This window comes from Paraburkholderia sp. GAS38 (genome assembly GCF_050434965.1).
Taxonomy (GTDB): domain Bacteria; phylum Pseudomonadota; class Gammaproteobacteria; order Burkholderiales; family Burkholderiaceae; genus Paraburkholderia; species Paraburkholderia phenazinium_A.
The window spans coordinates 172,830-229,396 of sequence record NZ_JBNDJO010000015.1; the positions used below are offsets into that span (position 1 = coordinate 172,830).

The window sequence follows — 56,567 nt, forward strand, 5'->3', positions numbered from 1 at the left end:
GTATCGTCACCCAAGCGAATAAGATCGATCATCTATGTGTTTTCTCAGTTATCCCGCTAGATCATGTGTGATACATAGCTGAGACGCGCGGTCTTCGCCCGCGACCCGAGCTCCCGATGCAGCGGCTCAAGTCAATTGACTGTCAGGGAGTTCTTCGTTGGGACGCCGATCCACACTCCGTGAACCCCGCCTTCTAATCGGTCAAAGCCGAAGAGTCCCTTCGACGCTTTGACCGTTACGTGCATATGCCCTATCAATCAACCCCATCGACAGGAGGCGTCGTTTTAATCCCACGCATCGCCCTGGGACTCAGAGTTTGATAAATACCGGCATCACAGGTCAAATTGGCAACTGTCTTCCCATTCTTTTTCACATAAACCCCGCTCACATCTCCTTGGTAGACAACGTAATCGTAGCCCCCCGACCTGAATTTCAAATGGACTATATTTAAATTTCCACCTGTTATATCGCTAATAGAAAAATGCCTCCCAGGGGGATAGGGCTTATCCGGATATTGGAAATCAATGTGCTCAGAATTCCCAATGCGGTACTCGACATACCCGTTATCCGGAGAGACATTCCCAGACGCGCACACCGAAACAATTTTTTTCTTCACGGGACAGCTAAAATAGACTTCCTCGTGGGGCTCGCACAAAGTTTCCTCAGTAGGCTGCGCATAAACCGCCCTCGCGCACAACAAGGAGAGAATAAGTATCGCGCCAAGCGCTTTCAGACTGAGTCGTTTCATTCCAATATTTTCCGACTATAAATGAAGTTAAAATTGTTAACTCTTGCCGCATAGCTATCTGTGTTCAAATTAACAATTGCCGTAATGGCATTTACATTCGATTCGCCTGGACCTTTATCAGCTTTTAGCGCCAACCCATGTCTGACCCAGAAGAAAGCTGCCGATCTCGCAGCGTATTTCATCTGTGTCAGCAAGTCGGGAGTTTCCTCGAAATTCACGCTGTCATCCGGCCATTGAGCCTGGTTTTCTTGATGCCAACTTGTGAAATCATGGTAGTTAGCCCTTCCGGTCAACTGCTTCAGACCTCGTCCACGAAATTTCCAACCATCGCCGCTATTATGATCGCCGTTACCTAGATCCGCTCGGCCTCCATACGCACCATTCGCAATCGCCTCAAAATCGGATTGATTCATGGCTGTGCCATCCGCCTTAATTGGCCTGCTTGTAGCGTATCCATGCAGATTTGCGTCACCCGGATTGTGGGCGAAATACGAGAACTTCGCGATCAGTGAAGACGCCTTCCACACAAAGCCTTCTTCGACTGTAAGCTGGCGCCCTGCCTCCTGCATGACCTGGGCGAAGAAGTGCGTCCTCCTAAGTGGTGTATCGAGCTGATAAAAGTCGATATGTGCATTTAACTCATCTGCTATCGCCTGCAGAGACGCGGTGTTCGCATCTGGAAATATAAGCGTCAGCATTGCCAATGTAAAACGGAAACCTAGGTCCGCGAAATTCCCAACAAGTCCGATCGGATGAAAGTGATAGACCGTCGGACTTGACGGGAAGTCCTTGATTGCCTTGACCTGATCCCACCATTGAAGCGACTGGATACGCTGGTACTCATCCTTCCAGATTGGCGCACGCTCCTTCATGATTGGCGTGAGCGCGGGCCACTTCTTCGGGTCGCCGCCCCACTCCGTCTCGTAACGCACAATCAGGTGCGACAGCGCCTCGGCGAGCCACGACGTGCTGTGCGCCGTCGCCAGTTCCTGTGCGGTGACCGTGCCGTTCCCATCGAGATCGATCGCCTTCTCCAGTTTCGTAAAGAGGTCGCTCCCGTTGACAGTGACGGCACTCGCCTGGAACGACGTTTCTTCGTCAGGCAATGCCTGACCGTTCACGAGGATGAACCGCTTGAACATGTCCGCCATCGGCACCTCGGTGCCGTCCACGACCTCGAATCCGGGCCAAGCCCACGGGCTTTGCCACTCCGTATTGGGATGGTCCTTGCCGCGTACCCACCCGGAGCCGCTCTTGCCCGTCCCCGTCCCTACCTCAATCTTCCACCAGTGGACATCCTGGTCGTCGACGGCTTGCGCGTCGGCGCCCAGTCGTGAGAGTTCCAGCGGCGCAAAGACGTCCATGAAGCTGGCGGTCGCAAGCTTCGGGTTGGACAATTGCAGCGGAAACTCCTTCCAGCCATTCACCACACCCGCAACAACCTGCCCGCTCTGAGCCCGTTCCACCCAGAACGGGTCCCCCTCTTTAGTCTTGCTGGTTGTCGGATGGTGATTGCCATGTGGCGCGGGTGTGGTGACAATCTTCGTCGGCTGTACCTTTGTCCAAAGTCCATTACCCGATTTGCCGGCAACGGGCTCCAGCGTGAGTCCGATCGCAACCTTCTGGTCAACAGGTTGCGAAACATCCACCAGCGCCGCACCCGGCGATACCACCAAGAGGGGTTTCTGATTGTCCGGCAGTTTCTTCGCACGGTCCCTGCTCTTGGCCACGAACGCGGCGAATGCGTCGCCTGCGAACACTTCCAGATGCAGTAGTGGTCGCGAGGTCGATGCAGCAGGTAACACGCTCGCGTCGCCATGGCGGACATATTGGCCGACATGTCCGAGCAGGGTACCGGCCTTCACCCGGAAGGGCTTCGGAAGTATGACGACTGCGTCGAGCGGACTGGGGTCAATCAGCGAATCCAGATCGTCGAGGAACACCCAGCCGTTGGATGCGCCGGGCTTCGGATCGGCGCCCTGCACGTCGCTTACTGGCGCCCCCTTGCTGATGGAGGCAATCGTCACCCACCCCGGAGCCGAGGTCGTGGCCACGGTCAGTTCCGTACCTTGCGGTAGCAGCCCCAGGAGCCTCCCGTTCGGCTTGTCGTGGATGTGCAGACCCACAAGGAGCGGTGCGTTGGCCGCTGGAGGTGCATCCGGAGCGACCGGGTTGGGTGAACTCGTGGCCGGCGTCTGTTTATCGTTCGCCTTGGCGCCTACCCGGCAATAGGCGTTGCCCTGCCAGAATGGCATGCGCTGTATCGCGGGCGTCGGCGGCGTGGTTGGATCGGCCGGAGGCGGGGCGGATTTCTCGGCCTCCTGATAGCTCGCCCAGTCCGACTGGTGCATGTACAGGCTGTAGAAGTCCAGCACCTCATCAGGAGGAGGTGGCTTGGCGGCATCATTAGTGTTCGTGTTCGATGGATCTGGCAGTGGCGGCAATCCGAGCTTGTGATGGACCAGCACAAAGCCCGTCGAATAACGCGCCTTCCTGTCGTCGCTGTAATTCAGCTCGACATATTTCGAATCCAGCTTGTAGGCCAGCACCTCGCCATCGGCGATGGCGCGCACGCCGTCGCCCTGTTTGAGCATGCCATCCGTCTGCTGGTCGAAGTGAATACCCCCGTGCCAGATGCCGCTTGCGCCGAGCGGATAAAATCCGTCCCCGGCCGTTCCCAGCGCCTGTAGGTAGTCCTGCGCATCAGGCGGGTTTTTGCCGCTGTTCGTGGCGAACGGATACGCCCAGCTTTTAACCGGCGGGAGATCCTTCGGTTCCGGCGGCGGAGCAGGTTGCGCAGCAGGCGCCGGATGGTGATGCGGGTGCGGATGATGCGGAGGCGAAGCCGAGCTGGTAGCTCGTCAGCCCGCTGTTTGAACCGAGGCGCCGGGCGGTGTGCACGTAGCCGTTGTGCGGCAGGTAGGACTTGTCGGATTGCTGGATCCACAGCGTTACCGGCTGGGCGATCAGCGTCTTGAGCTCGACGCTGCCGTTGGTGGATACCACATCGACGGTGAACTCGAAGTGGCGGCCCAGGCGCGAGCGGCCCACGACCCGCTGCGGGACCAGCGTGTTCGAGCCTAACGGCGTGTCCAGTTTGAGCAGGCGGTCACTCTGCGACAGGCCACCCGTGATCGTGCTGATTAAGTCCTGCGCTCCCATGACGCCTCTTTATTCAATATACGTCGCTGCGCGATGTGCGATGTAGCCCGAACGGGGTGATCGCACTACCGCCCCGACTCATACCAGGCTCGAAATAAGCCGGCAGCCGCATGTAGCTTTGTAGCCATGACGCGCGATCGGGATACCGCCATCTGTCATCGACTCGTCGCCGTCCACAATCACATTGGGTCGAACGTCTTCGTGCTTCGGGCACGAAACCTCATCCCCTTTACGCGCTACGAACTTGCCACCGAAACTCATGGTCGCCGACGCGGTGATCACCTTGCCGCCGTGGTCCGTATCGTCACTCAATCGAACGAGGTCGATCATTTTCCCTCCCGAAATTATCGATTGGCGGATTGCTGCACGGTGTCCTCGATCACAGCCTTGACTCGCCGTTTACTGCGGAGACGCAGGAAACGGATTCCCAAGGTCGCCCGTTTTCACCCAACCTTTAGTCGTCTTCCCGGTGGAAGGATTGGTGAATCGAACGTAGGAGAAGTCGCGATCTGTTTCGGTTACTGCAACAACATTGCCACCGACAAGAAAGCCGCTTCGGGGTACGAACGACCTTTGGTCCCGATTATTAAAGAACGTTTTTTTCTCTACTACGCGGATCCCTAATGCGGGTGAGCTTTGCGCCACCGTGTAGTGCACGGCATCTTGCTCGTCTGGTCCAAACTTGAATACACCCGTAGCGTTGTCGCATCCGGCTTGGTTCTCGGCGGTCTGTATAACCCATTTTCCGTTCTTAACAAAAATCTTCCCGGAAATGTCGAAATCTTTGTCGCGGTGATCGTAATCGTAATCTTTTCCCGGTAGAACAAATGTGGAAATATCGATCACGGCATCGGCACCTTTTTGAGGGAAAGCATCAACTCCGCTCTTTTGAGAGAAGAAAAAGGCGCATGAAGTGCGATCATCCTCTGCTCCGTAGTAGCCAAAGATTTTTCCACTCGAGTGCATCGCAATTAAATTTGGGTCATTGAAAACAATCAAATCTCCCGCGAAGCCAACGGTCGAAAAAGACGAAACAAAAATTGCGACCGCCCATCCAAAATATTTACTTGTATTCTTCATAATGCGATTTCATATCGTTTGCGTATTCCGGGTTCTGATTTCTCCAGTTCCCGCCATTGTATGCAGTAGCAAAACCTTCCCAGTTTTTTTCCTTTAATGCCTTTATCGCTACCGGTTTCGCGTTCTTCATGAACTGTTCGAACATCTGTACGTGGCCATCTATGCTTTTAAGATAGCTGTTAACCATCTCGACTACAGAGGTACAGCCACAATCTTTAAAGGATTCACCCATAACCTGAAAAGCGCCCCACGAACACGACATCAGGGCAGCGTCCCGGTCAAGGCGGGCAGCCTTTACGAGTCGTTCATATTGATGGAGCTCTGCAAGTCCATAGCCACCATATATAGGATTGCACACATCAGAAAATTTGGAGTATGGATTTTTCTCGTGCTTCCAATTCGCCTGCTTCGCCTTCGGCAAAGACAGGCGGTAAAAATAGTGCCGTTCTAGCAAAATTCGCGGCAAACCATTCTTGTCATATCCCCGCCCGCCAGTCTCCGTCATCGTCACCGCCTTGACCGCGGCCGCTTCACATCCGAATGATTTGGCGAGGTAAGAAAAGTGATCGTCTGTAAGCACCGAGGCCGTGGGATAGTTTAGCCGTGAAGGCAGAAGATTCACCGCAACGGTTCGTGGCTTACCGGTATTGATAGCTTTGTAGTGGTGTTCAATGACGATATCTGTTACGGACTTTCCTGTGGCGGCGTCCGTATGTGTGGTCGTCTTTTTGACCGGGAAGTCCTTTTTAATCTTGCCCTGTTCAGTGATCTTCTCCGCGTCGCCGATGTATGGTCCGAATTCGTCGAGCAGGCGATCTATCGTCATGACTTCGCCTTCCTTAACCACAGGCATGTGGATATCCAGTTCCATCTCGTCTTTCGGAGACAACTGAGTAACCGCATCGAAGTGATATTCGGGGCTAGTAATAGCGTAGGCGTTCATGTCCTTTGACGGCGTCACAGAGCCCTTAAGGCCAAACTCGCCGCTCTTCTTCTTGACGAATATGTCAATCGGCTGATTACGGGCGACATTCGAGATGGTCACCGCATAACCGTCTTTGTCGGTCGTGACATCTAGGCTATTTGACGCGGTCAGGGTCTGACCATTGCCGCCAGACTCGGGCGTACTGGTTGGCGTGGACGGCGCGGAAGAGCCCGCCGGCGCAGAGGAATCCTGGCCGCCGGTCTGCCAGAGCGGAGCAGGCGGTGTGCCAGTGCCCGTTTTTAGGCGAACGACCAATCCTTGAATCGGATGCTTCAAGCTGTCTTGAAACACAAAACTTGCCTCAACTAATGGGCTGGGAGGAGTGTGGGGGCGCTTGTGCCGCCTAGGGTTGTTGGAGTTCGTCAAACGCTTGCTCCGGTAGATTGCGTATTCGGCATGTGGTCCTGTTGGTCGGACTCTGCCTCCTGGACTTCCAGGTCCTCCTGGTCGTAAGCATCTTCGTGGATGCCCCAGTCACCTGCGCCGATCTCGCATTTCACTTTCTCGGAGCTCGGGGTTTTGACAGTCGCGGTCGCACCATTGCTCAACATGCCCTGCTGCAGCGTCCCATCCGCGGAGAAGATGCGATATGGTTGACCATTCAACGCGGGAGAGAACCGCTCGTAATCGAGGAGCGGGGTGACGTCAAAAGTCTGCGTATATTCATGCGTGGGATTCTGCGTAATGTTGCTAAGCGGAAGCGACGGCATAGGCATGTGCATGGAGGCTGCACCGGGCTTGTCCCACGAAGCGCATTTTTCAAGAATTTGTCCAGGCGTACCGTTTTCGATCTGGTCTGCATTGATCTTGATATACGAACCGCCTGCGCCGATCCAGACTTCCTTTGCAGCTGACAAGACTAACCTTCCGTCTGTACTGGTTATGGTTACGTCCTTCAGCGCGGCCAATGCGATTTCGTCGCTGTGAGCCTGGATCTCCACCTTCCCCTTCGCCGCAAAAAGCTTCATGCCTGCGTTCTGTACGAACAGGCTGAGCTTCTCGGTGACGCTTGCGATCAGCGACTTGCCAGTGGCCACATGCGTGCTCTGCCCACTGACGATGCTGATCTGCTGGTCCGCCGTGATCTGCGTCGACTGCTGGGTGGACAACGCAATGCCGGACGGACTCGCCGCCAGCAGGACCGGTTGGGCGAAGCCGTTGGCGTTGCCCGTGCCGCCACCCGCTGTACGTCCGCCTGTGGTTCCGCCACCTGGGACGCTGTGTTGCGTCGCGTCGGTGAACTTCTTAAGGGCGTCCTGACCCGGTTGCAAGGTTTCCGCATTGGCCGCGACGCTCGCCTGCGACAGCGTCTCGATCACGCTCTCCGCACTCACCAGCTGTTCGCTCGCCGCGGTGGCATTCAGCGGCTGGCTCACGGACGTAGGATGCGTCGATACATACAGCCCCTGCCCCGCCCGGATCGCACCATACGACTCCGACTTCAGATCAAAGCCCGTGCCGAGATAGGCGCCGCGCGTGTTATCCGTGTGCTGCACCAGGTACCCCAGATGCAACTGAGAATTCGCCGTGCTGCTAAAGAGCTGTACCCGGTTCTGCCCGCTCGAATCATCCATCACCATCTGGTTGTAACCGCTGCCGCCGTACTCCTTCGACTTGTACCCCGACAGCAGCCCGTTCGAATGCCACTGCGGTTTGGCCGCCCCGTTATACAGACGCGACATCACCACCGGCCGGTCACAATCCCCGCCGATGTGATCGATCAGTACCTCTTCCCCGATCCGCGGCATATGCACGCCGCCATAGCCGCTGCCCGTATCCGACTGCGCCACCCGCACCCAGCACGACGCCTTCTCGTTACCGCCGTTGATGCGGTCCCAGACGAACTGCACCTTGATGCGATTTAGCTCGTCCGTGTAGACCTCTTCGCCTTGCGGGCCCACGACGATCGCCGACTCCAGATGGGTCTCAGGCTTCTGATGGTCGAACGGGCTGCGGTACGGCACGCTCGTGCGCTGCGCCTCGATCTCCACCCGGTAGAAGCCTTCCGAGCCGTCCGCGTGCGTCACCTTCAACGCGGTATCGCTGGCGTGGCTCGCGCGCACCTCATCGAGCGCGCCCTGCAGGCTGTGCGGGTAGTCCGGCCCCGGGTTGCCCGCCGGCACGTTGTTCGCGATCACCCACGACGCCTCGATCACCGCGAACTCCTTCTGGCTCGCCTGATCCCGGTCGTGGTCCGGGTGGCCGCTCAGGGTGAAGCGCCGTCCCGCGTCGATTCTTCGAACTCCGCCTGCGCCCTCAAACCGCTTCGCCCGCGACTCCCACTCCTCCATCCGGATCCCGGAGAGCTGGTCGCCCCGGTCCTGTTTCGGATACGTGTACGCCCCGGTGTACTCGTACACCTCCGCCTGATCCGGCAACGCGCCCTGATTGGGCATCGTCGGCACGTTGGTGCCTTTGGGGTTGAACTGCGTCGACGGGCTCTTGTAGTCGAACGTGCGCGTGGTCAGTGACGTGCTTTGCAGCGTGCGCGTGCCCGACCACTGCGTGAGCGCGTCCGTCTCGCTGCCCGTGCCCGCCCGGTAGAACGGCACCGCTTCCGGCGACAGCGCATCGAGCGTCGCGAGCCGGTCGGTGATCACCAGCGTGTGCGACTTGCCGTCCCGCGCCTGCTGCCAGAATCCATATAAGCCTTCGGACTCCAGCAGCCGGTGTACGAAGTTCCAGTCATCCTCGTCCTGCCGGCAGTAGGAGCGCGAGGGCAGCGGTTTCGAGAGCGCGAACTGGAATAGCCCCTAGGCCTGGGGATGCGTGTTGAAGACGTCTGTGATGATGTCGTCGGCGGTTTTGTCCTGCCAGATGCGCTGGTCGCGGCGGAACTTCAGGAAGTGCATCCAGGAGGCGAAGCCGAGCTGGTAGCTCGTCAGCCCGCTGTTTGAACCGAGGCGCCGGGCGGTGTGCACGTAGCCGTTGTGCGGCAGGTAGGACTTGTCGGATTGCTGGACCCAAAGCGTTACCGGCTGGGCGATCAGGGTCTTGAGCTCGACGCTGCCGTTGGTGGATACCACGTCGACGGTGAACTCGAAGTGGCGGCCCAAACGTGAGCGGCCCACTACGCGTTGTGGGACCAGCGTGTTCGAGCCTAACGGCGTGTCCAGTTTGAGCAGGCGGTCACTCTGCGACAGGCCACCCGTGATCGTGCTGATTAAGTCCTGCGCTCCCATGACGCCCCGCCTTTCTTATTCAATACGCGCCCCCGCGTTATCGCGGCGATTTTACAAAACATTTCGCAGTGGAAGCAATTAACGTTGCAATTGAAAGGTTAAATCGATGCAGATATTAGCTATGGAGAATTAATGCGTTTTGCATTTCGGGAAATGTTTCTTGTTTTATTGTTGTCCCAATTATTCAGGAAATATTTTCTTGGTTGGGAGGGCGAAACACGCAGGGTGACGCGATAGTCAGTTCTCCAATTCATAGGACGTGCTTCGTCCGCCCACAGAGGATTTGCGCAGTATTCCGAGTGTGACCAGTTCGTTGATGTCCCGCAAGGCGGTGTCAGGTGAACACTTCGCAATTGACGCCCATTTGCTGCTGGTCAGTTTGCCTTCGAATCCATCAAGGAGACGATTGAGCAGTTTGGCCTGGCGCTCATTCAACGGCGTGGTCGCCCAACGCTGCCAGAAACGCGTCTTGGCGAGCACGGCGTCGAGGGTGTGTTGGGCACTGTCCACCGCGCGATGGAGCGCGTCGAGGAACCCGGTGAGCCAGGGCGTCACGTCGAGCGTCCCTTTTTGCGTCCTTTCGAGGATGTCGTAGTAGCCCTTGCGCTCTCGTTGAATCTGCGCCGACAGGCTGTAGAAGCGGTGCGGACTGCCCCAGCTTGATCGCAGGCATAAGCCGAAACGCAGCGAGCGCGCACTTGCCCGAGCCATTGTTTATATAGCCTGGCGTGCTCGCGGCGGCAGGCGTCATGCCCGACGAGTCTTGCGCGAGGCGCGCGACCGGAACGTCCCCTGTCGCGTCGATCTGGACAATCCATCTGGGCGGCTTGCTGCTCACGCCGCTCGGCTCCGCCCAATAGCCTGTGTTTTCAAGGACTTCTTCTTTAAGGTAAAGGTCCTTCGTTCCCGACGAGCGGCGCGTGTACGCGAATGGCCGGAGCGGGGCGGAGCTGGCGGCCTTTGCGGCCGTTTCGGCTCCCAAGATGTTGCGCGGCAAGGATGGCAAAGCTGGCCGTTTCAGAGTTTTTTGCGATGTTACGCGGTCTCGTCTTCGGTTACGAGGCCCGGCGCCAATCTCCGCAGTTCCGCCGGCGAACGACGGGCCGATATTGTTTATAAAATGTTTATCGGCACCTGCACTCTGAAATTTCGCCCGGGCCGTGACGCTGGGTTGATTTTGCGCTCAGTCTCTTTGGCGCCGCAGACACCCGCTTATAGGACGGTAGCACTAATTTTGTCGCGCAGTAGCAAAACTGTGGCGCCAGTAGCAATTACTCTGGCGCCCTAGGGAGTGTCTGAATTTTTGTGTGCAAGGCAGATAAAAACCTGCCGTTTGGCAGGTCATCAATTGCATTCTACAAATGATTCCTGGTGAAGCGATCCTCGTAGAGGATCGCGAACTGGTTCATCGCAGCTTTCCAGTCATGCGCCGCACGGCTCCAGTCAGCGGTGATATTGCGTAAGGCCAGCCACAGCAGTTTGGTCGCGGCCTCGTCATTTGGGAAGTGTCCACGCGTCTTGACGATCTTGCGTAGCTGGGCATTCACGCTTTCGATTGCGTTGCGTGTAGATTACCTTGCGCACCGCCGGAGGGAACGCAAAGAATGGGATCACACGGTCCCAGGCACGACGCCAGGCGGCCACAACGGTCGGGAATTTCTGGCCCCACTCGCCCTGTTCGAACGCCTCCAGTTCGGCTTGCGCAGCCTCGGCGCCCGCCGCCGTATAGATCGGTTTAATGGCAGCGGCCAGAAACCCCTGGATCTCGCGCACTGTCATACCACGGGCGTACATCGCGATGATCTTGTCGTCAAAGCCCGTGAAGCGTCGCTCGTGCTTCGGAATCAGGATCGGGGCAAAGCTGCCGTCGCGGTCGCGCGGAATCTCCAGCCGCAGCGGACCATCGTCGGTCAGCACCGTCTTGCCGCTCTTGCCGTTGCGCTGGTTTGTCGCGTCTTCGGGCCGCACGGCGCCGGCTGGATAGCCCAGATGGTGTCCGAGCTCGGCGCCCAGTGCCCGCTCGATCAGTGCCTTCCTGAACGCCGCTGAAGCAGCGTGCACCGCCTCAGCCGTCATCGGCCCCTTCACGAACTGGTCAATCAATTCCTTCGGAATCGACGGCAACGCCGTCTGGGCCTCGATGGCCGTCTTGGGTTTGCGTGGCATACACTGCTCCTTGAGCTACATGTTATGCCTTACATACAAAATTTATGACAGGCCCGTCGGCGCCGCCGAACTCACGGCATCCGATTGCGCAAACAACGAATGCGTCGTCTTCGTCAATGACAAGTCACCTGTAGCTGAGGCGGTGTGTGGTGACGCCGCAGTGACGCTAAGATGGAACGTTGGCGGGAATGCTTTTTTGACGACGTGCGAGGATGCCGGGACGGAAGAACAAGACACCAATTTCCTCTCAGACGCTGAAGGTAGTCAAGCACGCAAACTCGTATACGGGCGCCCGGTACTGAAGCAATTTTTGCTGCAACACCACTCCGGCCCAGTGCCAGACAAGTTCGCTTCACGCCCATATTGCACGCCGCCATCGTCGCGGCAAGTTTCGGAAAGTACCTTTGTTTTGCTGGAAAAGCGGCCTGCAAACACAGAAAGCGGTTACTGTTTTGAGCCGACTTATGTGCACTACGATAAGGAGCAATTCACCGTCGACACCGGCAAAGGACAAATTGCCTGCGTCGGATCAGGATTATTTCGGGGCGCTGCCAACTGAGCAGCAACAATCGAATCTTGCTGCGCTGATCCATCAATATGCGCCGACGTCGCGCCAGCCGAATAGCGCAGACGCAGCCCACTCACCTCCTGAGAGTAACCACCATGTCACCGCCGAACGAGCCTATTTGTACGGCACGCCAAAAGAAGACGGGAAGAAGATGGAGTATCTGATTAGCGGCGATGCAGTGGTGGTGCTTGACGAGGTTGGTGACTGGTCGCAGATTCGTTATCGGCAGGCCAACGGCAACGAGATTGTTCGTTGGGTACGATCTGCGGATCTTGCCGGTGGTTCGTGAGGATTCAGTGCGGACGCCAGTGTGGGTGCGGCAAATCATCGTCGACAGCAATCGCTGCGCCGAAAGTCAAACAACGGGAATACCGTCATGAAAAACACGACTTCAAAATTTATACGGGCAAACGATCCGCCGTTTCGAATCGGCTTGCCTCGCGTCCGTGCTGTTCGTATCGGTGCAGTGATCGCCACGGTCTTGCTGCTGACCGGCGGCGCTGCCGAGCCAGCACTTGCCGCTGCGTCGTCGTCCACGTTCCAGTTCGCTTTGCCGGGTGGGGCGGCAATTTTCTATGGGAAGGCCTTGAACCCTCAAGCACCGCTGACCCAGCGCGCATGGCGACAAGCTGTATTCCATTTCCCGAACGGCGCAACGTTCAGCCTGCTGCCAAGAGCTGGCGAGACGGACGCGGCCGGTACAGAAATGGAGCAGCCGAGCGACAGCAATATCTCGCCGTCCGGTGAATACGTGGTCATCGGGCGAGTCGAATCGGGGATGGTATCGACGGGGCCAGGGCAGGCGGAGATCGAATCCAGCCGGGAATACTGTTCCGCCATCGAGATTCGCACGGGGTGTATCACCTCCGATCAGACTGGTGAGATATGCGGAGAGAGCTGGCAGGCTGGCCAGGATGCGCTTTGGGGAACAGACGATCAGACGAACGTGATGCTAAAGCGCGACCGTCCATCGGCAAGCCGGCTCCTGCGCTTTATCAGCGCCGGTCAGCCGCCAGGGCCGGTAATCGGCGACGATGCCGGTGCCGACAATCTCCTGCGTTGCGATCCGCCGTCGTCCGCCAATCGTGACGCCTATGGGAAGATTGCGGCCGCCTTGCATGCGGCAGGTGCGCACAAAGATGCGCGGCTGATCGACGCCGCGTTTTCGAATGCGAACGGTGGCGGTGTGGGTACACCGGCGCCGGCAGCAGTGGAAAGCGAGCATCGTGCGGCGACCATATCGGCGCAAAGAGCGACGCTTTATACGGCACCTGATGATGCCCACGCGAGCCGGGCCTATCTGGTCCAGAACGATGCGGTGACGGTGTTGAAGCAGTCGCCCGCCGGCTGGGCTTATGTGGACTATGTCAATGCTTCTGGCAAACATCTGCTTCGATGGATCAAAGCCGATCAACTGGCGATCAAGTCGTGATGTCGTCGGCTATTTGCGTGGAGGTGATGCGATTTCGCTCCTCGGGGCACGCCATGGGTAAGTTAGCCGGGATACGGCCCAAAGCACTCTGCCTTTTGTGAAACGCTATCTAATCCTTAACGGCGACAAGACCACCGATAACGGAACGGTAAGGCGCACTGCCGCTCCTCTGGCTAGCGGCGTCAGTAAAATTCCTTCGGGTTCGTTGTTAAGATCCTCCGCAAGTAACGCAAGAGGCGGCCGGCAAAGTCGCGGCTCAAATTGCACGTCAACCGTTCACGGGTATTTTTGATGAAAAAGCACGAAGACCTGGACGAGATTTACGCAGATACATGGGGGCGGCGTACCGAACGGCTAGATGGGCGCACCTACCAGGAGTTTCTGGATTCCGAGCATTGGGCACATTTCAAAAAAGTTGCGAGCGAGCGCCCGAACTACCAGAAGTGCGAGTTTTGTGACTGCACCGAGGTGGAGTTGCATCACACGAGTTATAAGTGGATCTGGACAAGCAATGAACTCCGTTGTGTCATCAGCCTGTGCAGGCAGCATCATCAGGAAGTACATGACCTGGCCAGGACACGAGGTATGTCGGTAAGACGGGCTACTAATGAGCTACGTAAGCGATATAAGCCCGACTATTCGCAGAAGAATCGCGTCTCCGGTTGATCGGCTTTTGTTGACGATGCGAACGCGGATGTAATTTGTATTTTTCGTTCCACATGTTTCCAAGGCGCGAGTTCTGGTCGAAGCGCCTGGCCAGTTTCGAAGGTCGGTCAGTAGGTCCGAGCGAGTCTCGATCGATTAACGCGTCCGTGTCAGTTCTCTAATTCATAGGACGTGCTTCGTCCGCCCGCAGAGGATTTGCGCAGTATGCCGAGTGCGACCAGTTCGCTGATGTCCCGCAAGGCGGTGTCCGGTGAACACTTCGCAATTGATGCCCATTTGCTGCTGGTCAGTTTGCCTTCGAATCCATCAAGGAGACGATTAAGCAGTTTGGCCTGGCGCTCATTCAACGGCGTGGTCGCCCAACGCTGCCAGAAACGCGTCTTGGCGAGCACGGCGTCGAGGGTGTGTTGGGCGCTGTCAACCGCGCGGTGGAGCGCGGCGAGGAACCAGGCGAGCCAGGACGTCACGTCGAGTGTCCCTTTCTGCGTCTTTTCGAGGATGTCGTAGTAGTCCTTGCGCTCTCGTTGAATCTGCGCCGACAGGCTATAGAAGCGGTGCGGACTTCCATCTGCGCGCGCGAGCAGCAAGTCGCCCAAGGCTCGGGCGATTCGGCCGTTGCCGTCGTCAAAGGGATGCAAGGTCACGAACCACAGATGGGCGAGCCCCGCTTTAAGGACTGGGGGTTCTCCGGAATCGCTATTGAGCCAGTCTAGAAACCATCCGGTCTCAGCGTCGAGTCGCTCTGCAGGCGGCGCCTCGAAGTGGACACGCTGGCGGCCGATAGGGCCGGAAACGACCTGCATGGGGCCATTCGCATCGTCGCGCCAGGTACCGACCTGAACCCGCGACATGCCACTGAATCCGGTGGGAAACAGTGCCGCGTGCCAAGCGAACAGTCGATCGCTCGTCACCGCTGCGTCGCAACGGGTGGTGGCGTCGAGCACCATCTCGACCACACCCTCGACATGCCGGTCGACCGGTGCAAGTGCGCCTATGTCCACGCCGAGTCTGCGGGCGATGGAAGATCGCACCGATGCGGCGTTGAGACGTTTGCCTTCGATCTCGCTGGTTTTGACGACGTCCTCGGTGAGGGCTGCTAGGATGATCTGGTCGCGCAGGGCAGGGCTTACGTTGGCTAGACGGCCAAAGAGCAGGATTTGGGCGCGGGAGGCTTCGGCCAGCGGCGCAGCTAGGCGCGACAAGTCATAGCTCAAAATGAATCTGTCGGGGGATTGCCAGATATACGTTCTATCTCTGCCGTTCATATCGTGATCGTCAGGAGCATTTGTGGCAAGGATGGCTTATTCACCGCAGAAAGTGCGGTGAATAAGCTGGCTATTCGCCGTAAGTAACTCGCTCCTGTGCGAAGTCCGTCAGAGTGTATCCGTCTAAATGTAGGAGCGAGACGCGTGCACTTTTTGTTGTTGGTCGAACGTTGGATGCTGTTGCACAACACATGACAATGCGAGATAATATATCGGATTCCTAATGACATGATTGAAGTTCACAACGCAATCCGTTGATAACGTATAGCTGAGAAATTAGCTCGTTGGAAGATAGAAGACGACGCGAGAGCACCGAGCAAAACATTGAGGAGAACGAGGTAGGAGATGAAGCGCGGGACGCATGGGCTGCCACCCACACGACCCGCTGACCACAACCAGCTCACGTAAGGAGTTGATCATGGCTGACGCCAATCATAAAGCAGTTGCGCCTGTTCCCCAACGCGTCTTGACCATTTCGTCACAAAGACGCCCACGGCCGATGAAAATATTCGCACCTTCTCATATCGAATGTTATGACGACTTGCCTCCGGCACCTTGGATCCGACTTTCGGGGAGGTGGTTAGAGGAGGCGGGGTTTGAGATTAGTGGGCGGATTAGGGTGGAGGTGGAGCGCGGGAAGTTGACTATTACACCCGTTTGAGACGAGAACCGGTGCTGGCCCACCTTCCCAGCGCTCTAACGACTGCCCAGCTAAATGTGCCCACTTGATCTCCATCAATGGGGCCGTCTCTTTCATACAGAGCCGTCCACACAACTCTGCAGGTTAAGCAGGACCACTTTCCTGATGGTGGAAAAATGGTCCCGCTTAACCAAATTCACCTGCACCTGATAGAGTACGCCCGCCTACGTTCTCACACACTTCGGCGCGGTGCTCGAGATTCGCATTGGCGACGTCTATGTGCAGAATCGGCGTCTACCTGAAGAGCTATGGTACGACGCTCGGGCAATGGTGAACCATGCGTCGACGCACACCACGCAGCTGTACGACCGGCGACGCGATGACTAGACCTGGACGAGGTCGAGCGGATTCGCCTGTAGGTCGCAGTGAGCCTACTGCGCGGTGACCTCACAGGCGGGGAAATAGACTTCATGCTCCGTGGTTGAGATAAGGCCGCGCATGAAATCGAGCGCATATTTGCCGTTGCCAAGCGGGATGAAACTGATGTTCCTGGCAACTTGAAACTCGTCGATGCCGCTTCGTTTGAAGACGCCTTCGGTCAGCTTTCCGTCCATGATTGGCCTGCCGGCAGGCACACGTATATGGCTGGCCGCAGGCGTGACGACATGCGTGCCGGATTCAACAGTCTCGCAGCGAAGGTGCAAACTGTACTCGAACGCGATCCGTTCTGCGGCCACGTATTCGTGTTTCGCGGCAAGCGCGGCGACCTGCTCAAGGTGCTCTGGTGGAGTGGCGACGGGATGTGCCTGTTGATGAAGCGGCTTGAGAAGGGACGCTTCGTATGACCCCAGGCCGACGGCGGTACGGTTTGCCTGAGTCTGGTGCAACTGTCGATGCTGCTGGAGGGTATCGACTGGCGGTAGCCCACCCGAACAGCACGCCCGAGTTCGGCGTTGTAAACGCAGCCGGCGACGCGTAAACTGCCGTCATGACCGCGCGAATACACTTCCCGACGACATCGAGACTCTGAAGGCCATGCTGCGCGAGCGCGAGGCAAGGCTGTATGAACGCGACGCGCAGGTCGCGCACCTGCGGGAGACGGTCGACTCGCAGAAGACAGCGCTTGCCTCTCGCGCTGCGGAAGTCGAACACCTCAACCTCCTGATTGCAAAGTTGCGGCGCATGCAGTTCGGCCGCAAGTCGAAGAACCTCGATCGCCAGATCGAGCAGCTTGAACTGCGTCTGGAGGATCTGCAGGCCGACGAAGGCGCAGCGCCTGTTGATATCCCGAAGAAGACACCTACTGCGCCTGAACGGCCGCGGCGCAAACCGCTCCGTGACCATCTGCCGCGCGACACGCACACACATCTGCCTGAATCGGCCGCGGTCTGCACGCACTGCAGCGCTGCGATGAAGCAACTCGGCGAGGACATCTCCGAGCAACTGGAATACGTGCCGGCGAGCTTCAGGGTGATCCGTCATGTTCGGCCCAAATTCGCATGCACCTGGTGTGATCACATCGCTCAGGCGAGCGCGCCGGGGCGTCCCATCAAACGAGGCCTGGCAGGTCCGGGATTGCTGGCGCATGTGCTTGTAGCGAAGTTCGCCGATCATGTACCGCTTTACCGACAGTCGGTCATCTACGCCCGCGAAGGCGTCGAACTTGAGCGTTCAACGCTGGCCCGGTGGGTTGGCCATAGTGCAGCGTTGCTGCGACCGCTCGTCGACGCAATCCGGCGACACGTGATGACGGCTTCGAAGCTGCACGCCGACGATACACCGGTGCCCGTGCTCGCGCCGGGTAACGGTACGACCAGAACCGAGCGACTGTGGGTCCATGTTCGCGACGACCGGGCTTCGGCCGATATCACACCGGCTGCCGTATGGTTTGCCTATACACCGGACCGCAAGGGCATTCATCCGCAGCAGCATTTCGTATCATTTGCCGGAACGCTGCAGGCCGATGCCTATGGCCGCTATCAGGCAATCTATGAAACCGGGCGTGTCGTCGAAGCGGCGTGCTGGGCCCACGCCAGACGTCAGATCTACGAACTGCACGTGTCACGACCGAATGCCTTCAACACCGAAGCGCTCGAGCGCATCGGCGCGCTGTACAGCATCGAGGAGAAGATCCGCGGCAAGCCGTCGGGACTACCGCCAGACACACGCGAGACCCTTGCTCGACCAGCTTCATAGATGACTGGGTGAGATGCTCACCACGCTCTCGCGCAAGTCTGATACGAGCAAGGCAATCCTGTATGCCCTTAACCGCTGGGAGGCGCTCACGCGCTACTGCGATGACGGTCGAATCGAGATCGACAATCTGCCCGTCGAACGTGCCTTACGCGGCGTTGCAATCGGGCGCCGGAACTATCTGTTCGCCGGCGCGGATTCTGGAGGCGAACGTGCTGCTGCAATTTACAGCCTGATCGGCACGGCCAAACTCAACGGAGTTGATCCGGAAGCGTATCTGCGTCACGTTCTCACCCACGTCGCCGAACATCCGGTCAACCACGTTGATGAATTGCTACCGTGGAATCTGGATCAGTCGTCGTACTCGAGCGGTGTGACCGCGCAATCCAGAACAGTCGGGTGAATGCGAACTTCGCACCACTCCCTGAACATCCTGATCGTCCGGTTGCGCGGCCATAAATCCGGGTCGATATACCAATCCCCGAGCAGGTGCTCGAAGATCGCCTTCCAGTTACGCTGAATCCACCGCTTGCCCGGCTGGTCCGGGTCGTCACTACTGTCCGTTGGGATCAGGAACGCGGATGGTTCATCACGCGCGTCATCTAGAGTGATCTTTGCATTGGCTGGGAAGGGATCGGCGTCATTGATCCATTCAACAAATGGTGTGCTGGGCAGGACGATGGCGACCACCCGGTTTGCGACGTAAAGCGGCTCTTGCTGCATGCATTCGATCCTCGTATCAGATGGTCGAATGCTAAAGCAACACGGTCGTCATGCAACTCTTACCGATAAAGCGCCGACAGGCTCATCATACGCCTAGTCGAAGACTAAACGACAACGTCCTGATGTCTGCTCTTGAATGCGGAATCTCTATCGCGAGACGAGTACTCAGAAAATGTGCTATTGCTGCTCCACTCCCTCTTTACGATTCACTTCGGCAGGAGTGGGAGCGTGAATTTACAACTTTGTCGCCACAACAATACTTACTTCCGGTGTCGCATTGATCGACATCGGATCCTATTCTTCCTGCACGCGTGGAGTGAAGTCGAGCACCGGCACCGCATCCGACTCGAACATCAGTTGTTCAAAGGCGGGGGATTCAGGAGCCCACTCGATGCGGCGGGTCACCGACTTAAGATCGGGAGCTCCGATCAAAAATCTTTCCTCGTACCGAAGATAGAGGGTTTGAAAGAATTGTCCCAACCGCAGCGGACTTCCGTGCGGTGGAAACGAGTCCATTGTCGAGCCCGCATGGTCCCCTTCCGCCTCTGTCAGCGCTAGCGAAACAGCTTCATAGCGACTGACATCATCTCTAATTCCTCTTCGCCCTGTTAGCTCTCGCAACGCCGAATGAAAGCGGAAGATCGACTCGACAGGTTCGTTGTTAGGTTGGAGCGCAATGTCGTTTGCCTCGAGTTGTACTGCCGGCGATGCCGACGCTACAAGTGGGCTTACGGCTTCGACGGCCTGCTCACGCTGTCGGTTTGCACGGATCACGAAAAGGAAGCCGAATACAAGTGCAGGATATGTGATATGGAGGTTTGTGCATTCACCGATAGTTTCCTCCATTCGGTTCGTCAGGTTTCGGAACGCACCTGTCATCCCCTTACACGACACAGCGAGTACGGGGCCGATGCCTTCCTTGGTAACAACGACATCAACGTTCTTGGTTTTGAGTCCTCCAAGAACTGTCCGCTCTCCGCCTTGCCCTTTCGTTGGGTCAAACACGAGCAAGTGCTTTCCGCCGCGGCGGATAACTTCAAACGGAGGTCTCGGAGTAATTTCGTCCGGATCGAACCCACCTTCTACGACAAGTCGGCAGGCCACGTACCAATGCAACGGCTTAATGTGTTCTTGACTTTGGGTACGACCGGAATACGTGGCGAAATGCCACAATGCTTCCGTCAGATTGACCCATTGGCACTTCTTTTCCTTCGGCGGAAAAGGCTCATTGCGCCGTGGGACCATAATGTCTCCATTCCCTCATGGTAGTCACCGCATCCTCAATGTCAGTTAGCGGGAGATTTGCGAACACCTCGGCAGGAGGCAAAATAATACGTACTGCTTCACCCGGCTCAAGCTTCAGCATGCCGCCGCCGAGAGGATGACCTTCGAGTTCACAACTCAAGCGGATGAATGGTGTCTCCCAGGCTTCAATCAGTTGGGCGACCGCCGCTTGGTCTCGCACTCGCACGCTGTGTACTGAGTTGGTGCAGCTACAGCCAGCATCGTTGCGCACTAAGCTGACGTCCTTCCCCGACATGTATGACATGAAGAAGTCCGGGATCTGAACGTCGGGTACAGAATACCAAGGCTCGCGAACTCGACACTTGTATGCCTCTCGAGCCTGTTGCCCGGGCTCCGAGTCTAGATATTTCTGGACCGAAGCAGGGATCTTCCCCGTCTTGGAGAGACGAAGTAACAATACTTGTTCGTCCTCTTTGCACCATTGCGCAACCGTTGCGGCAGTCAACGTCCCTTGTGGCAGAGCGCGACCATTGCGTACTGACGGATGGAGAAGCTGTTGGGGAATCTTCCACTGCTTGGCTTCGGATGGGCGAAGATGGAAAAAGTCGTTCGCTCCCGTTACATATCCGATGCCGACCGACGCAACCGCGCCGAAGCGGCGCACCCTTGGGTGCGTAGCCACGGCACGATAGGTGTCGCGGGCTCGGGATGACATGATGAAAGGTCGGAGTCTGCCATTCCAATCGTTCCGCCATTCATTCAGGTCAATGCTGGTGAATTTGGTCGGAGGCGCAGACATCGCACGAAAACGCCTAAGGGCGCTGAATCGGATGGTGCTGGACTTCGCGCCAAATCCATCGGCAAATAGCAGCCAGCAGTCCTCTGAGAGCTCCGGGAAAAGCTTCTCTTGGAAGGCAACTATGTGCACAACCGAGAAATTCTCGACAAGATATTCGAGCAGTGGCCGTGCGTAGGGAGCATGCCCGATTTCTGCAGGCACGACAAAGGCCATACGACCTCCAGGCACAAGCAGGCTGGCTGCGGCGACCAAAAACGGGGCCCATGATGAGCTCAGCCCAGAGAACTTTGCTCCGTGTGACAAGCAAAGACGAAGCGCCGTGTCGCGTACAGTTCCCTTGAAAGTCTGGTAACGGATAAACGGCGGATTGCCCGCGGTGCACTCAAATCGTTCGTGCGTATTCGCAGCCCATGCGAAAAAGTCGCCTTCGTGAACTAACGCTGATGGCGCGCGAGCTATAGCGTCTTCAGCCGATGACGGGTCCTGCTCAATTCCAACGCTATTCGCATGCGCGGCCAAAAACCGTCCATCTCCACATGATGGATCTAGGAGTCGGTCGTCGGAGTGCCGGACAGCCCAACCCGCCAAGGTGCGTACGACAGCGTCTGGCGTAAAGTAAGCGCCGGATTCCTTCTGGGTCAGTTTTATCATTCGTTCCGCATTTGCATGTCTGCTCAAGAGCAGGCGTTTGAGCTGAATTGTAACCTCGTCGGCCTCAAATGAGCCTGACAGACTTCGCGCCAATTTAGGTGCGACTCGACGCGCAAGTCGTCAATGGCTCGGGGTCGAGCAGTGACAGAGTGCTGTATAAAAAAACAGTATCCGAAACTTTTCGACGCTGCGCAAGGGCGGCGAGAAATGTGTGACTTGGGCACAATAGACCTGCGACGAACGCCGGCAATACTGGAGCGCTCGGTCAGTTGACGCACAAAGCCAGGCGAGGAACTACAGCCGATGTGTGCATCACCGCGAGAACACCCTACGATCCGCGGTGATGCCAACGAACGAGCGCTTCAGACTACGATCCAGACAGACCTGCGGTTGGGTCGACGTCGGACACTGCATTATGTCGCGGTGCTGGGTCCCCTCCTTTCATAGCCAAGGCATACTTGGCGGCTTTCCCGGTCCGATCTGAGCTATTGGTGCATCGACAACCGACAGTGGATAGCCAGCTTTGTTTGAGCGTCGATTGGATTACTTTAGTCTCGCGGCGTATCGCTTGTTTGCGAAACGTTTGATGTAGCTGTTTAAGCCCCGTCCTGCAATTGCGTAGCGCTTCATCTGCTCCACCACGTCGTGTCCAGTAGCGGAATAGTCGTACGGGTAAACAGCCCCGTCCTGGAACTGAACTTTGATGGCGTCAATAGATATCTCATAGGCATAAACGCCTGAGTTTCCACCCAGATTCTTGTAGTGTTCCATTTAAGCTCCTAGCGCGCTGCCGCGGTTAGTCGATTGCTATCGGTGCGAATATCTTTCCCATTTCTCTCCGACGATAGCACGTCACGTTAAGCCGTTTCACCGATAGCCGAATAATTCGAGGCAACGGGCGCATGCGTAGGCCGCATCACTATGAGAAAAAGGCCCTTGAACCTTTGTAAAAGGTTCAAGGGCCTTCATTAACCATAGATCTGGAATCTGAGGGCTATCACAACGCCATAGTGGCAACGCTAGAGTCACCTACGACGCCCGTAGCCCCCTCAAACATCAATATTCCCCGCCCTCAACGCATTCGACTCAATGAAAGCCCTCCGCGGCTCGACATCATCCCCCATGAGCGTGGTGAAAATGCCATCAGCCGCAATAGCATCCTCAATCTGCACACGAAGCAGCCGTCGAACAGCCGGATCCATCGTAGTCTCCCAAAGCTGCCCAGGATTCATCTCGCCCAGACCTTTATAGCGCTGCTTGGAAACATTGCGCTCAGCATCGGCGATGAGCCACTTCATAGCACTCTTGAAGTCATTGACGGCCATACTCCGCTCACCACGCTTGATCACGGCGCCAGGCCCAATCAACCCCTTAAACGTCAGCGCCGTATTCAGCAACTGCTGATAGTCCGCGGTCAACTGAAACTCTTCATCCAGCACAGAAACCTTCTGATTCCCATGATGCGTCCGCGACACTTTCAATGAGCGGAGCTCCCGCACCTGGTCATACATAGTCGTAACGCGCACTTCAGGCTTCAGCGGATCGTCCCTGAGCTTAGCCTCAAACGCCTTAGCCGACGCCTCAGCGGCCTCTTCACTAGACAGATCGAGCACAACCCCATCCATCACAGCCTCGAGCGCCCCAGCGTCGTACAACCGGCTCAACCGATCGACAACACCCTGCGCGAGCAGATACGACCGAGCGAGCTCACCCAAAGCATCGCCAGCGATCGGCGTAGCACCCTCAGCCGTCACAAGCTCAGACCCATTAAGCGCGAGCTTGAGCATATGAGCATTCAACTCAGCCGCATCCTTCAGATACCGCTCATCCTTCCCCGCCTTGATCTTGTAAAGCGGCGGCTGGGCAATATAAATAAACCCACGCTCGATCATGTCCGGCATTTGCCGATAGAAGAACGTCAGCAGCAGCGTCCGAATGTGCGCACCGTCGACGTCAGCGTCGGTCATGATGATGATGCGGTGATAACGCAGCTTCTCAAGGTTGTAGTCTTCCTTGCCGATCCCACAACCCAGCGCGGTGATCAAAGTAACAATCTGCTCCGAAGAAAGTAGCTTGTCATAGCGAGCCTTCTCAACATTAAGCACTTTGCCGCGCAGCGGCAAAATAGCCTGAAACTTCCGATCCCGCCCCTGCTTAGCCGACCCACCAGCCGAGTCACCCTCGACGATATAAATCTCAGACTTAGCCGGATCCTTCTCCTGGCAATCCGCCAGCTTCCCGGGCAGACCAACGCCGTCCAAAACACCCTTCCGCCGCGTCATCTCCCGAGCCTTCCGCGCCGCATCCCGCGCCCGCGCAGCATCCACAACCTTCCCGCAAATAATCTTCGCGTCGTTGGGCGTCTCCTGCAGAAACTCTTCAAGCGCCTTAGCCACAACTTCCTCAACCGGCGCCCGCACTTCAGAAGAAACCAACTTATCCTTGGTCTGCGCGGAGAACTTCGGCTCCGGCACCTTCACCGACAACACACACGACAACCCCTCACGCATGTCATCACCCGAAGTCTCAACCTTGGCCTTCTTGGCAATTTCATGATCGGCGATGTACTTGTTCATCACGCGCGTCATCGCCGCACGCAAACCGGTCAAGTGCGTCCCGCCATCGCGCTGCGGAATGTTGTTCGTAAAACAGAGCACATTCTCGTTATAGCTATCGTTCCACTGCATAGCCACTTCAACGCCAACACCATCCTTCTCACCACTGACGTGGAAAATATTCGGATGCAGCACGGCCTTGTTCTTGTTGATGTACTCAACAAAACCCTTCACGCCGCCCACAAACGCGAAATCCTCTTCCTTCCCCGTGCGCTGATCCGTCAAACGAATCCGCACGCCGTTATTCAGGAACGACAGTTCGCGAATCCGCTTGGCCAGAATGTCGTAGTGATATTCGATGCTGCCGAAGATCGTCTCGTCGGCGAGGAAATGCACTTCGGTGCCGCGGTTTTCGGTGTCGCCGGTCACGAGGATCGGCGAGACGGCCACGCCGTCAATCTCTTCGATGATGCGGTTCTGCGGCACGCCACGGTGGAATTCCATGAAGTGCTTCTTGCCGTCGCGGCGAATGGTCAGACGCAGCCATGCCGACAGCGCGTTCACGCACGACACACCCACGCCGTGCAGGCCGCCCGACACCTTGTAGCTGTTCTGGTCGAACTTGCCGCCGGCGTGCAGCTCGGTCATCACGATTTCAGCGGCGCTGCGCTTCGGGTCGTGCTTGTCGTCCATCTTCAGACCGGTCGGCACACCGCGGCCGTTGTCCGTGACGGAGACCGAGTTGTCCGCGTGGATGATCACCTGAATGTCGTTGCAATGGCCGGCCAACGCTTCGTCAATGGCGTTGTCCAGCACTTCGAATACCAGGTGGTGCAAACCGGTGCCGTCCGATGTATCCCCGATGTACATACCCGGCCGCTTGCGCACTGCTTCCAGACCTTCGAGGATCTGAATCGAAGAGGCGCCGTAGCTGTTATCGGGTTGCGAATTGTTCGTGTCAGTCATGGATTTTTTCCGGTTCTGCGTTGCTGCTTGGTTGCTGCTCGGGACTTTTCAAAACACCATAAAAACGCCAAAGGGGCGCTGCGCCCCTTGGTGTTCTTCTTGATGTTGGACGCGTTAGATGCGCATCGGCATCACCACGTATTTGAATTCGTCGTTCTCGGGAATCGTGATCAACGCGCTGGAGCTGGCATCACCCAGGCTCACTTGCAACATGTCGACCTTCAGGTTTGCCAGCACGTCGAGCAGATACGTGACGTTAAACCCGATATCGACGCTGTCGCCGGTATACGCAATTTCCAGTTCTTCCTGCGCTTCTTCCTGGTCCGCGTTGGTGGACATGATCTTCAACTGGCCCGGCTCGATGATGCAGCGCACGCCCTTGAATTTGTCCGAGGTCAGAATGGCCGCACGTTGCAGCGAACGCTGCAGTTCTTCGCGGCCAATCAGGAACTGGTTCTTGTGCGACTTCGGAATCACGCGCTGGAAGTCCGGGAATTTCCCTTCCACCAGCTTCGACACCAGTTCCACCTGACCGAAGGTGAACTTCACCTGGCTCGGCGCGATGTCGATCTTCAGCGTGTCGTCGATGTCTTCCAGCAAACGCTGGAGTTCCAGAATCGTCTTGCGCGGGATGATCACTTCCTGGCGCGCAAACGAGCCTTCAATCTTCATGGACGAGAACGCCAGACGGTGACCGTCCGTCGCGACCGCCATCAACTGGTCGCCGTCCACCACCAGCAGCATGCCGTTCAGGTAGTAGCGAATGTCCTGCTGGGCCATCGAGAAATGGACCATGCCGAGCAGTTGGCGGAACGTCTTCTGGGGAACCACCAGGTTCGCGCCGAAGTCTTTAGCTTGGGCGACCGTGGGGAATTCGTCCGCCGCCAGCGTCTGCAGCGCAAAGCGGCTCTTGCCGGATTGCACGGTGAGGCGCTTGTCGTTCAGCGTCAGCGTGACCTGGCCGTCAGGCATGGCACGCAGGATGTCCAGCAGCTTACGCGCCGCTACCGTTGTCGCAACCGAATCGCCGCCCACGCCGAAGTCGCCGTGCGTGGTGATCTGAAGCTCGAGGTCGGTGGACAGGAACGACACGTCAGGGCCGTTCTTGGTAATCAGCAAGTTGGCGAGGATCGGCAACGTATGGCGGCGTTCGACGATGCCGCTCACGGTTTGCAGCGGCCTGAGGAGGTTATCGCGTTCGGTCTTGACCAGTTGCATAGAGTTCCTTCGTTGATGTGACGGCCTGCGCGCCTCGCTCGGCATCCTGCACGCGGCCCCGGCCCCCGCCGGCGCTACGCTGCGCCAGTCACGGCGTACATCCGCCCCAAGCCGCCGGGCGGTTAAACCTGTATTGTGCCTGAAAACAGAACCGCTCCCCTAAAATGGGGGCGAGTTCCGAAATAAACAGGTCGATTTTCCCCGCTTTTTGCCCAAACTTTAGGCAACACCGCCGCGACCGCGCGGTTATCCCGCAAATACCCTGCACTCACCCCGAATTCGCCTGAGGGCGTCGCCTCGAGGCCAGCCCAGGATCAGCCCTTCAACGTCTGTTCAAGCACGTGCAGTTCGTGGTTCAACTGCGCATCCGTGCCGCGTTCGGCGGCGATCTTACGCACCGCGTGCAGCACGGTCGTGTGATCGCGCCCGCCAAACAGCTCGCCGATTTCCGGCAAGCTTTTCTGCGTCAGTTCCTTCGCCAGATACATCGCAATCTGACGCGGCCGCGCAATGTTCGCCGGCCGCTTCTTCGAATACATGTCCGCGACCTTGATGCTGTAGAAATCAGCCACCGTCTTCTGGATGTTTTCCACCGAAATCTGGCGGTTTTGCACCGTCAGCAGGTCTTTCAGCGCTTCTTTCGTCAGTTCGATGGAAATTTCGCGGCCGTGGAACTTCGAATACGCGAGGATCTTGCGCAGCGCGCCTTCCAGCTCACGCACGTTCGAGCGCAGATGCTTGGCGACGAAAAACGCCACGTCCTCATTCAGGCTCACGCCTTCGGACTGCGCCTTGCGCATCAGGATCGCGACGCGCATTTCCAGCTCGGGCGGCTCGATCGCCACCGTCAGGCCGGAGTCGAAGCGCGAGATCAGCCGGTCGTCGATGCCCGAAATTTCCTTCGGGTACGTATCGCTCGTGATGATCACCTGCGCCTTGTTCGCCACCAGCGCTTCGAACGCGTAGAAGAACTCTTCCTGCGTACGCGACTTGCCCGAGAAGAACTGAATATCGTCGATCAGCAGCAGGTCGAGCGAGTGGTAGTAGCGCTTGAAGTCGTCGAACGCCTTGCGCTGGTACGCCTTCACCACGTCGGACACATACTGTTCCGCGTGGATGTAGCGGATCCGCGCGCCGGCCTTGTCCATCAGCAACTGATTGCCGATCGCATGGATCAGGTGAGTCTTGCCGAGGCCCACGCCGCCATACAGAAACAGCGGGTTGTACGAGATGCCGGGGTTGTCCGCCACCTGGATCGCGGCGGCGCGCGCCAACTGGTTGGCCTTACCGGTCACGAAATTGTCGAAGGTCAGCACCGGGTTGAGCTTCGAGCGCTCGTACATCGAATCGCTCTCGGCGTTGCCTTGCTGCGCGGCGCTCTGGCCCGGCCGCCAAGTACGGCGCGCCGCAGCGGCTTCGTTGGCGTCGAGGCTGGGCAGATCGAGGTCGCCGCCGTCGTCATGATTGTGCTGTTGCGCGCCATGACCGGCATTCGCGCCCTGCCCCGCGCCATTCGCGCCGTGGGTCCGGGCGGCGTGTGCGGCCTGCACTGCGCCGACGGCCGCGTCCACCGCAGCCGTGCCGCCGTTGCCGGCGAATTGCGACGGACGTTGCGGCGCCGGCGCAGAAGCCGCCGCGCCGCGCATGCCGGCCTTGGGATCGAGGACAAACTGGACGTCGACCGGCACGTGCCAAAAGTCGCGCGCCATATCGGAAATGCGGCCGGAAAACTGGCTCTTGACCCAGTCAAGCTTGAAGCGGTTGGGCGCAGCGATGCTCAGCGTGTTCGCCGCCGCATCGAAGGCAACCGGGGCCAACGGTTTGATCCACGTCACGTACTGCTGGGGCGTTAGCTCACGCTCTAGCAGTGCGGAACAGTGTTGCCAGAATTCGTTCATCAAGTTGCTGTCGTTATGTTTGCACGGCGAGCCGCCGACGCCCCTGTTGCAGATACACAACAAGGCCCTGAGCGGCCAGGCGGAACGGCTCCAGGCGCTTGTGCCACAAGGGTTTGCGGGGCAAGCGGGCCGGAGCGGCGTGCAGGATTTTTGGGAAGTAGGACGAGATTCTACCGCCAAAACAACCAGGAAAGGGAGTTATCCACAGGGACCGATCAAACCTCCGCCACGGGCCCAGCCTGTGGAATACGTCGCTAAACTATTGACGACCAAAAGAAAACCGGTTTAAATAGCGGGTTCCGCGAAAACCAATTTTTGAACCACCGGCCATTGCACTTTCCGCGATGCTCGCGCGGTTAATTCTCTGCCAAGTGAGAGCAACATGAAACGTACTTACCAACCTTCCGTTACCCGTCGCAAGCGCACCCACGGCTTCCGCGTTCGCATGAAGACCGCTGGTGGCCGTAAGGTCATCAACGCACGTCGCGCGAAGGGCCGCAAGCGCCTCGCCATCTAAGGCTGGCGAGCGGATTGCGCGCTATGTCCGATGCCCGCGGCAGCGCGGGAACGGCAGGAGCGCCGCAACAGGGCTCGGTTCCGTTGCGAGCGCAAGCCGCCTTCCCCAAAGCCGCAAGGCTGCTAAAAACGGATGAATTTTCATCCGTTTTTCGTTTGCGCCCGTGGCGCCGCACCGCACACTTCGTCGTGTACGCCCGGCCCACCGGCAATGACGCGCGCTTGGGCCTCGTGATCGGCAAGAAGTATGCGCCGCGCGCGGTCACGCGTAATCTGGTGCGCCGTCTCGCGCGTGAAGCCTTCCGGCTGCGCCGCGCGGAGTTCGGCGGTTGGGACGTGCTGCTGCGTTTGCACACGCGCTTCGACAAGAAGGCTATGCCGGGCGCCTCGTCGCCGCCGTTAAAGGCGTTGTGCCGTAGCGAAATAGAGGAGCTGCTCAACAAGGCAGCACGCGAAATTGCCCGTCGTGAGGCGCCGCCCGCGGATGCGCCTGCGACCCAATGACGCTCATGGAGAGGCCCGTGCGGCCGCACACGTGGACGACTCCACGGTTCGGTCCCGCTAGCCTCCCCCGGTCTCCCTTCTTGGGCGGCGCCGGTTGGCCGCACTAGTCATGCAAACGGTACTTTTCGCTTTATTGCGTTTCTACAAGGTTGCCGTGAGTCCCCTGCTCGGCAACCGGTGCCGTTTTTACCCTTCCTGCTCTGATTACGCGCGCGAAGCAATCCAGTATCATGGCGCCGCGCGCGGGACTTATCTCGCCGCCAGGCGTATTTGCCGCTGCCACCCGTTTTCGGCGGGCGGCATCGATCTTGTCCCGCCTCCCACTTCTGAAAAGCGCTGACGCGCCGTTCCATCGACACTGAGACAACGCATGGATATCAAACGCACCGTCCTATGGGTCATATTTTTCATGTCGGCGGTCATGCTGTTCGACAACTGGCAGCGCGACCACGGACGCCCGTCGATGTTCTTCCCGAGCGCCACGCAGACGCAGACCGCGGCTAGCGCAGCACCGGGCACCACGACGCCGGGAACCCAACCCGCCGACCTGCCGGCGACGAACACCGCCGCTCCGGGCGCCGCGCCCGCAGCCCAGGCCCAACTGATCCCGTTCACGACCGACGTCTACAGCGGCGAGATCGACACGCGCGGCGGTACGCTGTCGAAGCTGTCGCTGATCAACAAGGGCAACGGTAACCAGCCGGATCTCGTCATCACCCTGTTCGACCACACCGCCGATCACACGTATCTGGCGCGCACGGGTCTGCTGGGCGGCGATTTCCCGAACCACACGGACATCTACACGCCGGTTGCCGGCCAGCCGCACGATCTGACGGGCGACGCCAAGTCGTTCTCGCTCAGCTTCGAGTCGCCGGTCAAGGGTGGCGTGAAGGTCGTGAAGACGTACACGTTCACGCGTGGCAGCTACGTGATCGGCGTCAATACGAAGATCGAAAACGTGGGTTCGACGCCGGTGACGCCGACCGTCTATATGGAACTGGTGCGCGATAGCCAGCCGGTGGAAACGCCGCGCTTCTCGCACACGTTCATCGGACCGGCTGTCTACACGGATCAGCACCACTTCCAGAAGATGACGTTCAGCGACGTCGACAAGAACAAGCAGGACTATGCGACCTCGGCCGACAACGGCTGGATCGCGATGGTCCAGCATTACTTCGCGACGGCGTGGATTCCGCAGCAAGGCGTCAAGCGCGATATCTATGTCGAGAAGCTTGATCCGACGCTGTATCGCGTGGGTGTGAAGGAACCGGTGCCGACCATCGCCCCGGGTCAATCGGCTGACGTGTCGGCGAAGCTGTTCGCCGGTCCGGAAGAAGAACGCATGCTGGAAGGCATCGCGCCGGGCCTGGAACTGGTGAAGGACTACGGCTGGGTGACGATCATCGCCAAGCCGCTGTTCTGGCTGCTTGAGAAGATCCACAGCTATGTCGGCAACTGGGGCTGGTCGATCGTGCTGCTCACGCTGCTGATCAAGGCCGTGTTCTTCCCGCTGTCGGCGGCCAGCTACAAGTCCATGGCACGCATGAAGGCGATCACGCCGCGCATGCAAGCCCTGCGCGAACGCTTCAAGGGCGATCCGCAGAAGATGAACGCAGCGCTGATGGAGCTGTACAAGACCGAGAAGGTCAATCCGTTCGGCGGCTGTCTGCCGGTCGTGATCCAGATCCCGGTGTTCATCTCGCTGTACTGGGTGCTGCTGTCGTCGGTGGAAATGCGCGGCGCGCCGTGGATTCTGTGGATTCACGATCTGTCGCAGCAAGACCCGTTCTTCATCCTGCCGGTGTTGATGGCCGTCTCGATGTTCCTGCAGACGCGTCTGAACCCGACGCCGCCGGACCCGGTTCAAGCCAAGATGATGATGTTCATGCCCATCGCGTTCTCGGTCATGTTCTTCTTCTTCCCGGCCGGTCTGGTGCTGTACTACGTGGTCAACAACGTGCTGTCGATCGCCCAGCAGTACTACATCACGCGGATGATGGGCAAGCCGAAGACCAAGGCTACGGCCTGATCGGACGGGCGGGTGCTGAGTCACCCGCCAACGCATCCTCATCGCAGCAAGCTGTAAAAAAGCCGCCCGGTTTGCACCGGGCGGCTTTTTAATGGGCAATTAGAAAGCGGTTGAAGGCGACGCGCGAGGGGCTATTCCTTGCCGGTGTCGTACAGGCGGTCGACAAACTCCTCGAGGAAATGGCGGTCTTTCGGGTCCAGCGCCTCGATCTTCGAAGCGAGCTCGATCGCCTCCGGCGTCAACGGGTATTTCTCGCCCGGCGCCAGCGGCTTGGCTTTGACGCCCACCGGCGGCGGCGGTCCATAATGGAGCCAGTGCATGCCCACACCCAGCCAGTCGGCGAGTGTCTGCAATTTGTCCGGCGTGGGAATGGTTCGGCCCGTCAGCCACTTGTGCGCGGTCTGCGGCGACACGGGCGCTTCGCCCCGATGCAGCAGATTGAATTCTTTGGCGAGCTGAGTCCCGCCCTTGACGTTCTTCCGGGCAATCTGGTCCTGCAGCCTCTTGGCGAACGCTAGTTTTTCTTTGGATGTCGGCATGGGCCAAATTGTGCAATCCGGCGCTCCAACAGTGGTCAACCGTTTAGGCGATAATTTCACGCATTTAAGCTACTTTTAGCCCAAGATGAGCGCCAGATAAAGCGTCGCGCCATTTCGTCAATATGCGCTTTTTTCCTTTTGTGGTGGGCATCTCACGCATCGCGGCCGCATCGGCAGTCGTATTCACTCCTAGAGTTATCTTATCGTAGTTGAGATAAATCTTTATTTGTCTGAGAAAACGTCCCAAAGTCTGATTCGCCGACCATGCGGGAGCCAGCCGGACCGCTCGCGTTACAATGCCTCGCGCCCCTAGCGGGGTCTTCCGTTCTCACCGTTCCCTCTGTTCTCGCGCCCAATCCCATGCTCGCCACCGACTCCGATCCCATTGTCGCCATTGCCACTGCGCCCGGTCGTGGCGGAATCGGCGTGGTCCGGATTTCGTTCGGGCGGGCCGGCGCGGCAGCAGCGGAGCCATTGATGCAGGCGCTCACCGGTCAAACTCTGACGCCGCGTCATGCGAGTTATGTGCCCTTCCTCGATGCGGCCGGTAACGCGCTCGACCGCGGCATCGCGCTGTACTTTCCGGCGCCGAATTCGTACACCGGCGAGCACGTGCTCGAGCTGCAAGGCCACGGCGGGCCGATCGTGCTGCAACTGGTCCTGCAGCGCTGCATCGACGCGGGCCGCGCGGTTGGACTGCGGCTCGCGGAACCCGGCGAATTCACTCGCCGCGCGTTCCTCAACGACAAGCTCGATCTGGCTCAGGCCGAGGCGGTGGCCGATCTGATCGAAGCCAGCACCGAGGCCGCCGCGCGCTCGGCGGGCCGCTCGCTGGAAGGCGCGTTTTCGCGCGACATTCACGCCATGGTCGAAGGGGTCATCACGCTGCGGATGCTGGTCGAAGCTACGCTCGACTTCCCTGAAGAGGAAATCGACTTCCTCGAAGCCGCCGATGCGCGCGGCAAGCTCGCTCGGATCCGCGAGCAGCTCGCTCATGTGCTGAACGAGGCGCGTCAGGGCGCGTTGCTGCGCGAGGGGCTCTCGGTGGTGCTGGCGGGGCAGCCGAACGTCGGCAAGTCGTCGCTGCTGAATGCGCTCGCGGGCGCCGAGCTGGCCATCGTTACGCCGATCGCCGGCACGACGCGCGACAAGGTCGCGCAGACCATCCAGATCGAAGGGATCCCCTTGCATGTGATCGACACCGCCGGTCTGCGGGAAACCGAGGACGAGGTGGAAAAGATCGGCATTGAGCGCACGTGGAACGAGATTGAGCGCGCGGACGTGGTGTTGCATCTGCTCGACGCCCGCACGGGAATGAACGCTGAGGATGATGTGATTGCGGCGCGTTTTCCTGCTGGTGTGCCGGTGGTGCGTGTGATGAACAAGACGGATTTGACGGACATCGCGCCTGCCGTGCGCGCGTTGGATGAAGCCGAGGAAGTGGATCTGCGCGAAGTGCGGCTGTCGGCAAAGAAGGGCGATGGTATCGCGTTGCTGCGGGCGGAATTGCTGCGAATTGCTGGTTGGCAGGCCGGTGCGGAAAGCGTGTACCTCGCACGCGAGCGGCATCTGATTGCGCTGCGCGCAGCGCAGGAGCATCTTGCGACGGCCGCGCAACACGCCGATCAGAATGCCCAGGCGCTTGATCTGTTCGCGGAAGAACTGCGGCTTGCCCAGGAGCAGCTGAACTCGATTACGGGGGAGTTCACGTCGGATGATCTTTTGGGGGTGATTTTTAGCCGTTTTTGTATTGGGAAGTAACGGGACGCGCGACGGCCACAGACAAAAATCTACAATAGGCCTTTGCTGTCGGCAAAAGAAGACGAATTGGCACCTCGTACAGAGGGCCTAAGCGACCTGCTCTGTTTGGTACACAAAATGGTATTTTGCCCATTCTTTATGTCCTGTGTACCAAAATTTTCGGTGTTTCCGAAAATACTCCTCTGATCAGGATCCGCTGGACAGCAAGCCGTTCGGATCGACAGGTTTCCAGGGGTCGTAGTCCGTAAATTCAGGAATGCTATCTTATCTGGACTGCATGCGCCGAACCGACCGATTTACCATCGGGTGATGGCGCCGATCCTGGATCTGACGTTCGACCACCTGGCATGCTCCCAAGATCGATCAACTGGGAGTGATTTTGATTGGTTTCTGAGTCGGTACGTGACTTCTCGCAATATGCTGGCGGCAAGGATCAGCAATAAGGCTGAAATTACGGAATAAAATAACAAAATCCGCTATACTTTGACGCTTGAATAAGCTTCAATTTTCGGTACACAGATTTGAATTTTCACCATTTCACACACCCTGTGTACCAACACCGCCAGCATGCCCAAAACCGTCCCTCCCCTCAGCGAAGCCCAAATCCGCGCGATGGAGCCCCGCGCAACCCGCTACTCCATCGCCGACGGCAACGGTCTGGTGCTGGAGATCATGCCAACCGGCAACAAGATATGGCGCTTTCGCTACACGCTCGACGGCAAACGCCAGCCGCTCACCACCATCGGCGACTACAAACGGATTTCGCTGCGCGTCGCGCGTGAGCGGGCGCGGAAATACGCCGAAATGGTCGCGACCGGTGTGTCGCCGGCGGCCACTGCGCGGCGAGATCGCGGCGCGGAAAAGCGCATCGACCTTCTGCGCGACGCCGCCGAGCTCTACATGACGGTGGCGATGGCGAGCAAGTCCGAAGAGTATCAACGGACCACCCGGCGCGCGCTCGACAAGGACGTGCTACGAGCCATCGGTAACAAGCCGATTAGCGGCGTGACGTCGGAAGATATCGTCGCGATCTGCGACCGGATCAAGAAGCGCGGCTCCCCGAAGATGGCGCTCCACACGCGCAACGTCATCAAGCGACTCTACGAATTCCTGATCGGCCGGCAACTCGCCACCAGCAACCCGGCGGCGGTGGTGCCGGCGCGCTTCATCGCAACGCAGGACAGCCGGACCCGCGTGCTCACGCCCGGCGAAATCGGCACCACGTTACGTGCGATTAGCGCATCGGGCATCCGTCGACCGCTCAAGCTCGCATTGCATCTGCTCGTGCTGACGATGGTCCGCAAGTCCGAGCTGATCGAAGCCACGTGGGCCGAGTTCGACCTCAGGTCTGCGCTATGGAAGATCCCTGCGACGCGCATGAAAAGCGACCGCGAGCATTGGGTGTATTTGCCGCAGCAGGCGGTTGCGATGCTGCGCGAGTTGCGAGAGATGAAGAGCAGCCGGACCTTCGTGTTTCCTACCGTCAGAGGCGAGGATCGTCCTATCGCGAAGAGCACGCTGAACCAGGCGGTCAAGGCGCTCGGGCTGGAAGTGGAACACTTCGTTCTGCACGACTTTCGCCGTACCGCGGCAACTCATCTGCTGGAGATGGGTCAAGCGGCCGAGGCAATCGAAATGGCCCTTGCGCGCGCCGGCAAAGAGACCGCGCATACGACCGAGCAAGCGGACTGCGCCGACGAGCAGCGCAGCGTATTGCAACGATGGGCGGATTTCGTCGATGCGCAAATCGCAGCGGTTCCGCCGGAGAGTCCATCCGTAGAACCCGAGCGGCGACGACGCAGAGTTTGAAGGCGCCTCACTTCGCACGATGCCTAGCCGAATCACGGGCATCGTGCAGGATCCCGCTTTTGGTACACAGATATTCTCAATCAACCAGCGAAACGTCTCCAGTAAATGAAATGAGACGTTTTCGCTAGGTTATGCTTCACTCATACCCGAGCATCCGCTAAAGCCAGTTACGGACGGCTATACATGGTATTCCAGTCCGCAGCCGAAACCCGGCTGCCGCCCGACTGCGACACACCGTTCGCCACCCCGCCGTAACCGCTCGCGGCGCCATTCTGTGCGGCCACGCGGGCTTCTGCGGCCTGCACGGCTGCTGGGTAATGGATGTCATCGTCGCCCGGGCGATAGCCGGCCTTTTCGAGCTGGACGAGATCGGTGCGTACCTGAGCACGGGTGACAGGCGCATTCGATTGGGCAAACGACAGGACCGGAGCGGCCAATGCGGCAACAACGACAACAGCTTGGATCAGCGATTTCATGATGACTTACCTCGAGATTCTGTTCTTGTCCCGCTACGAGCACCCTTGTTCGTAGCCAGTAAGGACAGTCTAGGTAAGTGAGCGCTTAAGATTAAGCACCCTGCCTGGAAGGTATTGTTCTTAAACTAGGTATAAACCCTAGACTTCCTTGGTGGCATCCATAGCGCAGGTCAGTCGAGCGGTGCCGACCGGCCCCATCGAAAGCACCGTTCCGTCGTAGACCAACCAGGTTGAAGTCCACAAGAAAGCAGTCCGAGACCTTTCGTCAGACGCTTTGCGAAGCATGCGATCTTCGCGCAACCGTTAGACATCCCAAATAATCCGTCTCACGCTAGCGTGGCCGTTTCAGGGGTGCGACTCGTAAAACCAATGCAGTCTGAATCCGACAAATCTCAGACCGATGCGGCGCACAAGCCGCCACCGCATTGGGTATGGCTTAGAGTCTGTCCCGTGCGTGATCCCCCGCGCATGTAGTACCATTTTCTGGCCGCCGATTTGGCGGCCTTTTTGTTTCCCGTTCGCCAACGCGAAACGGCAGCGCGAAATTCGACGGCTTGAGGCTCTCTCACCGGTTTATGGACGCCTAAACTGCAAGCAAGGTTGCATGCTTGGGGAGGCAGCCATGACCGAGTCAATGCTGGCCATTTCGATGGCGACCATCCTGATCGTCTTCGGCACGGCGATACGGGCGACCCATCTGAACCGCGATCGGCTGATCAAGTGGTTCGAGAAGCACAACATCCGGTGATGGCGTTGGCCGGCTACGCGCCTGCGCTGACAAATCCCGTCAATGCCGCGGGCGAGTGAAATCGTGCAAGCGACGCCCATGCATCGCCCGAATCATGCGTTGCCGAAGATGCTCGCGCCGGTAATGCCCGACGACCAGCAAGGTGGCAATCAGCAGCACGGAGAATCCCATTGCGACGCCCACCATTGTCTCGTCCATGGCTGCCCCTCGTCGGTATGCCTTGAGATTCATCTTAGATCGCAGCCGGGGCTTTTGACAGGCGAGTGTCCAATTACCAGGACGGCAATCCTGCTGCCTGCAGCAAAGGCAAGTCCACACGTCTTCACCGCACAAAAGAAAGCCCGCGCAAGGCGGGCGAAGGGTTTCGGCGTATCACTCACACGCGCTATCCGGGGACCGGCGTCGCGCACACGCATCCTGCCGCAGGCCGGCGCACACGAATGTGCGAAGGCAAACCAAGAATCCGCTTAACTTTGGCGGTTCGATGCTGGAAGACCGACCCCACACGCGCGAATGCCCTCGCGCTAAAGCACCCGTTTACCCTCGGCTATCGCCTAAAATACAGCCATCGTCTGTGATAGCGGTCGCGACCTCGACGGAGGGTCTCATGACTGAATCGGTAATGGCTTATTTGCTGGGGCCACTCGTAATGGCTGTGGTGGGCGTCGCGCTGTGGGCTGTCGCTCACTACCATCATCGTGACGGCGATCAGGAAGGGCGCCGGGAGCGCTGGCTCGATACGCATCACGTGGACTGGATGCGTCACCGGCATTGATGGCACGCGCAAACGTTGGCGCGCGCAAAGCGGGCGGCACGCGTGCCCCCGCTGTGCGGCAATGGTCGGCGGCTTATCGGCCGCCGAGTATGCGCAAAACGTCGCGCGCGAAGTCTTCGTCCGCAGTTTCCCAGTCGGGTGAGCCCACCGCGTAATCGACCGGATTCCTCTTGCCTTGAGCTTTGCGGATTGCCGCGATGCTCAGTGCGAGGGCTCGCGCCTCGAGATACTGCGGATGTCCCGGCCCGAAGGGGATGGAATGTTCGTCGTTCATTGCCAGGATGTCGGCCTGTTCTGCGCAAACTTTAGTGCCCGTGCACCGCACCCGGGCATATCCCATGGAGTGAAGCCACTAGCGCGGACGCTTTACGCGCCCAGGCGCTTACCAACCCGGTTGCGGCGGAGGCGCATAGCCGTAGGGCCCCGCCGGCGCCGGACCGCATGCGACGTACCCGCCTTGATACTGGTCATAGCAATATCCGGGCGGGGGCCCTGCGTAGACGGGTGCCTGTTGGTACACCGGTGCATAAGCCGGCGCCTGATACACGACCGGCGGCGCGGGGTTCAACGCCGAACCGACCACCGCACCCAGCACCGCGCCGCCCAGCAGCGCGCCGACAATGGCGCCGCCGTCATGAGCCGAAGCCTGACCCGCGACGGCCAGGCCGCCGACCATCAACACTGCTGCCGCAATTTTTCGCATTTTATTTTTCCGCCATCAGGTCATGTAAGTACATGCGGCGGATTGTGAGCGCGAAGCGCAGAAACAGATGCTGCAAGTGGTAACGAGGTATTACCGGCGTAAGCGGCGGCGAAGCACGCCATCGGATACGGTGAAGCTGCCGCGCCCGTCTGCTTGCGCCCGGCGCGGACTCGCATCATGATGCGGCGGTGAAAAATCCCGTTTGCGCTGATACAAACGCCACAAAAACGGACAAATCAGAACCCGGAGGAACGCCATGAAGTACGACGAGAGCAACCCGTTCGCCAGAGTTTTGCGCGGCGAACTACCGTGCATCAAGGTCGCCGAGACGGATGCCACGCTGGCTTTCATGGATCTGATGCCGCAGTCGGACGGGCATGTGCTGGTGGTGCCGAAAGAAGCCGCTGCGGAGATTTTCGAACTCTCCGATGCCGCGACGGTGGCCTGCATGCGGATGACGCAGAAAATCGCCGTGGCGCTACGCGCGGCGCTGCAACCGGATGGAATGTTTATCGGCCAGTTCAACGGTGCGGCAGCGGGCCAGACAGTCGCGCATGTGCACTTTCACGTGATCCCGCGTTGGGAAGGTCAGGCGCTGCGCATGCATGCACGCGAAATGGCCCCGCAGGCGACGCTCGAAGCCCTCGCGCAACGCATCCGTGCGCAGCTTGGCGACGAGGCGGTGCGCCGCTTATGACCGTGACGTACGTCGAAAGACCTCAATGACGATGCAGCAGACTGCGCAACGGATGATGCCAATCGATATGCCGCGGGTGGTCTTTCTGCGCGCGCTGGAGATGTTCCTGCCACAGTTCATCGGAGAACAGGAACGCGACTATCAGCAGCGGCACGACCAGAAACGCGCCTAGTATCAGGTGCTCCATCACAGCATCCTCCTATCGGCCAGTCCTTGATTGCATTGTAGGCGCACTCCTCGTGCCCGGTGTGTGCCCGCGCGCGCATAAGCATCCGGCCCCGGTCTGCGACAAAGCGACGCCCTGACCCTGCAAGACCCTTGCCACACCTCACCGGGCGGGCGCTGCGCCGCTGTATCGGACCTCTGGTTGCTGAACCCCAGGGCCCGCGCCAGGACTAACCCTGACTCGCCGGACATCATGGGCCATGTCGTGGGGTCTGCCGTTTTCGACACAACACGGTCAATCCGGCGCAATCTAAAACCAATCAATTCCAAGGGGAATCTCATGACCGTTGAACGCGATGCCAAGCTCACCTTAAGGCCGTTGGAGCGCGACGATCTGCGCTTCGTGCACGCAGTGAACAACAACGCGAAGATCATGCGTTACTGGTTCGAAGAGCCCTATGAAACGTTTTCGGAACTGTCGCAGCTCTACGACCAGCACGTACACGATCAGCGCGAACGCCGTTTTGTCGCTGTCGATAACGCCGGCGAAACAATGGGTCTGGTCGAGCTGATCGAGCTCGACTACATCCACCGGCGCGGCGAATTCCAGATCATCATCGCCCCGCAGGCGCAGGGTCGTGGCTACGCGACCATCGCGACGCGCCTCGCGATCGACTACGCGTTTTCAGTGCTCAATCTGCGCAAGATCTACCTGATCGTCGACACGTCGAACGCCGCCGCGATCCACGTCTACGAGAAATGCGGCTTCAAGCACGAAGCGGAACTGATCGAGGAGTTCTTTGGCAACGGCAAGTATCACAACGCCTTGCGCATGTGCCTGTTCCAGCAAGAGTTCTTCGCGACCTACAAGCGCGGCGACTGACGCGGCGCCCGGCTCACGCGCCTTCAGCTCAAACTTGGCTGCGCCGTTCGCAAAGCCGCTGCCCAACCAACCAACCAACCAACCGCGAGCGATGCTCAGGCCGACGCCTTCTTCCAGGTCGCGGCGAAAATACCCGCGCCGATCAGCAGGGTGCCGCCGGTCCGATTCACGACGCGCTGCACCCGCGGACTGCGGATCGCACGGCGTGCAGCCGAGGCCAGCATCGCGTAGCAGAACGCATTCAGGGTGCCGAGCAGCACAAACGTCGCCTCGAAAGCCACGATCTGCGATGTGGCGGCCACGTGCGGATCAATGAACTGCGGCACGAACGCGACGAAGAAAATGATGCTCTTCGGGTTGAGCGCGGTCACCGCGAACGCGTGCGCGAAGATCCGGCTGGTGCGCGTCTCGGCCGTATCCGGCGTATCCGGCGCCTGAGCAGGCGCGCGCCACAGCTTGATGCCGAGATAGATCAGATAGGCCGCGCCGACCCACTTCAGCGCCGTAAACAGCGCAGCGGATGCCGCGAGGATCACGCCGAGCCCGAGCATCGAGGCCGTCATCGAGGTCAGGTCGCCGAGCGCCACACCGGCGGTCGTGACCAGCGCAAAGCGGCGGCCGTGGCCGAGCGCGTACGAAATGACCAGCAGCACGGTCGGGCCGGGGATTGCAACCAGAATCGCCGAAGCGATCGCAAAGGGAAGCCAATGGGCAAGCGTCATGAGGAAGTCTCCAGAAAGTCGCCTGATTTATCCACGAACTTTCGGCGACTGCAAGCAACTTTTCTTGCGACGCGGCGGCCTCGTCCGAACGACGCCAACAAGACCTGGCACCGTTTTTATTCTGCAACTAGCCCCATATCTGCTGCTTTTTCAATTATCTGTTGAATGACTTTGTGTGCGGCGCATCAAGCCGTTTTAAATTCGTATTAAGTCGCTTAATTAGATGTACTCGTTTACGCGCATGAATGTCGCGAAGCTTTGACTGTTAAAGCGAAGCGCCCTTTGCGACTTTAAGGAATCCGTCATAAAACGGCTGTTTCCCGTCGCGCCATGGCCTTTAAAGCGCTGTCATCTCAGGTGCGACAATTCGCCACTGTTGCGAGCGCACACAAGATGTGCTTGTCGTCGGCTCAGCTTCTTCTAAAGTGCAAGATGCGGGTTCAACCTAGAAGTTAAATACATAGCTAACCTGAGTAATAACCCGCACGGAGGCAAATATGAAAAAGCAGGTCGCTCTTCTTTTCGCCGTGGCGGCATTGACCGCCGCGTCTGCGGTGCAGGCCCAGGATAGCGTGATCAAGCCGGCGCAAACCATCCAGTTCAAGCCGAACGCGTATGGTTGCCTGTCGAAGGATAAACTCGACGCCGCCGATCAGCACGCCCAGGCCGGCGAACAGCAGCAGATGCAGGAGTTCTTCTCCGGCTATCAGTGCCTCTCGACTCCGGAGAATTCGAGTTTCCGCGTCGTGCGCGTGGTCGGACATGATGTCGAATTCGTCAATGCCGGCAATAGCGACACGCAAGGCCTTTGGGCTAACGATCGCTTCATCAAGCAGTAGCGAGGCTACGACGCGGTTTTAAAACCTCGTCCGATTGAACGCTACGCCAGGCGCCTTAAAGACGTCCGGTGATGAATACGCGTGGTTAAAATCCTGCGTCATCCATCGACGTAAATGAAAACGGCTGGGCAATTGCCCGGCCGTTTTATTTTTACTCAGTCCGCGAGACGAAAAAGCGCTGATACGGACTGCCATATATCTGCTTCGCTTCCTGTTTATCTCCCAGCAACAATCCCCGTCGTAGCAAATGGCGGCCGGCACCCACACGCCGCACGAATGCCATTCTGCCGCCGAGATAACACTCCACCCCGTTTTCCCTTATTCCGGATATCAATTCGGGTATGGCATCATCGAATCCGCTGCACGCAGACGGCAATGAGCCGCGATCTCGGGACACCCATGACACGTAGTAATTCCAACTGGTTCGTGCGCGCGCGGCTCAAGACGCGTCAATTGCTGCTGCTGGCGGCAATGGAGGAGGAGGGCAACGTCCGGCGCGCCGCCGACTCGCTCGGCATCACCCAGCCCGCCGCGTCGCGCCTGCTGAAAGAGCTCGAAGACATGCTCGGCGTGAACCTGTTCGACCGCACGCCGCACGGCATGCGCGCCACGCTCTACGGCGAAGTGATGATTCGCCACGCGCGCATGGTGCTGTCGAACCTCAGTCATGCGCATGACGAGATATCGGCGCTGCGCGCAGGCCTGACCGGGCAGGTGCGGATCGGCGTGATCGCCGCGGCGGCCGCGACCATGGTGCCGCGCGCCATCGCCAGCGTGAAAGAGCGTTATCCGCAATTGCAGATCTGGCTACAGGTCGAGACCTCCGACGTCATGCTCGCGCAGGTCGCGGAGGGCGAACTCGACATCATGATCGGCCGCGTGCTTGAGCGGCAGGATCCGCTGAAAACCGAAGTCCGCTACGAACCGCTCGCGGACGAGCCGTTATGCGTGGTCGCCCGGACCGGACATCCTCTCGAAAATGAAACAGATTTGACGCTGCGCGAAGTCGTGGACGCGAGCTGGGTATTGCACCCGCCCGGCAGCGTATTGCGCCACCGTTTTGATCTGATGTTTTCGCAGATTGGGCTCAATCCGCCGCAAAATGTCGTCAATACGAACAACTTTTTGGCTATTTCGAGCCTTTTGCTCCACAGCGACATGCTCGCCGTCCTGCCCGACGAAGTGGCGCGCGAGTACCAGCAGTACGGCTTGCTGAAGCGAATGCCGGTGGATCTACCGTGCAGAATGGATACATTCGGTATCATCACGCGCCAGGCGCAATTGCTGTCGCCGGCGGCGTCGATGGTACTGGAAGCCTTGCGCTCAGCGGCCGTCGGCGTGTATGGTGCGGCCTTCGACCCAGCGGTGGCACGTTAAATGCTCATTCGTGGCTGCAGAAGCAGCCACGCTAGCGCAGGCGTCCATCGTGCATGATCCGACCTCGCTACCTCGCGGCTGCAATCCGGCCGGCGCCGTTTCGCTGCCTTGTTCCCAAGGCTGCCTCACGCCGCCGCCCGCCGCCCAGTGCAGGAGCGAGCAATGTACAAACAACATGGTAAGCGGCAGCGAGCTGCCGACGATTCCTTCTCTGTCCGGTCCGCAGGCGCGGGCCCCTGGATTGGCATGGCTCTCAAATCGACGATTTACAAGGCAGAACTGCAGATTGCGGACATGGACCGGCATTACTACGCCGATCATGCGCTGACGATCGCGCGCCATCCGTCGGAAACCGACGAACGCATGATGGTGCGCGTGGCCGCGTTCGCGCTGTTCGCCCAGGAACGCCTCGAGTTCTGCAAAGGCCTGTCGGACGCCGACGAGCCGGATCTGTGGCAAAAGGATCTGACCGGCGCGATCGAAACGTGGATCGAAGTCGGCCAGCCCGACGAACGGCGCATCGCGAAGGCGAGCGGCCGCTCCAACGAAGTCGTGGTGATCGCCTACGGCGGCCGCACATCCGAGATCTGGTGGCAGGGGATTCGCAACAAGGTGGATCGGCTGCGTAACGTGACGGTCTGGACGCTCGGCGAAGACGTCGGCGCCGCGCTCGGCAAGCTGGCCGAACGGACCATGCGTCTGCAATGCACCGTGCAGGACGGCGCCGCGTGGCTCGGCAGTGCCGACGCAGATCCGGTACCGATCGAATGGACCGTTTTGAAGGCGCCGGCGAACGCCTAGTTGACGGAGAGGCGGAACGGTCAGGACACCGCCCGCACCGGTTCAAGCCCCCCTCACACGCAATTCCGGCTAGCCAGGCCGTTCAGACGGCCCCCTCCGGCGGCCCTTTCAGTTCGACCATATTGCCCTCGGGGTCGAACAGATACAGCGACGGTCCAAAGCCATCCGCGCCGTAACGCACGCCCAGCTCGCCGATCCGCACGCCACGCTCCTGCAAATGCGCCTTGAGCGCTTCGCCGTCGAACCCTTCGACGCGCAGGCACAGATGATCCATATTTCGACCCTCGCCGGGTGTGCCGCTATCAGGCCGGTCGATTTTCGCGCCCACCTTGAGCAGATCGATCAACGAGCGCCCCGCACGCAACTGGATCAGCCCGAGGTCGCGCTGCTCTTTTTCGACGCTGCAGCCGAGCACATCGCAGTAGAAACGGGTGATGGATTCGAGATCGGCGACCCGGATGACAACATGGTCGATCTCGCGAATGTGGATCTTCATGGAAGGCGCCTCTTGGACGGTTCTCTACCGGTCAATGGCAGTGTAGGAGAAAGGCGGGGTGCCTGGAGACCTCGAAGAGCGAGGCGGGCGGCGGAAGAAGCGCGGACCCGGTCAGCGGCGGTCTGGAACAAAACCGACAGGCAAAAAAAAGCCCGCTCTCAGGGAGCAGGCTGAATCCATATCAGGAGGAGACATGGAGGAGACAGGAACTACTATACACACGGGGTTGGTGCGACGCAATAACTTTTTAAGGGAAAACCCGATGCGGTGGCGTTTTGTCGCAGCCGGCCGGAAAGCTAGGCTGAACCGGCCCTAAACTGGCGCTGGACAGGCCCCAGAACCCCTGTCGCCGCACGGGCCGCACAATGACAGAGCAAGAACCGGAGCGTAGTGTGTCGGCATGCAAACTACATTGGTGACCATCGAAACCGTCTTTTCGAGGACATCATGAACCGTACCGTGACACCTGCCTGGTCTACCGACGCCGAACGCTGGGACGCCTTGACCCAGCGCGACCCGCACGCCGATGGCGCTTTCTTCTACGGCGTCAAAACCACCGGCGTGTTCTGCCGCCCGTCGTGCGCGTCGCGCCAGCCGCGTCGTGAGAACGTTGATTTCTTCGCTACGGCAGACGCCGCCCGCACTGCGGGCTATCGCGAATGCAAGCGCTGCCAGCCCGGCGGCCTGCCGCGCGAGCTCGAGATCGTGAATCGCGCCTGCGCCGCGCTCGACGCCGATCCGCAGCAGCGCCTCACGCTTGCCCAGTTGAGCGACGCCGTGCATGTCAGCCCGTTTCACCTGCAAAGGCTGTTCAAACGCGTCGTGGGCGTGTCGCCGCGCCAGTATCAGGCGGCCCAGCGCGGCGCGGCGCTGCGCGAGGCGCTCCACCGCGGCACGGACGTGACGCGCGCCACTGTCGACGCCGGCTTCGGCTCGCCGTCGCGCATGTACGAAAGCGCACCGACCGAGCTGGGGATGGCGCCGTCGGCCTACCGGCGCAAAGGTGCTGGCCTGACCGTGCATTACGCCAGCGCGCCGACCTCGCTCGGCTTCGTGCTGGTGGCCGCCACTGCCAAGGGCATCTGCAAGATCGGCTTCGGTGACGACGCCGCGGCGCTCGCCACCGAGTTGCGCGGCGAGTTCGCCAACGCCGAGCTGGTCGAGGACGCCGCCCGGCTCGCGCCGTTTATCGCGCAGGTGGACGCCTATCTGCACGGCACCCGCCAGCGCTTCGACCTGCCGCTCGATATCGACGCCACGGCGTTCCGCCAGCGTGTCTGGGACGCACTGCGGCGTATCCCGTACGGCGAGACGCGCAGCTATTCGGATATCGCCGAGGCCGTCGGTTCGCCGCGCGCGGTGCGGGCGGTCGCGAGCGCCTGCGCGTCGAACCCGGTCGCGCTGGCGATTCCGTGTCATCGCGTGGTGCAAAAGGGTGGGGCGCTTGCCGGCTATCGCTGGGGACTGCCGCGTAAGGCGGCGCTGCTCGATGCCGAGGTTCATCGCGCGGGTGTGGAAGGTGTGGACGCGAGTGCCGCGCATACGGCCGCACCGCTGCGGGTTCAGGCCAATGCTGTCGTCACGGCCACCGCAGCCACCGCAGCCACCGTTAAAAGCAAGGCAAAATCATCCACACCGCCCACCCCCAATCTGGATCACGCCGCGTGAGCACTGCCACTGACCTCGCCGTCCTCGAACTGCCGTTCAAGGCGCCCTTCGACTGGCCGCGTATCCTGCGCTTCTTCGCCGGGCGCGCCACTCCCGGCGTCGAAGCGGTCGAGGAGGGCGCGTACCGCCGCGCCATCGACTGGGCCGGCGACAGCGGCACGCTGACGGTCCGCCCGCACCCGCGCAAGCGTTGTATCGTCGCCACCATCGACGGCCCCGCCGGCCGTCATGCCGAGGCGCTCGCCGCACCGATTGCGCGGATGTTCGACCTGCACGCGGATCCGAAAGCCATCGGCGCGCATTTCGCCGCCGATCCGTGGCTCGCGCCGCTGATCGAAGCCGCGCCGGGCCTGCGTGTGCCGGGGGCGTGGTCGGCCTTCGAACTGGTGGTGCGGGCAATCGTCGGCCAGCAGGTCAGCGTGAAGGCGGCCACGACGATCATCGGCCGGCTGGTGCAGCGCGCCGGGCAACGCATCGAGGACCACCCGCACGAACGCACCGCCTGGCGCTTTCCGACGCCGGCCGCCCTGGCCGCCGCGGACATGGCGCAGATCGGCATGCCGGGCAAGCGTGTGGCGGCGTTGCAGGGCATGGCGGCGGCGGTCGCAAGCGGCGCCGTGCCGCTCGACAGCCATGCCGCCGTCGACACCGCCGCCTTGCGCGCCGCGCTGCTGGCGCTGCCCGGCATCGGCCCATGGACCGTCGAATACGTGGCGATGCGCGCCTGGCGCGACGCCGACGCCTGGCCCGCGTGGGACCTGGTGCTGATGCAGTCGATCGCCGCCCGCGACCCAACCCTGCAGCGGCCGACCCAGCAGCGAGCGCGTACCGACGCCTGGCGTCCATGGCGTGCCTACGCGGCCATGCATCTGTGGAACGAGGTAGCGGACCGCGCGGGCGCGGCACGCGGCGGCTAGCGCAAACGCGCTAGTGGGGCGAGCGCGGATCGCGGGCAAGGCGCTTGCGGCGTAGAGTAAGCGGGGCTCGCAGCATCCCGAAGCAACCTGACAAAAGCCGCCCGGGAGGTGGTCAAGGTGGCCTCAAGCAGGGGTCGTGGCTAGATGTTAAAGTGCCCGCTACTGAAAATTCCGCCGGATGTTGTCGACCGCACATAGCTTCAATTGAGCGGCACATGGCGGCCGACAACGTCCGACTCGCATCAATGCCAAACACCACACCTTCCCGCACGACCGACCTGCTTTCGCACCGCCTGTCCGTGCTCGCCTCCGGCCCACAGCGCGACGCGCTGACGACCGGCCTGCGCGGCATCGAACGGGAAAGCCTGCGCGTGACGCCCGACGGCGCACTCGCGATGACACCGCATCCGCACGCGCTCGGCTCGGCGCTCACGCATCCGTCGCTGACCACCGACTATTCGGAAGCGCTGATCGAACTGATCACGCCGGCGGAACACGACGCCTCGATCACGCTCGACAAGCTCGATGAGCTGCATCGTTTCGTCTACGCCAGGCTCGACGGCGAGATCCTGTGGAACAACTCCATGCCGGGCCTGCTGCCCGCCACCGACGACGGCATTCCGATCGCGCAATACGGCTCGTCGAACATCGGCAAGCTGAAGTACGTGTACCGCGTAGGCCTCGCGCTGCGCTACGGCCGCACGATGCAAACCATCGCCGGCATCCACTACAACTATTCGCTGAACGAAGAAGTGTGGCGTCTGTTGCATGCGGACCAGCAATCCACGGCGAGCGCGGTGGACTTCCAGTCCGAGCGCTATCTCGCGCTGATCCGCAATTTCCGCCGCACCAACTGGCTGCTGATGTACCTGTTCGGCGCGTCGCCGGCGCTGGATCGCCGTTTCCTGCGCGAGCGTAACCATACGCTCGAGACCTTCGACGCCGACACGCTGTATCGCCCGTATGCGACCAGCTTGCGGATGAGCGATCTCGGCTACTCGAACACCACCGCGCAGGCCGCGCTGCACGCGGACTACGACACGCTGCACGGCTACCTCGATGCGTTGGCCAAGGCGGTCAGCCAGCCGTATCCGCCGTACGAAAAAATCGGCACGCAACGCGACGGCGAGTGGGTGCAGATCAACACCAACGTGCTGCAGATCGAAAACGAGTTCTACTCGACGATTCGCCCCAAGCGCGTGACGTATCCTGGCGAGCGTCCGCTGCATGCGCTTGCCGCGCGCGGCGTGCAGTACGTCGAAGTGCGCTGCATGGATATCGATCCGTTCGAGCCGACCGGTATCGCACTGGAAACCGCGCGCTTTCTCGATGCGTACCTGCTGGTCTGCGCACTCGAAGAAAGCCCGTTGCTGCCGCCGGGTGCGTATTGCGAAGCCAATCAGAACTTCGGGCGCGTCACCCAGGAAGGACGCAAACCCGGCCTCGAACTCACGCGCGATGGCCAGCCGATCGCCATGCGCGAGTGGGCCGACGAACTGTTCGCGAAGATCGAGATTGCCGCCAAGGCGCTCGACGCATTGCGCGGCGACGACTCGCACGCACGCGCACTCGCCGCGCAGCGTGCGAAGCTTGCCGATGCGTCGCTGACGCCGTCCGCGCGCGTGCTGCAGACCATGCGCGACAAGCAGCAGAGTTTTCTCGCCTTCGCCCTTGAACAGAGCGAGGCGCACGCCGCGTATTTCCGCGCACGGCCGCTAGACGCCGGCGCCACGCAAGCGTTCGCGGATCTCGCCACGCAATCGCTCGAACAGCAGGCCAAGCTCGAGCGCGATGAGGTCGGCTCGTTCGACGCCTTCGTCGCCGCTTATCGCGCCTATACGTTGAATCGCTTTAGCGTGTAGACGACGCTCGGGTCGTGCGCACGCCGCACCGCGGCGCGTGTCACGTAAGCGGAATAGGGCAGCCTCGAAACAGGCTGCCCTTTATGTTTGCAGCGACGCTTCATCAAACGAGCGCTTCAACCGAGGCCGGTAACGGCTACGCATACGGCGCGTGCGACACCTGCCGTTTCGGCAAGAAGTGCTAGCCGCCAGGCTTTCGGCGAAGCGTATGAAACACCTTCGAATCGCAGCGGTCCAACCTTTACACTGAATGACCTTCCGCGCGCCGCTTGCGCGCGTCCGGTTGTCTCCACGCAAAGAGGAAGCAAGGCGATGAAGAAAGCTCTGTTGGCAACATTGTGCGTACTGGCCGCGGGCTGCTCGACGCGCGGGCAGGTGAACCCCGACGTCATGCAGGTCGCCACCACACCGCTGACGTGTTCGAACGCAACCGAATGCAATCTCTGGTGGCAACGCGCCCAGACCTGGGTGACCAGCCATTCGACCTACAAGATCGAGGCCGCCAGCGATTCGCTGATCCAGACCGCCGGCCCGCTGGGCGGCAAACGCGCGCTGGCGTATCAGATCACGAAGACACCCAACAACGACGGCACCGCGACGATAGGCTTCGCCGCGCATTGCGACAGTTCGCTGGGATGCAAACCGAATCCATGGGAAGCCGGCGCCGACTTCAAGGAGTTCGTGCGTAGCGGCGTGGCGGGCAGTCCGGCGCCGCAAACCAATGGTGCGACCGCGCCGGCCGGAGCTACGCCGTCGCTCGAGGCCGCGCCGGCGCAATCCGTGGCGACGCCTGGCGACGTGCCGGTGAGTCAGTAAGACGGCAGCGCCGCCGTAGCGGGCGGCGCTGCCTGTCCGTTGACCCTCAATGCCCCAGCGAAGGACCCGCGCCCTTGCGCGGCTTCGTGATCCAGACCAGCGCGGCCAGCACGATAAAGGCCACGCACGAGATGCGGAAGAAATCGTTGGTCGCCATCATGTACGCCTGCTGCGTGACGATCTGATTCAATTGCGCCGTCGTGCTTTGTCCGGCGAAGCCGAGGGCCGTGAGGGAATCGCTATAGGCGGTGGTATTCGGCGCATAGGTACTGACCGATTCCGTTAGCACTGCGTGATGGTAGATCGTGTCGTTTTCCCAGTACGTCGTACTGATCGCGGTGCCGATCGCGCCCGACAAGGTACGGAAAAAGTTCGACAGACCCGAGGCGCTCGCAAGCCGCTCGTCGGACACGCTGGACAGCGTGATGGTGGTCATCGGCACGAAGAAGCACGCCACGCCGATCCCCTGCACGATACGCGGCCAGATCACGTGACTGAACGGCACGTCGAGCGTGAAGGTCGAGTTCCAGAACGACACGAACGCAAACACGACGAACGCGAAGCTCGCCACCATCCGCAGATTGAGCCGGTGCATGTTGCGGCCGATCATCGGCGAGAGCACCAGCGCGAGCAGTCCGACGGGCGCGGTCGCCAGCCCGGCGAGCCCGGCCGTGTAACCCATCACCGTCTGCAGCCAGAGCGGGAAGATCACCACCGAGCCGAAGAACGCCATGAAGCCGAACGAGATGATCAGCACGCCGAGCGCAAAGTTGCGGTCCTTGAAGAGCGAGAGGTCGATCACCGGTTCCTTCTCGGTCATCTCCCAGACCAGCAGGAAGGCAATCGAGACCACGGCAATGATCGCCAGCGCGACGATGAAGTTCGAGTTGAACCAGTCGCGGTCCTTGCCGAGGTCGAGCATCATCTGCAGGCACGACACGCCGCTCACCAGCAGCGCGAGGCCAACTGCATCGATCCGTTGCTTCGTCGTCTTCGTTTCGCGGCCGCGCAGCAGCACGTACGCACACGCGGCGGAAAACAGGCCGATCGGCACGTTGATGTAGAAGATCCACGGCCACGTGTAGTTGTCGGTGATCCAGCCGCCCATCACCGGTCCGAAGATCGGCGCGACGATCACCGTCATCGCCCATAGGCCGAGCGCCAGGCCGCGCTTTTCGGGCGGATACGAGCGCATCAGGATGGTCTGCGAGAGCGGCACCATCGGCCCGGACACGAGCCCCTGCAGCAGCCGGAACGCAATCAGCGACTCGAAGTTCTGCGCGAAGCCGCACAAGGCCGACGCGATGGAGAACAGCAGCACCGACAGCGTGAACAGGCGCACTTCGCCGACCCGGCGCGCGAGCCAGCCGGTCAGCGGCACCGCGATCGCCGAGGCGACGGAATACGACGAGATCACCCAGGTGCCCTGGCTAGTGGCGACGCCGAGGCTGCCGGAAATGGTCGGCACGGCGACGTTGGCAATCGACGTATCGAGCACTTCCATGAACGTGCCGAGCGCCAGCCCAATGGTGAGCAACGCCAGTGTGCCGCCGGCTAGCGGGGCAGGTTCAGCGGCGGGTGCGGCAACTGCGGGAGCCGTAGCGGCCATGATCGAATCTCCTCAGTCGGCAGAAGCTTGATCCGACATGCATATTTTGCCGTCGGTCAGGATGTCTTACATGTTCCGTCATCTTCTGCCCAGACAGATATTTGCTGGGACATCGACGCGCTGAGGCACGTCTCCTGACTACAGTTCGCCGTTTTCCGGCAACGGTGAGTTTTGCGCGGCCGGGCAGCCCTGGAACCCGCTGTCCTCGCCGCTACCCGAGCCATTTGCGATCAGGCGGCCCAACAGGCCCGTCAGCGTCGCGACATCGTCGGCGGTGAAACCTTGCAGCTGTTCGTTCAGCACCGCCGAGCCCAGCCGTGGCAGTTGCTGGGCCACATCGCGTCCGTGCGGCGTCAGTTCGAGCTTGACCATGCGACGGTCGGCATCGCTCCGCGAACGGACAATAAAGCCTTTCTTTTCAAGGCGATCGAGCATGCGCGTCATCGAGCCGCTGTCATACGACATGGCGCGGGACAGCTCATACGGCGTATGCGCCCGGTTGCAAGACAACATCAGGATCACGCCGATCTGCTGCGCCGTGAGCCCCAACGGCTTGACCGCGCGGTCCATCCGCTCGACCAGCACATTGCGCGCTTTCGACAGGTAATAGCCCAGACTCGATTCGAGGTGAATCTCGTCGGCGTTGTAGGGACCGTCGGTCATCGAAGATTCGCTGTTAATCGTCATGAAGCAGACGGGATTTTAGCTGCCTAAGCAGACAAGTCAACCTCGGCATCCCTCGTCATGCTCGCGAAAAAACAACAGGGCAAGCTGACGTGACGCAAAGTATCTTGAAATTTAATTGCATAGTCAATATTATTACAGGCAACGAGTTACGCGCGATCCGCGCCACCCGAGACCATGTTCTGACCGCTTTGCCGCGCACCCTACCCTGACGGTGCGTAGAGGATTCTCATCATGCTGTACCTGAAAAACACCCTGGGTGGCCTGAGCCGCTCCCTTCACGACACCGCCCTGCAAACCTTCCAGGGACCGTACCGCTGGTTGAAACTGGCGCTGTACGTGGTGATGTTTGTGCTGCCGGGGGGATCGCTCGGGGTGATGTTCTTTGCGTGGCTCGACCACCGTCGCAATGGCCGTGCAGCAAAGGCCGCGGCGCTCGCCGCTCCGGTGGCGCTGCTCGGAAACGCGGGTGCCATCAAGCCCGCCACCGCCGTGAAGCCCGTCGCACCGGCTCTGGCGCAGGGCATTGCCACCGCCTGCCAGCCGCGCGCCGAAGCGCCGGCTTGCCGGGCAGCAGCCGGCAAACAGGCCCGGCAAACCACAGCGGATTTGCGCTGCTAAGACAGGGGCGCGCCGCCCGGCCGCCCCCTCCCGTTTCCGCCTCGGGGCTTCCTGCCTCATGCCGCTCCGCAGCACCCCTTCCGCCGGCGCACCCGGCCGGCCGTAACGGCACGTAACCGTCGCCACCGCGCGAGTTACACACCCACAGCACGCCCTGCATTAACCTTTCGGTTTTCTGCCCCATCGGCATCGCGTGCGCTACCATTCCAGATCGTCGCGACGTCCCGCCTCCCGTGCCATTCCGGCGGTCATGGGAGCGGTCGCCCGCCGATCTTCCCAGCCTTCGTGGACCGCTGACCGGGAACTTGCCTCGGCCGAATCGACAGGAATCCATTGCATGCAGTTTGACCGAAGCTCGCACGCGCGGGCCGTTGCGCCGCGCGCCCTGACCCTCGCCGTTGCGGCGGCGCTCGGCACCTTGCTGGCCGGCTGCGCGGTCGGCCCGGACTATAAGACGCCCACCACCCAGGTGCCGGCCTCCTACAAGGAAGCCGCGCCGGGCTGGAAGGTTGCCCAACCGTCCGATCAACACGACCGCGGCCAGTGGTGGACGATCTACGACGACGCGTCGCTCAACGCGCTCGAAGACAAGCTCAACACCTCGAACCAGACCGTCGCGCAATATGCCGCCGCTTACCGGCAGGCGCGCGCGCTGGTCGGCGAGGCGCGCGCCGCGTACTTCCCGGTGATTAGCGGCTCGGCAGGCCTGACCCGTTCAGGCAACGGATCGTCGGCCAGCGCGGGCAGCACCTCGGGCGCGCGCGCCAGCGTCAGCAATAGCTACAACCTGTCGCTCGACGCAAGCTGGGAGCCGGACCTGTGGGGCAAGGTCAGCCGCACCGTCAGCGCGCAGGAGGCGAGCCAGCAGGGCGCCGCCGCCACGCTCGCCAACGCCCGGCTGTCCGCGCAAGGCACGCTCGCCCAGACCTATTTCACGCTGCGCTCGCTCGATGCGATGCAGAAGCTGCTCGACGACACGGTGCTCGCCTACGAGAGGTCGCTCAAGCTCACGCAGAACCAGTACGCGCAGGGCGTGGCCGGCCGCTCCGATGTGATTCAGGCGCAGGCGCAATTGCAATCGGCGCAGGCTGCCGCGATCGACAACGGCATCGCCCGCGCCCAGGACGAGCACGCGATTGCCGTGCTGGTCGGCGAGCCGGCCTCGACGTTCTCGATTCCGCCGTCGCCGCTCACCGCGACGCCGCCCGCCGTGCCGGCGCAGATGCCGTCCGCGCTACTCGAGCGCCGCCCCGACATCGCCGCGGCCGAGCGCGCCGCGAAGGCGGCGAACGAACAGATCGGCGTCGCCATCGCGGCGTTCTTCCCGTCGCTGACGCTGTCGGCGAGCGGCGGCTTCCAGAGCTCGGTGCTGTCGCAATTGCTGACGGCGCCGGCGCGCTTCTGGACCCTCGGCCCGCAACTGGCCGGTACGATCTTCGACGGCGGCTTGCGCTCGGCGCAGACCGAGGCGGCCCGCGCAGCCTACGATCAGGATGTGGCGGTCTACCGTCAAACGGTGCTGGCGGCGTTTCAGGACGTCGAGGACAACCTCGCGTCGCAGCGCATTCTCGAACAGGAAATCGGCGTGCAGCAGCAGGCCGTCACCTCGGCCCAACAGGCGCTGGATATCGTCACGAACCAGTACAAGTCGGGCACGGTCGCCTACCTCAGTGTGCTGACCGCGCAGACCACCGCCTTCACCGCCGAGCAGAAGCTCGCCAGCCTGGCGGGCGAGCGGATGGTGTCGTCGGTGGGTCTGGTGAAGGCGCTCGGCGGCGGCTGGGACGCCTCGCAGATGGCGCGCGAAACCGGCACCGTAGCCGCGCCGGCGGCATCGGCATCGGGCGTGCCTGCCGCGGCCGTTGCGCCTGCGGCATCGGCATCGGCCGCGCCCGTCGCGCAGAAAGCGGTCGCCGTCGAGTAGCCGCAAGTTCGTCAGAACAACTGAGCATCTCGCTCGCAGACTAAACCGTTCAACGGACTGACAGACAAAAGGGGCATGGCCGCAACGCGGTCATGCCCCTTGGTCATTGGGTTCGACATACGCCGTATGTCGCGCCATGCATCACGCCTTCTTGCCCGGCACCGTCAGTGAACGAAGGTGAGCGCCACCGTATCCGGCCCGCTCGGCCGTCCGAGCAGATTCAGCAGACCCGCGAGATTGTCGCGCGCTTCGGGGGCCGCGCTCGCCGTGCCGTTGAACGACGTCGCGCCGGCGCCCAGCACGCCGTGACCGTTCAGCATCAAGGGCCCTTTCAGCGTCGAGAGGTCGATCGTCGAGCTGCTGCCTTGCGCCTGAACCACCACGCGGTACGAACCCAGCGGCTTGACCAGCGAGACCCGCGAACTCGCATCGGCGAACGTGACCGTCAGTTGTCCGAACGCTTCGTTGCCGAAGCTGCGCCAGTCGCTCCATGCGAGCTGCACGTTGCCTTGCAGATCGAGCGTGTTGAACGGCGCCCCCAAACCGGTGAGCAACGACGCCGGCACCGCAATCGCACCCTGCGACAGGATCGCGCCGCGCCGGGTAGCGTCGACGGTGATCGGGTCGGGCATTGCTTCGCTTTGCAGCATGGTCATCCGCAGACGGCCGGTGAAGAGCGGCCAGAAGGCGGTATGCCATTCGATGCGGCCCGGCAGCAGCGTCGCCGCACTGGTGTCCGATCCGGCGGCCAGCATCAGCGTGGCCGAGCCATGCCATAGCGAGCCCGCCGGAGCGACGAGATTGACGTGACCGCCAGTGGCTCTGGCGAACTGCGGCGTGATCCACGCCGCGGGTAACAGCACCAGCAACACGGTACCGCTCGATAACACCGCGACCAGCAGCCACGGCAGGGCGGCGCGCAGGCGCCGCATCCAGAAATTCATGCGAGATCCTGTGACTGCAGCGTCATTTAGCGGTCGACGGCTGCAGCGACGCCGTCAGGTCGACCTGCCCGTCGTCCTTGAGCGCCGTCACGTGCGCTTCGGCGACCTGCACCTTGAACTGGCGCCGCACGTCGTCCACCCACGTAGTCCACGCGGGAAACGACGCGTTCTTCAACTGGATCTGCACCGCATTGCCGAGCAACTGCACCTGCAGCGGCACGATGCCGTGGTCCGTGAGCGACGCGGTGAGGGCGTCCTTGAGCGCGCCGCCTGTGGGCGCCACGCCCTGGGCAGCGGCCGACAGCCGGCGCGCCTCTTCAGCCTGCGCATTCATCTGCGCGAGCTGACGCTGCGCGGCCGGCAGCGATTCACGCAGATGCGCGCGACCGTCCTCAGCCGGCGCCCACAGGATCGACCAGGCAATCAGCACACCGAGGATAGCGCCACCCCAAAGCAGCAGGGTTTTCTCGCGCTCGGTGCGTCCTCCCCAGAAGCCGGCCCACGCTTGAGCAAGTTCATTTTTCATTGTCCGCTCCTGATCGTCCACTTGCCGGTATTGCTGTCGATCCCGCCGGACAGGCCGTTACCCGAAAGACGTTGGGCAAGGCCGGGGTCGACCTTGATCTCCGGCTTGAACGTGACGTCGAGACGCCGGTCGTGATAGTCGAGCGCCGCGATCCCATTGACGGGCACCGGGCCAAGCGAGCGTGCAAGACCGGCTGCGAGGGAGAGGAAATCGTCCGGCGACAGTTCACCCGCCGCCGTGCGCAACTGCTGCATCTGGCGCGACATCTGATCGGGGGCGTCGAGTACGACCGTGGTCTTCGGGAACGTGTTGAGCAGCAACTCGGTCATCTGCGTGTTGATCGCGTCGCGCTGATGCGCGAGCATCATCCACTGCACATTCGCGCCAATGATGGCGACCACCAGCGCGCCCGCGGCCAGCAGCGCGGGCAGGCGCAGACGCCGCAGCGTCGCGCGGTCGAGGCGCCACGGCTGGGTGGCGAACTCGAACTGACACAGGTCGAAACGGCACTCGAGCGCCCGGCGCGCGAGCTGCTCGAACGGCAACGGCCGCGCGCCCGGCACCTGGGCGGCGAGCTTCGCTTGTGCGCTCGAACCCATGCTGGGTTCGTTGCCCGACACTTCGGTGAGCAGATAGAGCGAGACCGGTGCGTCGCCCGAGAGTGCGGCGAGCGTCGCATTCACCGAGGTGGCGGGCACGGCGAGCCCTTCGCCCTGATTGCCGCGCGCGATGGCGAGCTCCACGCGGGTGGTGCTGGCGTCCGGCGCAATCTCGGCGAGCAGCGCGGGGGCGGTGGACACCACGGTGCCGAGCACGGCCGCGACGACCGGCGACGGCGGCGCGATCGGCAGACCGGCGGCGAGTTTCGCCGCCACGGCGGGCTGCAGGATGGCGGGTTCGAGCTCGGCCTCCTCGACGGGGACGGCGGGCGCGGGCGGGAGCGGCAGACAGCGCGTGACCGGCACGGCGCGCACGCTGCGATGACCGGCTGCGGCGAAGGCTTCGCAGATAAAG

General features: G+C 60.5%; 49 protein-coding genes and 6 pseudogenes (2 of these 55 cut by a window edge). 23 read left to right on the forward strand and 32 right to left on the reverse strand.

Annotation, left to right across the window (positions count from 1 at the left end):
• The 10 genes and pseudogenes from P3T42_RS29640 to P3T42_RS29685 form a co-directional block, all read right to left on the reverse strand.
• Window positions 1–32: pseudogene (locus P3T42_RS29640) on the reverse strand (PAAR domain-containing protein); it reaches 219 nt to the left of the window's first position.
• A 221-nt stretch (window positions 33–253) separates the two neighbouring features.
• Window positions 254–748, reverse strand: a complete 495-nt coding sequence (locus P3T42_RS29645; RefSeq protein WP_429308058.1) for a hypothetical protein — start codon at window positions 746–748, stop codon at window positions 254–256.
• The gene (locus tag P3T42_RS29650) at window positions 745–3,342 is read right to left on the reverse strand and encodes a glycoside hydrolase family 19 protein (protein ID WP_429308059.1); all 2,598 of its coding nucleotides are present in this window, start codon (window positions 3,340–3,342) and stop codon (window positions 745–747) included. The genes P3T42_RS29645 and P3T42_RS29650 overlap by 4 nt, the downstream gene beginning before the upstream one ends.
• A gap of 241 nt (window positions 3,343–3,583) precedes the next feature.
• Window positions 3,584–3,910: pseudogene (locus P3T42_RS29655) on the reverse strand (contractile injection system protein, VgrG/Pvc8 family); the annotation flags it as partial.
• 78 nt (window positions 3,911–3,988) lie between these two features.
• The gene (locus tag P3T42_RS29660; protein ID WP_429308060.1) at window positions 3,989–4,240 is read right to left on the reverse strand and encodes a PAAR domain-containing protein; all 252 of its coding nucleotides are present in this window, start codon (window positions 4,238–4,240) and stop codon (window positions 3,989–3,991) included.
• A gap of 69 nt (window positions 4,241–4,309) precedes the next feature.
• Window positions 4,310–4,990 carry a hypothetical protein gene (locus tag P3T42_RS29665; RefSeq protein WP_429308061.1) on the reverse strand — a complete coding sequence of 227 codons (681 nt, stop codon included), beginning with the start codon at window positions 4,988–4,990 and terminating at the stop codon, window positions 4,310–4,312.
• Window positions 4,974–6,341, reverse strand: a complete 1,368-nt coding sequence (locus tag P3T42_RS29670; RefSeq protein WP_429308062.1) for an N-acetylmuramidase family protein — start codon at window positions 6,339–6,341, stop codon at window positions 4,974–4,976. Before P3T42_RS29670 ends, P3T42_RS29665 begins: the two co-directional genes overlap by 17 nt.
• Window positions 6,338–9,157 (reverse strand): annotated as a pseudogene (locus P3T42_RS29675) (type VI secretion system Vgr family protein). The gene P3T42_RS29670 and the pseudogene P3T42_RS29675 overlap by 4 nt, the downstream one beginning before the upstream one ends.
• 237 nt (window positions 9,158–9,394) lie before the next feature.
• A pseudogene (locus P3T42_RS29680) lies at window positions 9,395–9,817 on the reverse strand (Fic family protein); the annotation flags it as partial.
• A gap of 695 nt (window positions 9,818–10,512) precedes the next feature.
• A pseudogene (locus P3T42_RS29685) lies at window positions 10,513–11,323 on the reverse strand (transposase).
• Window positions 11,324–11,787: 464 nt separating this feature from the next.
• Here P3T42_RS29685 and P3T42_RS29690 point away from each other — a divergent pair.
• The gene (locus P3T42_RS29690) at window positions 11,788–12,180 is read left to right on the forward strand and encodes a hypothetical protein (RefSeq protein WP_429308063.1); all 393 of its coding nucleotides are present in this window, start codon (window positions 11,788–11,790) and stop codon (window positions 12,178–12,180) included.
• Window positions 12,181–12,267: 87 nt separating this feature from the next.
• Window positions 12,268–13,323 carry a hypothetical protein gene (locus tag P3T42_RS29695; protein ID WP_429308064.1) on the forward strand — a complete coding sequence of 352 codons (1,056 nt, stop codon included), beginning with the start codon at window positions 12,268–12,270 and terminating at the stop codon, window positions 13,321–13,323.
• An 815-nt stretch (window positions 13,324–14,138) separates the two neighbouring features.
• Here the strand turns inward: P3T42_RS29695 and P3T42_RS29700 are convergent.
• Window positions 14,139–15,254: a Fic family protein gene (locus P3T42_RS29700; RefSeq protein ID WP_429308065.1), complete on the reverse strand. Its 1,116-nt coding sequence runs from the start codon at window positions 15,252–15,254 to the stop codon at window positions 14,139–14,141.
• Between the two features lie 499 nt (window positions 15,255–15,753).
• On the opposite strand from P3T42_RS29700, the gene P3T42_RS29705 reads away from it, so the two are divergent.
• Window positions 15,754–15,915: a SymE family type I addiction module toxin gene (locus tag P3T42_RS29705; RefSeq protein ID WP_429308095.1), complete on the forward strand. Its 162-nt coding sequence runs from the start codon at window positions 15,754–15,756 to the stop codon at window positions 15,913–15,915.
• Window positions 15,916–16,325: 410 nt separating this feature from the next.
• Here the strand turns inward: P3T42_RS29705 and P3T42_RS29710 are convergent, their stop codons facing one another.
• Window positions 16,326–16,781, reverse strand: a complete 456-nt coding sequence (locus P3T42_RS29710; RefSeq protein ID WP_429308066.1) for a hypothetical protein — start codon at window positions 16,779–16,781, stop codon at window positions 16,326–16,328.
• 148 nt (window positions 16,782–16,929) lie between these two features.
• Between P3T42_RS29710 and tnpC the strand changes: the two are divergent.
• Window positions 16,930–18,490, forward strand: a pseudogene (gene tnpC / locus P3T42_RS29715) (IS66 family transposase).
• Here tnpC and P3T42_RS29720 read toward each other — a convergent pair.
• The 7 genes from P3T42_RS29720 to dnaA form a co-directional block, all read right to left on the reverse strand.
• Window positions 18,439–18,810, reverse strand: a complete 372-nt coding sequence (locus tag P3T42_RS29720; RefSeq protein ID WP_429308067.1) for a hypothetical protein — start codon at window positions 18,808–18,810, stop codon at window positions 18,439–18,441. The pseudogene tnpC and the gene P3T42_RS29720 sit on opposite strands and share 52 nt — an antisense overlap.
• Window positions 18,811–19,104: 294 nt before the next feature.
• Window positions 19,105–20,055: a hypothetical protein gene (locus P3T42_RS29725; protein WP_429308068.1), complete on the reverse strand. Its 951-nt coding sequence runs from the start codon at window positions 20,053–20,055 to the stop codon at window positions 19,105–19,107.
• Window positions 20,036–21,505, reverse strand: coding sequence for an N-6 DNA methylase (locus P3T42_RS29730; protein ID WP_429308069.1), 1,470 nt, complete (start codon window positions 21,503–21,505; stop codon window positions 20,036–20,038). The genes P3T42_RS29725 and P3T42_RS29730 overlap by 20 nt, the downstream gene beginning before the upstream one ends.
• Before the next feature lie 543 nt (window positions 21,506–22,048).
• Window positions 22,049–22,276 (reverse strand): hypothetical protein, encoded by a 228-nt coding sequence (locus P3T42_RS29735; RefSeq protein WP_429308070.1) that lies wholly within the window; start codon window positions 22,274–22,276, stop codon window positions 22,049–22,051.
• Window positions 22,277–22,554: 278 nt separating this feature from the next.
• Window positions 22,555–25,026 (reverse strand): DNA topoisomerase (ATP-hydrolyzing) subunit B, encoded by a 2,472-nt coding sequence (gyrB, locus tag P3T42_RS29740; RefSeq protein WP_074301175.1) that lies wholly within the window; start codon window positions 25,024–25,026, stop codon window positions 22,555–22,557.
• 114 nt (window positions 25,027–25,140) lie between these two features.
• On the reverse strand, window positions 25,141–26,244 hold the full coding sequence (gene dnaN / locus P3T42_RS29745) for a DNA polymerase III subunit beta (protein WP_074301176.1): 1,104 nt from the start codon (window positions 26,242–26,244) through the stop codon (window positions 25,141–25,143).
• A 314-nt stretch (window positions 26,245–26,558) separates the two neighbouring features.
• A complete protein-coding gene (gene dnaA, locus P3T42_RS29750) occupies window positions 26,559–28,142 on the reverse strand; it encodes a chromosomal replication initiator protein DnaA (RefSeq protein ID WP_074301794.1) in 1,584 nt (527 codons plus the stop codon).
• A gap of 382 nt (window positions 28,143–28,524) precedes the next feature.
• On the opposite strand from dnaA, the gene rpmH reads away from it, so the two are divergent.
• The 4 genes from rpmH to yidC all read left to right on the forward strand — a co-directional run bounded on the left by rpmH (window position 28,525) and on the right by yidC (window position 31,191).
• Complete coding sequence (rpmH, locus tag P3T42_RS29755; protein WP_004198824.1) at window positions 28,525–28,659, forward strand: 50S ribosomal protein L34; 135 nt, start codon at window positions 28,525–28,527, stop codon at window positions 28,657–28,659.
• Between the two features lie 23 nt (window positions 28,660–28,682).
• Window positions 28,683–29,162, forward strand: a complete 480-nt coding sequence (gene rnpA / locus P3T42_RS29760; protein WP_074301177.1) for a ribonuclease P protein component — start codon at window positions 28,683–28,685, stop codon at window positions 29,160–29,162.
• Window positions 29,163–29,271: 109 nt separating this feature from the next.
• Window positions 29,272–29,502: a membrane protein insertion efficiency factor YidD gene (gene yidD / locus P3T42_RS29765; RefSeq protein WP_074262996.1), complete on the forward strand. Its 231-nt coding sequence runs from the start codon at window positions 29,272–29,274 to the stop codon at window positions 29,500–29,502.
• Window positions 29,503–29,532: 30 nt separating this feature from the next.
• Complete coding sequence (gene yidC / locus P3T42_RS29770; RefSeq protein ID WP_074301178.1) at window positions 29,533–31,191, forward strand: membrane protein insertase YidC; 1,659 nt, start codon at window positions 29,533–29,535, stop codon at window positions 31,189–31,191.
• A 131-nt stretch (window positions 31,192–31,322) separates the two neighbouring features.
• On the opposite strand, the gene P3T42_RS29775 is transcribed toward yidC, so the two are convergent.
• Window positions 31,323–31,730 carry a transcriptional regulator gene (locus P3T42_RS29775; protein ID WP_074301179.1) on the reverse strand — a complete coding sequence of 136 codons (408 nt, stop codon included), beginning with the start codon at window positions 31,728–31,730 and terminating at the stop codon, window positions 31,323–31,325.
• A 360-nt stretch (window positions 31,731–32,090) separates the two neighbouring features.
• On the opposite strand from P3T42_RS29775, the gene mnmE reads away from it, so the two are divergent.
• A complete protein-coding gene (mnmE, locus tag P3T42_RS29780) occupies window positions 32,091–33,491 on the forward strand; it encodes a tRNA uridine-5-carboxymethylaminomethyl(34) synthesis GTPase MnmE (protein WP_429308071.1) in 1,401 nt (466 codons plus the stop codon).
• Window positions 33,492–34,058: 567 nt separating this feature from the next.
• A complete protein-coding gene (locus P3T42_RS29785; RefSeq protein WP_429308072.1) occupies window positions 34,059–35,300 on the forward strand; it encodes a tyrosine-type recombinase/integrase in 1,242 nt (413 codons plus the stop codon).
• Between the two features lie 167 nt (window positions 35,301–35,467).
• On the opposite strand, the gene P3T42_RS29790 is transcribed toward P3T42_RS29785, so the two are convergent.
• Window positions 35,468–35,776, reverse strand: a complete 309-nt coding sequence (locus P3T42_RS29790) for a DUF4148 domain-containing protein (protein WP_429308073.1) — start codon at window positions 35,774–35,776, stop codon at window positions 35,468–35,470.
• Between the two features lie 622 nt (window positions 35,777–36,398).
• Here P3T42_RS29790 and P3T42_RS29795 point away from each other — a divergent pair.
• On the forward strand, window positions 36,399–36,524 hold the full coding sequence (locus P3T42_RS29795; RefSeq protein ID WP_283204761.1) for a hypothetical protein: 126 nt from the start codon (window positions 36,399–36,401) through the stop codon (window positions 36,522–36,524).
• Window positions 36,525–36,563: 39 nt separating this feature from the next.
• On the opposite strand, the gene P3T42_RS29800 is transcribed toward P3T42_RS29795, so the two are convergent.
• Window positions 36,564–36,722 carry a hypothetical protein gene (locus P3T42_RS29800; protein WP_171991737.1) on the reverse strand — a complete coding sequence of 53 codons (159 nt, stop codon included), beginning with the start codon at window positions 36,720–36,722 and terminating at the stop codon, window positions 36,564–36,566.
• Window positions 36,723–37,131: 409 nt separating this feature from the next.
• Between P3T42_RS29800 and P3T42_RS29805 the strand changes: the two genes are divergently transcribed.
• The gene (locus P3T42_RS29805) at window positions 37,132–37,299 is read left to right on the forward strand and encodes a hypothetical protein (RefSeq protein ID WP_171991738.1); all 168 of its coding nucleotides are present in this window, start codon (window positions 37,132–37,134) and stop codon (window positions 37,297–37,299) included.
• Window positions 37,300–37,372: 73 nt separating this feature from the next.
• Here the strand turns inward: P3T42_RS29805 and P3T42_RS29810 are convergent, their stop codons facing one another.
• Window positions 37,373–37,573: a hypothetical protein gene (locus tag P3T42_RS29810; protein ID WP_074301183.1), complete on the reverse strand. Its 201-nt coding sequence runs from the start codon at window positions 37,571–37,573 to the stop codon at window positions 37,373–37,375.
• A 108-nt stretch (window positions 37,574–37,681) separates the two neighbouring features.
• Window positions 37,682–38,002, reverse strand: coding sequence for an ecotin precursor (locus P3T42_RS29815; protein ID WP_429308074.1), 321 nt, complete (start codon window positions 38,000–38,002; stop codon window positions 37,682–37,684).
• 256 nt (window positions 38,003–38,258) lie between these two features.
• Here P3T42_RS29815 and P3T42_RS29820 point away from each other — a divergent pair, with 256 nt between their 5' ends.
• Window positions 38,259–38,699: an HIT family protein gene (locus P3T42_RS29820; RefSeq protein WP_429308075.1), complete on the forward strand. Its 441-nt coding sequence runs from the start codon at window positions 38,259–38,261 to the stop codon at window positions 38,697–38,699.
• Between the two features lie 22 nt (window positions 38,700–38,721).
• On the opposite strand, the gene P3T42_RS29825 is transcribed toward P3T42_RS29820, so the two are convergent.
• Window positions 38,722–38,886 carry a hypothetical protein gene (locus P3T42_RS29825; RefSeq protein ID WP_171991672.1) on the reverse strand — a complete coding sequence of 55 codons (165 nt, stop codon included), beginning with the start codon at window positions 38,884–38,886 and terminating at the stop codon, window positions 38,722–38,724.
• Between the two features lie 318 nt (window positions 38,887–39,204).
• Between P3T42_RS29825 and speG the strand changes: the two genes are divergently transcribed.
• Entirely contained in the window at window positions 39,205–39,747 is a 543-nt protein-coding gene (gene speG / locus P3T42_RS29830; RefSeq protein WP_074301186.1) for a spermidine N1-acetyltransferase, read from the forward strand.
• Window positions 39,748–39,842: 95 nt separating this feature from the next.
• Here speG and P3T42_RS29835 read toward each other — a convergent pair whose 3' ends face one another.
• Window positions 39,843–40,469 (reverse strand): LysE family translocator, encoded by a 627-nt coding sequence (locus tag P3T42_RS29835; protein ID WP_074301187.1) that lies wholly within the window; start codon window positions 40,467–40,469, stop codon window positions 39,843–39,845.
• Window positions 40,470–40,966: 497 nt separating this feature from the next.
• Between P3T42_RS29835 and sap1 the strand changes: the two genes are divergently transcribed.
• From sap1 to P3T42_RS29850, 3 genes are all read left to right on the forward strand, one after another.
• Window positions 40,967–41,308 carry a surface attachment protein Sap1 gene (gene sap1, locus P3T42_RS29840; RefSeq protein ID WP_429308076.1) on the forward strand — a complete coding sequence of 114 codons (342 nt, stop codon included), beginning with the start codon at window positions 40,967–40,969 and terminating at the stop codon, window positions 41,306–41,308.
• Between the two features lie 399 nt (window positions 41,309–41,707).
• A complete protein-coding gene (locus P3T42_RS29845) occupies window positions 41,708–42,685 on the forward strand; it encodes a LysR family transcriptional regulator (RefSeq protein ID WP_429308096.1) in 978 nt (325 codons plus the stop codon).
• Between the two features lie 246 nt (window positions 42,686–42,931).
• Entirely contained in the window at window positions 42,932–43,486 is a 555-nt protein-coding gene (locus P3T42_RS29850; protein WP_074301190.1) for a YaeQ family protein, read from the forward strand.
• 82 nt (window positions 43,487–43,568) lie between these two features.
• On the opposite strand, the gene P3T42_RS29855 is transcribed toward P3T42_RS29850, so the two are convergent.
• Window positions 43,569–43,982, reverse strand: coding sequence for a VOC family protein (locus P3T42_RS29855; RefSeq protein WP_429308077.1), 414 nt, complete (start codon window positions 43,980–43,982; stop codon window positions 43,569–43,571).
• 447 nt (window positions 43,983–44,429) lie between these two features.
• Between P3T42_RS29855 and ada the strand changes: the two genes are divergently transcribed.
• From ada to P3T42_RS29875, 4 genes are all read left to right on the forward strand, one after another.
• The gene (gene ada / locus P3T42_RS29860; protein WP_429308078.1) at window positions 44,430–45,650 is read left to right on the forward strand and encodes a bifunctional DNA-binding transcriptional regulator/O6-methylguanine-DNA methyltransferase Ada; all 1,221 of its coding nucleotides are present in this window, start codon (window positions 44,430–44,432) and stop codon (window positions 45,648–45,650) included.
• Window positions 45,647–46,567: a DNA-3-methyladenine glycosylase family protein gene (locus P3T42_RS29865; RefSeq protein ID WP_429308079.1), complete on the forward strand. Its 921-nt coding sequence runs from the start codon at window positions 45,647–45,649 to the stop codon at window positions 46,565–46,567. The genes ada and P3T42_RS29865 overlap by 4 nt, the downstream gene beginning before the upstream one ends.
• 245 nt (window positions 46,568–46,812) lie before the next feature.
• A complete protein-coding gene (gshA, locus tag P3T42_RS29870) occupies window positions 46,813–48,429 on the forward strand; it encodes a glutamate--cysteine ligase (protein ID WP_429308080.1) in 1,617 nt (538 codons plus the stop codon).
• A 312-nt stretch (window positions 48,430–48,741) separates the two neighbouring features.
• Window positions 48,742–49,245: a hypothetical protein gene (locus tag P3T42_RS29875; protein ID WP_429308081.1), complete on the forward strand. Its 504-nt coding sequence runs from the start codon at window positions 48,742–48,744 to the stop codon at window positions 49,243–49,245.
• A gap of 46 nt (window positions 49,246–49,291) precedes the next feature.
• Here the strand turns inward: P3T42_RS29875 and P3T42_RS29880 are convergent, their stop codons facing one another.
• Together P3T42_RS29880 and P3T42_RS29885 are read right to left on the reverse strand one after the other, a co-directional pair.
• Window positions 49,292–50,854 carry a DHA2 family efflux MFS transporter permease subunit gene (locus P3T42_RS29880; protein ID WP_429308082.1) on the reverse strand — a complete coding sequence of 521 codons (1,563 nt, stop codon included), beginning with the start codon at window positions 50,852–50,854 and terminating at the stop codon, window positions 49,292–49,294.
• A 138-nt stretch (window positions 50,855–50,992) separates the two neighbouring features.
• Window positions 50,993–51,517 carry a MarR family winged helix-turn-helix transcriptional regulator gene (locus P3T42_RS29885; protein WP_429308083.1) on the reverse strand — a complete coding sequence of 175 codons (525 nt, stop codon included), beginning with the start codon at window positions 51,515–51,517 and terminating at the stop codon, window positions 50,993–50,995.
• A gap of 255 nt (window positions 51,518–51,772) precedes the next feature.
• Here P3T42_RS29885 and P3T42_RS29890 point away from each other — a divergent pair, with 255 nt between their 5' ends.
• Together P3T42_RS29890 and P3T42_RS29895 are read left to right on the forward strand one after the other, a co-directional pair.
• Window positions 51,773–52,159: a hypothetical protein gene (locus P3T42_RS29890; RefSeq protein ID WP_429308084.1), complete on the forward strand. Its 387-nt coding sequence runs from the start codon at window positions 51,773–51,775 to the stop codon at window positions 52,157–52,159.
• 337 nt (window positions 52,160–52,496) lie between these two features.
• Window positions 52,497–54,083: an efflux transporter outer membrane subunit gene (locus P3T42_RS29895; protein WP_074301195.1), complete on the forward strand. Its 1,587-nt coding sequence runs from the start codon at window positions 52,497–52,499 to the stop codon at window positions 54,081–54,083.
• Between the two features lie 164 nt (window positions 54,084–54,247).
• Here the strand turns inward: P3T42_RS29895 and P3T42_RS29900 are convergent, their stop codons facing one another.
• The 3 genes in view from P3T42_RS29900 to gspL are tightly spaced (at most 22 nt apart) and all read right to left on the reverse strand, a layout consistent with a single transcriptional unit that may run on beyond the window.
• Window positions 54,248–55,027, reverse strand: coding sequence for a type II secretion system protein N (locus tag P3T42_RS29900; RefSeq protein ID WP_074301196.1), 780 nt, complete (start codon window positions 55,025–55,027; stop codon window positions 54,248–54,250).
• Between the two features lie 22 nt (window positions 55,028–55,049).
• Entirely contained in the window at window positions 55,050–55,553 is a 504-nt protein-coding gene (gspM, locus tag P3T42_RS29905; protein WP_074301197.1) for a type II secretion system protein GspM, read from the reverse strand.
• Window positions 55,550–56,567 carry the 3' portion of a type II secretion system protein GspL gene (gspL, locus tag P3T42_RS29910; protein ID WP_074301198.1) on the reverse strand. 362 nt of this gene lie beyond the right edge of the window, so only the last 1,018 of its 1,380 coding nucleotides appear in the window; its start codon lies beyond the right edge, outside the window; it ends in the stop codon at window positions 55,550–55,552. Before gspL ends, gspM begins: the two co-directional genes overlap by 4 nt.

Excerpts from the sequence above, each read along its gene's own strand:
- P3T42_RS29790 (WP_429308073.1), bottom strand. The coding sequence starts at position 35,776 with ATGAAATCGCTGATCCAAGCTGTTGTCGTTGTTGCCGCATTGGCCGCT.
- P3T42_RS29725 (WP_429308068.1), bottom strand. The coding sequence starts at position 20,055 with ATGGTCCCACGGCGCAATGAGCCTTTTCCGCCGAAGGAAAAGAAGTGC.
- P3T42_RS29735 (WP_429308070.1), bottom strand. The coding sequence starts at position 22,276 with ATGGAACACTACAAGAATCTGGGTGGAAACTCAGGCGTTTATGCCTAT.
- P3T42_RS29855 (WP_429308077.1), bottom strand. The coding sequence starts at position 43,982 with ATGAAGATCCACATTCGCGAGATCGACCATGTTGTCATCCGGGTCGCC.
- P3T42_RS29885 (WP_429308083.1), bottom strand. The coding sequence starts at position 51,517 with ATGACCGACGGTCCCTACAACGCCGACGAGATTCACCTCGAATCGAGT.
- P3T42_RS29800 (WP_171991737.1), bottom strand. The coding sequence starts at position 36,722 with ATGGACGAGACAATGGTGGGCGTCGCAATGGGATTCTCCGTGCTGCTG.
- gspM (WP_074301197.1), bottom strand. The coding sequence starts at position 55,553 with ATGAAAAATGAACTTGCTCAAGCGTGGGCCGGCTTCTGGGGAGGACGC.
- P3T42_RS29775 (WP_074301179.1), bottom strand. The coding sequence starts at position 31,730 with ATGCCGACATCCAAAGAAAAACTAGCGTTCGCCAAGAGGCTGCAGGAC.
- P3T42_RS29805 (WP_171991738.1), top strand. The coding sequence starts at position 37,132 with ATGACTGAATCGGTAATGGCTTATTTGCTGGGGCCACTCGTAATGGCT.
- P3T42_RS29690 (WP_429308063.1), top strand. The coding sequence starts at position 11,788 with ATGTGCACTACGATAAGGAGCAATTCACCGTCGACACCGGCAAAGGAC.
- P3T42_RS29815 (WP_429308074.1), bottom strand. The coding sequence starts at position 38,002 with ATGCGAAAAATTGCGGCAGCAGTGTTGATGGTCGGCGGCCTGGCCGTC.
- P3T42_RS29700 (WP_429308065.1), bottom strand. The coding sequence starts at position 15,254 with ATGAACGGCAGAGATAGAACGTATATCTGGCAATCCCCCGACAGATTC.
- yidD (WP_074262996.1), top strand. The coding sequence starts at position 29,272 with ATGCAAACGGTACTTTTCGCTTTATTGCGTTTCTACAAGGTTGCCGTG.
- P3T42_RS29890 (WP_429308084.1), top strand. The coding sequence starts at position 51,773 with ATGCTGTACCTGAAAAACACCCTGGGTGGCCTGAGCCGCTCCCTTCAC.
- P3T42_RS29705 (WP_429308095.1), top strand. The coding sequence starts at position 15,754 with ATGAAAATATTCGCACCTTCTCATATCGAATGTTATGACGACTTGCCT.
- P3T42_RS29900 (WP_074301196.1), bottom strand. The coding sequence starts at position 55,027 with ATGAATTTCTGGATGCGGCGCCTGCGCGCCGCCCTGCCGTGGCTGCTG.
- dnaA (WP_074301794.1), bottom strand. The coding sequence starts at position 28,142 with ATGAACGAATTCTGGCAACACTGTTCCGCACTGCTAGAGCGTGAGCTA.
- yidC (WP_074301178.1), top strand. The coding sequence starts at position 29,533 with ATGGATATCAAACGCACCGTCCTATGGGTCATATTTTTCATGTCGGCG.
- P3T42_RS29785 (WP_429308072.1), top strand. The coding sequence starts at position 34,059 with ATGCCCAAAACCGTCCCTCCCCTCAGCGAAGCCCAAATCCGCGCGATG.
- P3T42_RS29825 (WP_171991672.1), bottom strand. The coding sequence starts at position 38,886 with ATGGAGCACCTGATACTAGGCGCGTTTCTGGTCGTGCCGCTGCTGATA.
- P3T42_RS29875 (WP_429308081.1), top strand. The coding sequence starts at position 48,742 with ATGAAGAAAGCTCTGTTGGCAACATTGTGCGTACTGGCCGCGGGCTGC.
- P3T42_RS29895 (WP_074301195.1), top strand. The coding sequence starts at position 52,497 with ATGCAGTTTGACCGAAGCTCGCACGCGCGGGCCGTTGCGCCGCGCGCC.
- P3T42_RS29650 (WP_429308059.1), bottom strand. The coding sequence starts at position 3,342 with ATGCTCAAACAGGGCGACGGCGTGCGCGCCATCGCCGATGGCGAGGTG.
- dnaN (WP_074301176.1), bottom strand. The coding sequence starts at position 26,244 with ATGCAACTGGTCAAGACCGAACGCGATAACCTCCTCAGGCCGCTGCAA.
- P3T42_RS29665 (WP_429308061.1), bottom strand. The coding sequence starts at position 4,990 with ATGAAGAATACAAGTAAATATTTTGGATGGGCGGTCGCAATTTTTGTT.
- gshA (WP_429308080.1), top strand. The coding sequence starts at position 46,813 with ATGCCAAACACCACACCTTCCCGCACGACCGACCTGCTTTCGCACCGC.
- P3T42_RS29820 (WP_429308075.1), top strand. The coding sequence starts at position 38,259 with ATGAAGTACGACGAGAGCAACCCGTTCGCCAGAGTTTTGCGCGGCGAA.
- gyrB (WP_074301175.1), bottom strand. The coding sequence starts at position 25,026 with ATGACTGACACGAACAATTCGCAACCCGATAACAGCTACGGCGCCTCT.
- speG (WP_074301186.1), top strand. The coding sequence starts at position 39,205 with ATGACCGTTGAACGCGATGCCAAGCTCACCTTAAGGCCGTTGGAGCGC.
- mnmE (WP_429308071.1), top strand. The coding sequence starts at position 32,091 with ATGCTCGCCACCGACTCCGATCCCATTGTCGCCATTGCCACTGCGCCC.
- P3T42_RS29850 (WP_074301190.1), top strand. The coding sequence starts at position 42,932 with ATGGCTCTCAAATCGACGATTTACAAGGCAGAACTGCAGATTGCGGAC.
- P3T42_RS29660 (WP_429308060.1), bottom strand. The coding sequence starts at position 4,240 with ATGATCGACCTCGTTCGATTGAGTGACGATACGGACCACGGCGGCAAG.
- P3T42_RS29720 (WP_429308067.1), bottom strand. The coding sequence starts at position 18,810 with ATGCAGCAAGAGCCGCTTTACGTCGCAAACCGGGTGGTCGCCATCGTC.
- rpmH (WP_004198824.1), top strand. The coding sequence starts at position 28,525 with ATGAAACGTACTTACCAACCTTCCGTTACCCGTCGCAAGCGCACCCAC.
- P3T42_RS29795 (WP_283204761.1), top strand. The coding sequence starts at position 36,399 with ATGACCGAGTCAATGCTGGCCATTTCGATGGCGACCATCCTGATCGTC.
- P3T42_RS29835 (WP_074301187.1), bottom strand. The coding sequence starts at position 40,469 with ATGACGCTTGCCCATTGGCTTCCCTTTGCGATCGCTTCGGCGATTCTG.
- rnpA (WP_074301177.1), top strand. The coding sequence starts at position 28,683 with ATGTCCGATGCCCGCGGCAGCGCGGGAACGGCAGGAGCGCCGCAACAG.
- P3T42_RS29845 (WP_429308096.1), top strand. The coding sequence starts at position 41,708 with ATGACACGTAGTAATTCCAACTGGTTCGTGCGCGCGCGGCTCAAGACG.
- P3T42_RS29645 (WP_429308058.1), bottom strand. The coding sequence starts at position 748 with ATGAAACGACTCAGTCTGAAAGCGCTTGGCGCGATACTTATTCTCTCC.
- sap1 (WP_429308076.1), top strand. The coding sequence starts at position 40,967 with ATGAAAAAGCAGGTCGCTCTTCTTTTCGCCGTGGCGGCATTGACCGCC.
- P3T42_RS29695 (WP_429308064.1), top strand. The coding sequence starts at position 12,268 with ATGAAAAACACGACTTCAAAATTTATACGGGCAAACGATCCGCCGTTT.
- P3T42_RS29810 (WP_074301183.1), bottom strand. The coding sequence starts at position 37,573 with ATGAACGACGAACATTCCATCCCCTTCGGGCCGGGACATCCGCAGTAT.
- P3T42_RS29730 (WP_429308069.1), bottom strand. The coding sequence starts at position 21,505 with ATGATAAAACTGACCCAGAAGGAATCCGGCGCTTACTTTACGCCAGAC.
- P3T42_RS29880 (WP_429308082.1), bottom strand. The coding sequence starts at position 50,854 with ATGGCCGCTACGGCTCCCGCAGTTGCCGCACCCGCCGCTGAACCTGCC.
- ada (WP_429308078.1), top strand. The coding sequence starts at position 44,430 with ATGAACCGTACCGTGACACCTGCCTGGTCTACCGACGCCGAACGCTGG.